Origin of the sequence: Streptomyces sp. NPDC046915 (genome assembly GCF_040644935.1) — a bacterium.
Taxonomy (GTDB): domain Bacteria; phylum Actinomycetota; class Actinomycetes; order Streptomycetales; family Streptomycetaceae; genus Streptomyces.
Genome location: NZ_JBEYXB010000011.1, coordinates 224873 through 280330, shown reverse-complemented (window position 1 = coordinate 280330; position 55458 = coordinate 224873). Strand labels below are relative to the sequence as shown.

The 55458-nt window shown below is 68.5% G+C and carries 60 protein-coding genes and 1 pseudogene (2 of these 61 only partly in view); 53 read left to right on the top strand and 8 right to left on the bottom strand.

Annotation, left to right across the window (positions count from 1 at the left end):
* The 7 genes from rplA to ABZ915_RS28350 all read left to right on the top strand — a co-directional run.
* Nucleotides 1-651 carry the 3' portion of a 50S ribosomal protein L1 gene (gene rplA / locus ABZ915_RS28380; protein WP_361455622.1) on the top strand. 75 nt of this gene lie to the left of the window's left edge, so the window shows 651 of its 726 coding nt (coding positions 76-726); its start codon lies off the left edge, out of view; its stop codon occupies nt 649-651.
* Between the two features lie 166 nt (nt 652-817).
* Nucleotides 818-1732 carry a hypothetical protein gene (locus tag ABZ915_RS28375; protein ID WP_361808972.1) on the top strand — a complete coding sequence of 305 codons (915 nt, stop codon included), beginning with the start codon at nt 818-820 and terminating at the stop codon, nt 1730-1732.
* 10 nt (nt 1733-1742) lie between these two features.
* On the top strand, nt 1743-2534 hold the full coding sequence (locus tag ABZ915_RS28370) for an LppX_LprAFG lipoprotein (RefSeq protein ID WP_361808969.1): 792 nt from the start codon (nt 1743-1745) through the stop codon (nt 2532-2534).
* 316 nt (nt 2535-2850) lie between these two features.
* On the top strand, nt 2851-3381 hold the full coding sequence (gene rplJ, locus ABZ915_RS28365; RefSeq protein WP_361808966.1) for a 50S ribosomal protein L10: 531 nt from the start codon (nt 2851-2853) through the stop codon (nt 3379-3381).
* 123 nt (nt 3382-3504) lie between these two features.
* Complete coding sequence (rplL, locus tag ABZ915_RS28360) at nt 3505-3885, top strand: 50S ribosomal protein L7/L12 (RefSeq protein ID WP_361809115.1); 381 nt, start codon at nt 3505-3507, stop codon at nt 3883-3885.
* Nucleotides 3886-4469: 584 nt separating this feature from the next.
* Nucleotides 4470-7955, top strand: a complete 3486-nt coding sequence (gene rpoB / locus ABZ915_RS28355; protein WP_361808963.1) for a DNA-directed RNA polymerase subunit beta — start codon at nt 4470-4472, stop codon at nt 7953-7955.
* 98 nt (nt 7956-8053) lie between these two features.
* Complete coding sequence (locus ABZ915_RS28350) at nt 8054-11953, top strand: DNA-directed RNA polymerase subunit beta' (protein WP_361808960.1); 3900 nt, start codon at nt 8054-8056, stop codon at nt 11951-11953.
* A gap of 76 nt (nt 11954-12029) precedes the next feature.
* Here the strand turns inward: ABZ915_RS28350 and ABZ915_RS28345 are convergent, their stop codons facing one another.
* The 6 genes from ABZ915_RS28345 to ABZ915_RS28320 all read right to left on the bottom strand — a co-directional run bounded on the left by ABZ915_RS28345 (nt 12030) and on the right by ABZ915_RS28320 (nt 19446).
* Nucleotides 12030-13238 carry a M48 family metalloprotease gene (locus tag ABZ915_RS28345; RefSeq protein WP_361808957.1) on the bottom strand — a complete coding sequence of 403 codons (1209 nt, stop codon included), beginning with the start codon at nt 13236-13238 and terminating at the stop codon, nt 12030-12032.
* Nucleotides 13239-13298: 60 nt separating this feature from the next.
* Nucleotides 13299-13850, bottom strand: coding sequence for a Pycsar system effector family protein (locus tag ABZ915_RS28340; RefSeq protein ID WP_361808954.1), 552 nt, complete (start codon nt 13848-13850; stop codon nt 13299-13301).
* The gene (locus ABZ915_RS28335; protein ID WP_361808951.1) at nt 13847-15409 is read right to left on the bottom strand and encodes a hypothetical protein; all 1563 of its coding nucleotides are present in this window, start codon (nt 15407-15409) and stop codon (nt 13847-13849) included. Before ABZ915_RS28335 ends, ABZ915_RS28340 begins: the two co-directional genes overlap by 4 nt.
* 56 nt (nt 15410-15465) lie before the next feature.
* Nucleotides 15466-17655, bottom strand: coding sequence for a hypothetical protein (locus tag ABZ915_RS28330; protein ID WP_361808948.1), 2190 nt, complete (start codon nt 17653-17655; stop codon nt 15466-15468).
* The gene (locus ABZ915_RS28325; RefSeq protein ID WP_361809112.1) at nt 17652-18527 is read right to left on the bottom strand and encodes a hypothetical protein; all 876 of its coding nucleotides are present in this window, start codon (nt 18525-18527) and stop codon (nt 17652-17654) included. Before ABZ915_RS28325 ends, ABZ915_RS28330 begins: the two co-directional genes overlap by 4 nt.
* A gap of 154 nt (nt 18528-18681) precedes the next feature.
* Nucleotides 18682-19446, bottom strand: a complete 765-nt coding sequence (locus ABZ915_RS28320) for a Crp/Fnr family transcriptional regulator (protein WP_361808945.1) — start codon at nt 19444-19446, stop codon at nt 18682-18684.
* Nucleotides 19447-19854: 408 nt separating this feature from the next.
* Between ABZ915_RS28320 and rpsL the strand changes: the two genes are divergently transcribed.
* The 39 genes and pseudogenes from rpsL (at nt 19855) to ABZ915_RS28125 (ending at nt 46496) form a co-directional block, all read left to right on the top strand.
* Nucleotides 19855-20226 (top strand): 30S ribosomal protein S12, encoded by a 372-nt coding sequence (rpsL, locus tag ABZ915_RS28315; protein WP_003948652.1) that lies wholly within the window; start codon nt 19855-19857, stop codon nt 20224-20226.
* A gap of 2 nt (nt 20227-20228) precedes the next feature.
* Nucleotides 20229-20699: a 30S ribosomal protein S7 gene (rpsG, locus tag ABZ915_RS28310; protein ID WP_005481264.1), complete on the top strand. Its 471-nt coding sequence runs from the start codon at nt 20229-20231 to the stop codon at nt 20697-20699.
* A gap of 39 nt (nt 20700-20738) precedes the next feature.
* Entirely contained in the window at nt 20739-22865 is a 2127-nt protein-coding gene (fusA, locus tag ABZ915_RS28305) for an elongation factor G (protein WP_361808942.1), read from the top strand.
* Between the two features lie 156 nt (nt 22866-23021).
* Nucleotides 23022-24215 carry an elongation factor Tu gene (tuf, locus tag ABZ915_RS28300; protein WP_361455579.1) on the top strand — a complete coding sequence of 398 codons (1194 nt, stop codon included), beginning with the start codon at nt 23022-23024 and terminating at the stop codon, nt 24213-24215.
* A 200-nt stretch (nt 24216-24415) separates the two neighbouring features.
* On the top strand, nt 24416-27457 hold the full coding sequence (locus ABZ915_RS28295) for a glycosyl hydrolase 115 family protein (protein WP_361808939.1): 3042 nt from the start codon (nt 24416-24418) through the stop codon (nt 27455-27457).
* 53 nt (nt 27458-27510) lie between these two features.
* Nucleotides 27511-27675, top strand: coding sequence for a hypothetical protein (locus ABZ915_RS28290; protein WP_361808936.1), 165 nt, complete (start codon nt 27511-27513; stop codon nt 27673-27675).
* A gap of 416 nt (nt 27676-28091) precedes the next feature.
* Nucleotides 28092-28400 carry a 30S ribosomal protein S10 gene (rpsJ, locus tag ABZ915_RS28285; RefSeq protein ID WP_003948644.1) on the top strand — a complete coding sequence of 103 codons (309 nt, stop codon included), beginning with the start codon at nt 28092-28094 and terminating at the stop codon, nt 28398-28400.
* A 17-nt stretch (nt 28401-28417) separates the two neighbouring features.
* Nucleotides 28418-29062, top strand: a complete 645-nt coding sequence (rplC, locus tag ABZ915_RS28280; RefSeq protein ID WP_361808933.1) for a 50S ribosomal protein L3 — start codon at nt 28418-28420, stop codon at nt 29060-29062.
* A gap of 7 nt (nt 29063-29069) precedes the next feature.
* Nucleotides 29070-29726, top strand: a complete 657-nt coding sequence (gene rplD / locus ABZ915_RS28275) for a 50S ribosomal protein L4 (RefSeq protein ID WP_361808930.1) — start codon at nt 29070-29072, stop codon at nt 29724-29726.
* Nucleotides 29726-30145 (top strand): 50S ribosomal protein L23, encoded by a 420-nt coding sequence (gene rplW, locus ABZ915_RS28270; protein ID WP_132857209.1) that lies wholly within the window; start codon nt 29726-29728, stop codon nt 30143-30145. Before rplD ends, rplW begins: the two co-directional genes overlap by 1 nt.
* A gap of 40 nt (nt 30146-30185) precedes the next feature.
* Nucleotides 30186-31022, top strand: a complete 837-nt coding sequence (gene rplB / locus ABZ915_RS28265) for a 50S ribosomal protein L2 (protein WP_018543909.1) — start codon at nt 30186-30188, stop codon at nt 31020-31022.
* Between the two features lie 12 nt (nt 31023-31034).
* Nucleotides 31035-31316, top strand: coding sequence for a 30S ribosomal protein S19 (rpsS, locus tag ABZ915_RS28260; RefSeq protein ID WP_019888752.1), 282 nt, complete (start codon nt 31035-31037; stop codon nt 31314-31316).
* Nucleotides 31317-31358: 42 nt separating this feature from the next.
* Nucleotides 31359-31706, top strand: coding sequence for a 50S ribosomal protein L22 (gene rplV, locus ABZ915_RS28255; RefSeq protein WP_003974262.1), 348 nt, complete (start codon nt 31359-31361; stop codon nt 31704-31706).
* Nucleotides 31706-32542: a 30S ribosomal protein S3 gene (rpsC, locus tag ABZ915_RS28250; protein ID WP_355936094.1), complete on the top strand. Its 837-nt coding sequence runs from the start codon at nt 31706-31708 to the stop codon at nt 32540-32542. The genes rplV and rpsC overlap by 1 nt, the downstream gene beginning before the upstream one ends.
* Before the next feature lie 5 nt (nt 32543-32547).
* On the top strand, nt 32548-32967 hold the full coding sequence (gene rplP, locus ABZ915_RS28245; protein WP_132857211.1) for a 50S ribosomal protein L16: 420 nt from the start codon (nt 32548-32550) through the stop codon (nt 32965-32967).
* Nucleotides 32967-33191 (top strand): 50S ribosomal protein L29, encoded by a 225-nt coding sequence (gene rpmC, locus ABZ915_RS28240; protein WP_030174543.1) that lies wholly within the window; start codon nt 32967-32969, stop codon nt 33189-33191. Before rplP ends, rpmC begins: the two co-directional genes overlap by 1 nt.
* Nucleotides 33191-33478, top strand: a complete 288-nt coding sequence (gene rpsQ, locus ABZ915_RS28235) for a 30S ribosomal protein S17 (protein WP_003992363.1) — start codon at nt 33191-33193, stop codon at nt 33476-33478. Before rpmC ends, rpsQ begins: the two co-directional genes overlap by 1 nt.
* A 101-nt stretch (nt 33479-33579) precedes the next feature.
* Nucleotides 33580-33948, top strand: a complete 369-nt coding sequence (gene rplN, locus ABZ915_RS28230) for a 50S ribosomal protein L14 (protein WP_003992364.1) — start codon at nt 33580-33582, stop codon at nt 33946-33948.
* Between the two features lie 2 nt (nt 33949-33950).
* Complete coding sequence (gene rplX, locus ABZ915_RS28225; RefSeq protein WP_310764877.1) at nt 33951-34274, top strand: 50S ribosomal protein L24; 324 nt, start codon at nt 33951-33953, stop codon at nt 34272-34274.
* Nucleotides 34274-34831, top strand: a complete 558-nt coding sequence (gene rplE / locus ABZ915_RS28220; protein ID WP_361808925.1) for a 50S ribosomal protein L5 — start codon at nt 34274-34276, stop codon at nt 34829-34831. Before rplX ends, rplE begins: the two co-directional genes overlap by 1 nt.
* Nucleotides 34832-34836: 5 nt before the next feature.
* Nucleotides 34837-35022: a type Z 30S ribosomal protein S14 gene (locus tag ABZ915_RS28215; RefSeq protein ID WP_003948630.1), complete on the top strand. Its 186-nt coding sequence runs from the start codon at nt 34837-34839 to the stop codon at nt 35020-35022.
* Between the two features lie 213 nt (nt 35023-35235).
* Entirely contained in the window at nt 35236-35634 is a 399-nt protein-coding gene (gene rpsH / locus ABZ915_RS28210) for a 30S ribosomal protein S8 (protein ID WP_007384075.1), read from the top strand.
* 24 nt (nt 35635-35658) lie between these two features.
* Nucleotides 35659-36198 carry a 50S ribosomal protein L6 gene (rplF, locus tag ABZ915_RS28205; protein ID WP_350745511.1) on the top strand — a complete coding sequence of 180 codons (540 nt, stop codon included), beginning with the start codon at nt 35659-35661 and terminating at the stop codon, nt 36196-36198.
* A 3-nt stretch (nt 36199-36201) separates the two neighbouring features.
* Nucleotides 36202-36585 carry a 50S ribosomal protein L18 gene (gene rplR, locus ABZ915_RS28200; RefSeq protein ID WP_145886665.1) on the top strand — a complete coding sequence of 128 codons (384 nt, stop codon included), beginning with the start codon at nt 36202-36204 and terminating at the stop codon, nt 36583-36585.
* Between the two features lie 39 nt (nt 36586-36624).
* The gene (gene rpsE, locus ABZ915_RS28195; protein WP_285561820.1) at nt 36625-37230 is read left to right on the top strand and encodes a 30S ribosomal protein S5; all 606 of its coding nucleotides are present in this window, start codon (nt 36625-36627) and stop codon (nt 37228-37230) included.
* Complete coding sequence (rpmD, locus tag ABZ915_RS28190) at nt 37230-37412, top strand: 50S ribosomal protein L30 (protein ID WP_006140898.1); 183 nt, start codon at nt 37230-37232, stop codon at nt 37410-37412. Before rpsE ends, rpmD begins: the two co-directional genes overlap by 1 nt.
* A gap of 2 nt (nt 37413-37414) precedes the next feature.
* Entirely contained in the window at nt 37415-37870 is a 456-nt protein-coding gene (rplO, locus tag ABZ915_RS28185) for a 50S ribosomal protein L15 (RefSeq protein ID WP_030745257.1), read from the top strand.
* A 232-nt stretch (nt 37871-38102) separates the two neighbouring features.
* Nucleotides 38103-39416 (top strand): preprotein translocase subunit SecY, encoded by a 1314-nt coding sequence (secY, locus tag ABZ915_RS28180; protein WP_361808920.1) that lies wholly within the window; start codon nt 38103-38105, stop codon nt 39414-39416.
* Nucleotides 39416-40081: an adenylate kinase gene (locus ABZ915_RS28175; protein ID WP_361808917.1), complete on the top strand. Its 666-nt coding sequence runs from the start codon at nt 39416-39418 to the stop codon at nt 40079-40081. The genes secY and ABZ915_RS28175 overlap by 1 nt, the downstream gene beginning before the upstream one ends.
* Before the next feature lie 100 nt (nt 40082-40181).
* Nucleotides 40182-41018, top strand: coding sequence for a type I methionyl aminopeptidase (map, locus tag ABZ915_RS28170; protein WP_361808914.1), 837 nt, complete (start codon nt 40182-40184; stop codon nt 41016-41018).
* Between the two features lie 188 nt (nt 41019-41206).
* Nucleotides 41207-41428, top strand: a complete 222-nt coding sequence (gene infA / locus ABZ915_RS28165; RefSeq protein ID WP_003948620.1) for a translation initiation factor IF-1 — start codon at nt 41207-41209, stop codon at nt 41426-41428.
* A gap of 60 nt (nt 41429-41488) precedes the next feature.
* Entirely contained in the window at nt 41489-41602 is a 114-nt protein-coding gene (rpmJ, locus tag ABZ915_RS28160) for a 50S ribosomal protein L36 (protein ID WP_003998809.1), read from the top strand.
* A gap of 191 nt (nt 41603-41793) precedes the next feature.
* A complete protein-coding gene (gene rpsM, locus ABZ915_RS28155; RefSeq protein ID WP_004927207.1) occupies nt 41794-42174 on the top strand; it encodes a 30S ribosomal protein S13 in 381 nt (126 codons plus the stop codon).
* A 66-nt stretch (nt 42175-42240) separates the two neighbouring features.
* Nucleotides 42241-42645 carry a 30S ribosomal protein S11 gene (rpsK, locus tag ABZ915_RS28150; protein ID WP_003956432.1) on the top strand — a complete coding sequence of 135 codons (405 nt, stop codon included), beginning with the start codon at nt 42241-42243 and terminating at the stop codon, nt 42643-42645.
* Nucleotides 42646-42789: 144 nt separating this feature from the next.
* The gene (locus ABZ915_RS28145) at nt 42790-43812 is read left to right on the top strand and encodes a DNA-directed RNA polymerase subunit alpha (RefSeq protein WP_062640332.1); all 1023 of its coding nucleotides are present in this window, start codon (nt 42790-42792) and stop codon (nt 43810-43812) included.
* Nucleotides 43813-43927: 115 nt separating this feature from the next.
* Nucleotides 43928-44431 carry a 50S ribosomal protein L17 gene (gene rplQ / locus ABZ915_RS28140; RefSeq protein WP_361808911.1) on the top strand — a complete coding sequence of 168 codons (504 nt, stop codon included), beginning with the start codon at nt 43928-43930 and terminating at the stop codon, nt 44429-44431.
* 74 nt (nt 44432-44505) lie between these two features.
* Entirely contained in the window at nt 44506-45369 is an 864-nt protein-coding gene (truA, locus tag ABZ915_RS28135; RefSeq protein ID WP_361808908.1) for a tRNA pseudouridine(38-40) synthase TruA, read from the top strand.
* Nucleotides 45365-45744 (top strand): annotated as a pseudogene (locus ABZ915_RS28130) (UDP binding domain-containing protein); the annotation flags it as partial. The gene truA and the pseudogene ABZ915_RS28130, both read left to right, overlap by 5 nt.
* Nucleotides 45741-46496, top strand: a complete 756-nt coding sequence (locus ABZ915_RS28125) for a polyprenol monophosphomannose synthase (protein ID WP_361808905.1) — start codon at nt 45741-45743, stop codon at nt 46494-46496. The pseudogene ABZ915_RS28130 and the gene ABZ915_RS28125, both read left to right, overlap by 4 nt.
* A gap of 27 nt (nt 46497-46523) precedes the next feature.
* Here the strand turns inward: ABZ915_RS28125 and ABZ915_RS28120 are convergent, their stop codons facing one another.
* Nucleotides 46524-47402: a hypothetical protein gene (locus ABZ915_RS28120; RefSeq protein WP_361808902.1), complete on the bottom strand. Its 879-nt coding sequence runs from the start codon at nt 47400-47402 to the stop codon at nt 46524-46526.
* A 435-nt stretch (nt 47403-47837) separates the two neighbouring features.
* Here ABZ915_RS28120 and rplM point away from each other — a divergent pair, with 435 nt between their 5' ends.
* From rplM to glmM, 3 genes are all read left to right on the top strand, one after another.
* Nucleotides 47838-48281: a 50S ribosomal protein L13 gene (gene rplM, locus ABZ915_RS28115; RefSeq protein WP_361808899.1), complete on the top strand. Its 444-nt coding sequence runs from the start codon at nt 47838-47840 to the stop codon at nt 48279-48281.
* Between the two features lie 42 nt (nt 48282-48323).
* The gene (gene rpsI / locus ABZ915_RS28110; RefSeq protein ID WP_077796742.1) at nt 48324-48836 is read left to right on the top strand and encodes a 30S ribosomal protein S9; all 513 of its coding nucleotides are present in this window, start codon (nt 48324-48326) and stop codon (nt 48834-48836) included.
* 172 nt (nt 48837-49008) lie between these two features.
* Nucleotides 49009-50367 carry a phosphoglucosamine mutase gene (gene glmM, locus ABZ915_RS28105; RefSeq protein WP_361808896.1) on the top strand — a complete coding sequence of 453 codons (1359 nt, stop codon included), beginning with the start codon at nt 49009-49011 and terminating at the stop codon, nt 50365-50367.
* A 30-nt stretch (nt 50368-50397) separates the two neighbouring features.
* Here glmM and coaA read toward each other — a convergent pair whose 3' ends face one another.
* Entirely contained in the window at nt 50398-51387 is a 990-nt protein-coding gene (gene coaA, locus ABZ915_RS28100; RefSeq protein WP_361808893.1) for a type I pantothenate kinase, read from the bottom strand.
* Nucleotides 51388-51566: 179 nt separating this feature from the next.
* On the opposite strand from coaA, the gene glmS reads away from it, so the two are divergent.
* The 4 genes from glmS to ABZ915_RS28080 form a co-directional block, all read left to right on the top strand.
* Nucleotides 51567-53414, top strand: coding sequence for a glutamine--fructose-6-phosphate transaminase (isomerizing) (gene glmS / locus ABZ915_RS28095; protein WP_361808890.1), 1848 nt, complete (start codon nt 51567-51569; stop codon nt 53412-53414).
* Between the two features lie 44 nt (nt 53415-53458).
* A complete protein-coding gene (locus ABZ915_RS28090) occupies nt 53459-53830 on the top strand; it encodes a holo-ACP synthase (protein WP_361808887.1) in 372 nt (123 codons plus the stop codon).
* A 58-nt stretch (nt 53831-53888) separates the two neighbouring features.
* Entirely contained in the window at nt 53889-55322 is a 1434-nt protein-coding gene (locus tag ABZ915_RS28085) for an NAD(P)H-hydrate dehydratase (protein WP_361808884.1), read from the top strand.
* Nucleotides 55323-55421: 99 nt separating this feature from the next.
* Nucleotides 55422-55458 carry the 5' portion of a L,D-transpeptidase family protein gene (locus ABZ915_RS28080; RefSeq protein ID WP_361808881.1) on the top strand. Its footprint extends 884 nt past the window's final position, so 37 of the gene's 921 nt are visible here — the first part of the coding sequence; the start codon lies at nt 55422-55424; the stop codon falls past the right edge of the window.

Below are 55458 nucleotides of genomic sequence, written 5' to 3'. Positions count from 1 at the left end.
GCCGTCCGTCTCGCCAAGGAGACCTCCACGACCAAGTTCGACGGCACCGTCGAGGTCGCCTTCCGTCTGGGTGTCGACCCGCGCAAGGCCGACCAGATGGTCCGTGGCACCGTGAACCTGCCGCACGGCACCGGCAAGACTGCCCGGGTCCTGGTCTTCGCGACCGGTGACCGTGCTGCGGCCGCGGAGGCCGCGGGCGCCGACATCGTCGGCTCCGACGAGCTGATCGACGAGGTCTCGAAGGGCCGTCTGGACTTCGACGCCGTCGTCGCCACCCCGGACCTCATGGGCAAGGTCGGCCGCCTCGGCCGCGTCCTCGGCCCCCGTGGTCTGATGCCGAACCCGAAGACCGGCACCGTCACCCCCGACGTCGCCAAGGCCGTCACCGACATCAAGGGCGGCAAGATCGAGTTCCGCGTCGACAAGCACTCGAACCTGCACTTCATCATCGGCAAGGTGTCCTTCGACGACAGCAAGCTGGTGGAGAACTACGGCGCCGCGCTGGAGGAGATCCTCCGTCTGAAGCCGTCCGCCGCCAAGGGTCGCTACATCAAGAAGGCCGCGATCAGCAGCACGATCGGCCCCGGCATCCCGGTCGACCCGAACCGCACCCGCAACCTCCTCGTCGAGGAGGACCCGGCCGCCGTCTGAGCCTCGCGCTCACCCCGGTAGCCGCGTCAGGGACGTGACAAAAAAGGGGCGGGCCCCGCAACCTTTCGAGGTGCGGGGCCCGTCCTTTCTTTGTGCGGCCTTCCGTACGACTGTCAGTGGCCTGGGTTACGGTGCTGGCACACAACTCGCTTAGGGGTGGGACGAGATGAAGAGCACGACCGTGCGCCGGGTGACCCTTTCCGTCGCGGTGCTGACCGCGCTCACCGGGGTGGCCGCCTGCGGCACCGACAACGGGAGCTCCGGAAAGGGCGACAAGGCGGGCGGCAACGGCGTCACGCACCTCAGCCCCGTCGCCGCCCTGCTCTCCGCCGAGAAGTCCACCGACAAGGCCGAGTCGGCCAAGGTCCGCTCCACCACGTCCATCGGCGGCATGATGTCCATGACGGCCAACGGCGCCCTCTCCTGGGGCGATGGCTTGCGGGGCGACCTCACCATCACGTACACCGGCGGCCAGATGGCCGACGCGATGCGCAAGGCCGGCTCGACGTCGATGGAGGCCCGCTATCTGCCGGACGCCTACTACGCGAAGATGAGCGAGAAGTTCGCCGCGTCGTTCGGTGGCAAGCACTGGATCAAGTACGCGTACGACGACATCGCCAAGCTCGCCGGCGGCTCGGGCGCGTACCTCAAGGACCAGATGCAGAACACCACGCCGAACCAGTCGGTGAAGATGCTGCTGGCCTCCGGCGACGTGAAGAAGGTCGGCCAGGAGAAGATGGCCGGGGTGCAGACCACGCACTACTCGGGCACCGTGAACGTCGCCGACCTCGCCGGCAAGAGCAGCAACCTCAGTGCCTCCCAGCTCGCCGACCTGAAGAAGCAGCTCAAGCAGGCAGGCGTCACCACGGACACCGTCGACATCTGGGTCAACGACCAGAACCTGCTGGTCAAGAAGATCGAGAAGGCTGACATGGCGACCGGCCCGATGACCAGCACGGCGTACTACAGCGACTACGGCGTGAAGGTCACCGCCGAGGAGCCCCCGGCCAGTGACACCAAGGACTTCAAGGACCTCATGAAGTCCGCCGGGACCGTGGCGGGCAGCGGCACCACCTCCTGACCCGCACCCCATGAGACCGTCCGCCGGCGCCGCCGCGCTCGCCGCCGTACTGCTGGCCGGGGGCGCCGCCGGCTGCACCCGGGGGGACGACCCGTCGGCGGCCCCGGCGACGCCCGCCGCGGCCGTCGCCCGGGCCGCCGAGAAGACCGCCGGGCTCACCTCCCTGCGCTACCGGGCGACCGGCCGCATACCGGGGGAGGGCCGCATCCGGGCCGAGGGCTCCTACCGGGCGAACGCCAGCAGCGTGAAGACGCGGGTGACCGGCGGAGAACACCCCGGCACCGGAGAGATGCGGCTCGTGGACGGGATGCTGTACGGCACCGCCAAGCCCCTGCACGGCAAGCACTGGATCTGCTACGGCTCCCTGGAGCGCGGCAAGCTCGACGACTTCCTGGTCCTGAACACCAGGAACGAGCGGGACGAGACCGGCCGGAACCCGGCCAGGGAGGCCGCCTTCCTGACCGCCGCGAAGGACGTGAAGGACGCCGGCGCCGAGACCGTCGACGGCGTGCGCACCACCCACTACACCGGCACGGCCGGCCTCGACGCGATCGACGCCGAGGTGAAGCCCGGCAAGAGCCTCAGGCCGTACCGGACGATGGGCGTAGACGCGCTCACCCTGGATCTGTGGGTCGGCCCCGACGACCGCGCCCGGCAGGTGCGGCTGCGGGGCATGGGACGCCATGGCGAACTCGACCTCACCCTCACCTTCCTCGCCTACGACAAGCGGGTGACGGTCGAGGCCCCGGCCCCCTCCGACACCTCGGACCTCACCAAGCGGCTCAAGCCGGTCAAGGGCTGATCACGCGGGGAAGGCCGGGCCGAACGGACCCGAACGGGCGGATTTGCTTGGCCGCGGTCCGTTCACGTACTCTCCTACAGAAGCCAAAGACCGCTGGTCGTTGCCGTGCACTCGCAGGAGGGCGCGGTGGCCGAAGGATCCGCTGAAATGCGGGCGACCCGCGCAGGTGACCGTGGAAGAACTCCCGGAGCAGGTGCGTCCCCGCTCATGCGCCCGGTTGAGTCCGCCCCGTGCCCCTGCGCCGGGGCGTTTCGTTTTCCCCAGTCCTCCTTCGGGTCCGCGCGGTCAGAATCACCCGGAAGGAGGCCGAGGCTCTATGGCGAGGCCCGACAAGGCTGCCGCAGTGGCCGAGTTGACGGAGCAGTTCCGCAACTCCAGCGCTGCCGTGCTGACCGAGTACCGCGGTCTCACCGTGGCGCAGCTCAAGACGCTGCGCCGGTCGCTCGGTGAGAACGCCCAGTACGCCGTGGTGAAGAACACGCTGACCAAGATTGCGGCCAACGAGGCCGGGATCACCACGCTGGACGACCTGTTCAACGGTCCGACGGCTGTCGCCTTCGTCACCGGTGACCCGGTGACGTCGGCGAAGGGTCTCCGTGACTTCGCCAAGGACAACCCGAATCTCGTCATCAAGGGCGGTGTCCTTGACGGCAAGGCGCTGTCCGCCGACGAGATCAAGAAGCTTGCGGACCTCGAGTCCCGCGAGGTTCTGCTCGCCAAGCTGGCGGGTGCCATGAAGGGCAAGCAGACGCAGGCTGCTCAGCTCTTCCAGGCGCTCCCGTCGAAGCTCGTCCGCACCGTGGACGCGCTTCGCGCCAAGCAGGACGAGCAGGGCGGTGCCGAGTAACTCGGCTCGCGAAATGACCGCCGCCTGAGGCTTCCCGCCTGAGGCAGAGGTCGTAGCGGGCCGAACGTACGCCCGCCAGACATGTACATCCGGCACCAGCCGAGATTTAGTGGAAGGAAAGCCATCGTGGCTCTCACCCAGGACGAACTGCTCGCCGAGTTCGAGGGCATGACCCTCATCCAGCTCTCCGAGTTCGTGAAGGCGTTCGAGGAGAAGTTCGACGTCACCGCCGCCGCCGCGGTCGCCGCCGCCCCCGTCGGCCCGGTCGCCACCGCCGAGGCCCCGGAGGAGAAGGACGAGTTCGACGTCGTCCTCACCGGCGCCGGCGACAAGAAGATCCAGGTCATCAAGGTCGTGCGTGAGCTGACCTCCCTGGGTCTGAAGGAGGCCAAGGACCTCGTGGACGGCGCCCCGAAGCCCGTTCTCGAGAAGGTCGCCAAGGACGCCGCGGAGAAGGCCGCCGAGGCCCTCAAGGGTGCCGGCGCCTCCGTTGAGGTCAAGTAACACCTTCGCGGTCGGCAAGACCGTAGCGAGGGCCGAAACAGTCCCGTAGGGCTGTAACGGTCACGCACCGAGGAGCGATCATCCATCCGGGTGGTCGCTCTTCGGCGTTTCCGGGGTCCGGCCACGGTTACCTTGCACCTGTGATGGCGAGGGGTAAGGTGATCTTCGTCTTGTCCCCGGGTACCCCGGTTCGGGCCAGGGGGCCTTGACGAACCGCACGCAGCGCGCAATTCTCAGGACGCGTCGTCACAAGGATCCGAATCCGAGGCATGGATCGACGGCGAAGAGGGCAGTATCAACGTGCGTTGAGGGCAGGCATGCCGAGGGCGTTGGGAAGAGCGGTGAGCACGGCGAGGGTCTCAAGAAACCCGCACTGGACATCAGTGGGCCAAGTGGCTACACTGACCCTTTGCGCTGCCTGTTAGCTGTCCCCTGCCCGTCACCAGGGGTCTGCCCTCACTCGAGCATCGACGACGAATGTTCCCTGACCTGGCCCTTTGGCCACTTGGGCACAGTCTGTCTCGATGCGTGGGAGAGGGGCCGGTACGCGCGTAGTGAGTCCGAGCCCTCGGAAGGACCCCCTCTTGGCCGCCTCGCGCAACGCCTCGACCGCGAATACGAACAACGGCGCCAGCACCGCCCCGCTGCGCATTTCCTTTGCAAAGATCAAGGAGCCTCTCGAGGTTCCGAACCTGCTCGCGCTGCAGACCGAGAGCTTCGACTGGCTGCTCGGTAACACCGCTTGGCAGAGTCGGGTCGAGGAGGCTCTGGAGAACGGTCAGGACGTCCCCACCAAGTCCGGTCTCGAGGAGATCTTCGAGGAGATCTCCCCGATCGAGGACTTCTCCGGGTCGATGTCGCTGACCTTCCGTGACCACCGCTTCGAGCCGCCGAAGAACTCGATCGACGAGTGCAAGGAGCGCGACTTCACGTACGCCGCGCCCCTGTTCGTGACGGCCGAGTTCACCAACAACGAGACCGGCGAGATCAAGTCCCAGACCGTCTTCATGGGCGACTTCCCGCTCATGACGAACAAGGGCACCTTCGTCATCAACGGCACCGAGCGTGTCGTGGTGTCGCAGCTGGTCCGTTCGCCGGGTGTCTACTTCGACTCCAGCATCGACAAGACGTCCGACAAGGACATCTTCTCGGCCAAGGTCATCCCGTCCCGGGGTGCCTGGCTGGAGCTGGAGATCGACAAGCGCGACATGGTCGGTGTCCGCATCGACCGCAAGCGCAAGCAGTCCGTGACCGTCCTCCTGAAGGCGCTCGGCTGGACCACCGAGCAGATCCTCGAGGAGTTCGGCGAGTACGAGTCCATGCGCGCCACCCTGGAGAAGGACCACACCCAGGGCCAGGACGACGCGCTGCTCGACATCTACCGCAAGCTGCGTCCGGGCGAGCCCCCCACGCGTGAGGCCGCGCAGACGCTGCTCGAGAACCTGTACTTCAACCCGAAGCGCTACGACCTCGCCAAGGTCGGCCGCTACAAGGTCAACAAGAAGCTGGGTGCGGACGCGCCGCTCGACGCGGGCGTCCTGACCGTCGAGGACGTCATCTCGACGATCAAGTACCTGGTGAAGCTGCACGCCGGCGAGACCGAGACGAGCGCCGACAACGGCCAGATGATCGTCGTCGAGACCGACGACATCGACCACTTCGGCAACCGTCGTCTGCGCAGCGTCGGCGAGCTCATCCAGAACCAGGTCCGTACGGGTCTGGCCCGTATGGAGCGCGTCGTGCGTGAGCGCATGACCACGCAGGACGTCGAGGCGATCACGCCGCAGACCCTGATCAACATCCGGCCGGTCGTCGCCTCCATCAAGGAGTTCTTCGGCACCAGCCAGCTGTCCCAGTTCATGGACCAGAACAACCCGCTGTCCGGGCTGACGCACAAGCGTCGTCTGTCCGCGCTCGGCCCGGGTGGTCTCTCCCGTGAGCGGGCCGGCTTCGAGGTCCGTGACGTGCACCCCTCGCACTACGGCCGCATGTGCCCGATCGAGACGCCGGAAGGCCCGAACATCGGTCTGATCGGCTCGCTCGCCTCGTACGGCCGGGTCAACGCGTTCGGTTTCGTCGAGACCCCGTACCGCAAGGTCGTCGACGGCCAGGTCACCGACGAGGTGGACTACCTGACCGCCGACGAGGAGGACCGCTTCGTCATCGCGCAGGCCAACGCCACCCTCAACGACGACCTGCGGTTCACCGAGAACCGCGTCCTGGTCCGCCGTCGTGGTGGCGAGGTCGACTACGTCGCCGGTGACGACGTGGACTACATGGACGTCTCGCCGCGCCAGATGGTGTCGGTCGCGACCGCCATGATCCCGTTCCTCGAGCACGACGACGCCAACCGTGCCCTCATGGGCGCGAACATGATGCGGCAGGCCGTGCCGCTGATCAAGAGCGAGTCCCCGCTCGTCGGCACCGGCATGGAGTACCGCTCCGCCGTCGACGCCGGCGACGTGGTCAAGGCCGAGAAGGACGGTGTGGTCCAGGAGGTCTCCGCGGACTACATCACCACCGCCAACGACGACGGCACGTACATCACGTACCGCCTGGCCAAGTTCTCCCGGTCCAACCAGGGCACCTCGGTCAACCAGAAGGTCATCGTCAACGAGGGCGACCGCATCATCACCGGCCAGGTGCTGGCCGACGGTCCGGCCACCCAGAACGGCGAGATGGCCCTCGGCAAGAACCTGCTCGTGGCGTTCATGCCGTGGGAGGGTCACAACTACGAGGACGCGATCATCCTGTCGCAGCGCCTCGTGCAGGACGACGTCCTCTCCTCGATCCACATCGAGGAGCACGAGGTCGACGCCCGTGACACCAAGCTCGGCCCCGAGGAGATCACCCGGGACATCCCGAACGTCTCCGAGGAGGTCCTCGCCGACCTCGACGAGCGCGGCATCATCCGCATCGGCGCCGAGGTCATCGCCGGCGACATCCTCGTCGGCAAGGTGACCCCGAAGGGCGAGACCGAGCTGACCCCCGAGGAGCGCCTGCTGCGCGCGATCTTCGGTGAGAAGGCCCGTGAGGTCCGTGACACCTCGCTGAAGGTGCCGCACGGCGAGACCGGCAAGGTCATCGGCGTCCGCGTCTTCGACCGCGAGGAGGGCGACGAGCTTCCCCCCGGTGTGAACCAGCTGGTGCGCGTCTACGTCGCGCAGAAGCGCAAGATCACCGACGGTGACAAGCTCGCCGGCCGCCACGGCAACAAGGGTGTCATCTCCAAGATCCTGCCCATCGAGGACATGCCGTTCCTCGAGGACGGGACCCCGGTCGACATCATCCTCAACCCGCTGGGTGTGCCGTCCCGAATGAACCCGGGACAGGTTCTGGAGATCCACCTCGGCTGGCTCGCCAGCCGCGGCTGGGACGTCTCCGGCCTCGGCGAGGAGTGGGCGCAGCGCCTCCAGGCGATCGGCGCCGACCAGGTCGACCCCGGCACGAACGTCGCGACCCCCGTCTTCGACGGTGCGCGCGAGGACGAGCTCGCGGGTCTGCTCCAGCACACCATCCCGAACCGCGACGGCGAGCGCATGGTGCAGCCGACCGGTAAGGCGAGGCTGTTCGACGGCCGCTCCGGCGAGCCGTTCCCGGACCCGATCTCCATCGGGTACATGTACATCCTCAAGCTGCACCACCTGGTCGACGACAAGCTGCACGCCCGCTCGACCGGCCCGTACTCGATGATCACCCAGCAGCCGCTGGGTGGTAAGGCCCAGTTCGGTGGCCAGCGCTTCGGCGAGATGGAGGTGTGGGCCCTCGAGGCCTACGGCGCCGCCTACGCGCTCCAGGAGCTGCTGACCATCAAGTCCGACGACGTCACCGGCCGCGTGAAGGTCTACGAGGCCATCGTCAAGGGCGAGAACATCCCCGAGCCCGGCATCCCCGAGTCCTTCAAGGTGCTCATCAAGGAGATGCAGTCGCTCTGCCTGAACGTGGAGGTGCTGTCCAGCGACGGTATGTCCATCGAAATGCGTGACACCGACGAGGATGTCTTCCGCGCTGCGGAGGAGCTCGGCATCGACCTGTCCCGGCGCGAGCCGAGCAGCGTCGAAGAGGTCTGACGGGAGTCCGGCGGGGCCCTGACCCACAAGGGCCCCGCCGACCCCCAGGCCCCCGTTTCAGACCAAAGACTTACGACCCTGAGAGGGATTGACGCATAGTGCTCGACGTCAACTTCTTCGACGAGCTCCGGATCGGCCTGGCCACCGCTGACGACATTCGTCAGTGGAGCCACGGCGAGGTCAAGAAGCCCGAGACCATCAACTACCGCACCCTCAAGCCGGAAAAGGACGGGCTCTTCTGCGAGAAGATCTTCGGCCCCACCCGGGACTGGGAGTGCTACTGCGGCAAGTACAAGCGCGTCCGCTTCAAGGGCATCATCTGCGAGCGCTGTGGCGTCGAGGTCACGCGCGCCAAGGTGCGCCGTGAGCGGATGGGCCACATCGAGCTCGCCGCGCCCGTCACGCACATCTGGTACTTCAAGGGTGTCCCGAGCCGTCTGGGCTACCTGCTCGACCTGGCTCCCAAGGACCTCGAGAAGGTCATCTACTTCGCCGCGTACATGATCACGTACGTCGACGAGGAGCGCCGTACCCGCGACCTGCCCTCCCTGGAGGCGCACGTCTCCGTGGAGCGCCAGCAGGTCGAGAACCGTCGCGACGCCGACCTGGAGGCCCGCGCCAAGAAGCTCGAGTCCGACCTGGCCGAACTCGAGGCCGAGGGTGCCAAGGCCGATGTGCGCCGCAAGGTGCGCGAGGGTGCCGAGCGCGAGATGAAGCAGCTGCGCGACCGTTCGCAGCGCGAGATCGACCGCCTCGACGAGGTGTGGACCCGGTTCAAGAACCTCAAGGTCCAGGACCTCGAGGGCGACGAGCTGCTCTACCGCGAGCTGCGTGACCGCTTCGGCACGTACTTCGACGGCTCGATGGGTGCCGCGGCGCTTCAGAAGCGCCTGGAGTCCTTCGACCTCGAGGAGGAGGCCGAGAGGCTCCGCGAGATCATCCGTACCGGCAAGGGCCAGAAGAAGACCCGCGCCCTGAAGCGGCTGAAGGTCGTGTCTGCCTTCCTGCAAACCTCCAACAGCCCCAAGGGCATGGTGCTCGACTGCGTGCCGGTCATCCCGCCGGACCTGCGTCCGATGGTGCAGCTGGACGGTGGCCGCTTCGCGACCTCCGACCTGAACGACCTGTACCGCCGTGTGATCAACCGCAACAACCGATTGAAGCGGCTTCTCGACCTCGGCGCGCCCGAGATCATCGTGAACAACGAGAAGCGCATGCTCCAGGAGGCCGTCGACGCGCTGTTCGACAACGGCCGTCGCGGTCGCCCCGTCACGGGCCCCGGCAACCGTCCGCTGAAGTCCCTCAGCGACATGCTCAAGGGCAAGCAGGGTCGATTCCGTCAGAACCTGCTCGGTAAGCGTGTGGACTACTCCGCGCGTTCCGTGATCGTCGTCGGTCCGCAGCTGAAGCTGCACCAGTGCGGTCTGCCCAAGGCGATGGCGCTGGAGCTCTTCAAGCCGTTCGTGATGAAGCGCCTGGTCGACCTGAACCACGCGCAGAACATCAAGAGCGCCAAGCGCATGGTGGAGCGCGGCCGCACCGTCGTGTACGACGTCCTCGAAGAGGTCATCGCCGAGCACCCGGTGCTGCTGAACCGTGCGCCCACCCTGCACCGCCTCGGCATCCAGGCCTTCGAGCCGCAGCTGGTCGAGGGCAAGGCCATCCAGATCCACCCGCTCGTCTGCACCGCGTTCAACGCGGACTTCGACGGTGACCAGATGGCCGTGCACCTGCCGCTGTCCGCGGAGGCGCAGGCCGAGGCCCGCATCCTGATGCTGTCCTCGAACAACATCCTCAAGCCCGCCGACGGCCGTCCGGTGACGATGCCGACCCAGGACATGGTCCTCGGTACGTTCTTCCTCACCACCGACGCCGAGGGGCGCGACGTCAAGGGTGAGGGCCGCTCCTTCGCGGCCGTCGCCGAGGCGATCATGGCCTTCGACGCCGGCGAGCTCTCGCTCCAGGCGCCGGTCGACATCCGCTTCCCGGTGGGCACCATCCCGCCGCGCGGCTGGACCCCGCCGGCCCGCGAGGAGGGCGAGCCCGAGTGGCAGCAGGGTGACAGCTTCCGTCTGAAGACCACGCTCGGCCGTGCGCTCTTCAACGAGCTGCTGCCCGAGGACTACCCGTTCGTCGACTACGAGGTCGGCAAGAAGCAGCTCTCCGAGATCGTCAACGACCTCGCCGAGCGCTACCCGAAGGTCATCGTGGCGGCGACGCTCGACAACCTGAAGGCGGCCGGCTTCTACTGGGCCACCCGTTCCGGCGTCACCGTCGCCATCTCCGACGTCGTCGTTCCCGAGGCGAAGAAGGAGATCGTCAAGGGCTACGAGGCGCAGGACGAGAAGGTCCAGAAGCAGTACGAGCGCGGTCTGATCACCAAGGACGAGCGCACGCAGGAGCTCATCGCGATCTGGACCAAGGCGACCAACGAGGTCGCCGAGGCGATGAACGACAACTTCCCGAAGACCAACCCGATCTTCATGATGGTGAACTCGGGTGCACGAGGCAACATGATGCAGATGCGTCAGATCGCCGGTATGCGTGGTCTGGTGTCGAACGCGAAGAACGAGACGATCCCGCGTCCGATCAAGGCGTCGTTCCGTGAGGGCCTGTCCGTGCTGGAGTACTTCATCTCCACGCACGGTGCCCGTAAGGGTCTGGCGGACACCGCCCTTCGTACCGCCGACTCGGGTTACCTCACCCGTCGTCTGGTCGACGTCTCCCAGGACGTCATCATCCGCGAGGAGGACTGCGGCACCGAGCGCGGTCTGAAGCTGCGGATCGCCAACCGCGACGCCGACGGCGTGCTGCGCAAGGCGGAGGATGTCGAGACCAGCGTCTACGCCCGCATGCTCGCCGAGGAAGTCGTCATCGACGGCAAGGTGATCGCGCCCGCCAACGTGGACCTCGGCGACGTGCTCATCGACCAGCTCGTGCACCACGGTGTCGAGGAGGTCAAGACCCGCTCGATCCTGACCTGCGAGTCCCAGGTCGGCACCTGCGCGATGTGCTACGGCCGTTCGCTGGCCACCGGCAAGCTGGTCGACATCGGTGAGGCGGTCGGCATCATCGCCGCCCAGTCCATCGGTGAGCCCGGCACCCAGCTGACGATGCGTACCTTCCACACCGGTGGTGTGGCCGGTGACGACATCACCCAGGGTCTGCCGCGTGTCGTCGAGCTCTTCGAGGCCCGTACCCCGAAGGGTGTCGCCCCGATCTCCGAGGCCAACGGCCGCGTCCGGATCGAGGAGACCGAGAAGACCAAGAAGATCGTCATCACGCCGGACGACGGCAGCGACGAGACGGCGTTCCCGATCTCGAAGCGCGCCCGACTCCTGGTCAGCGAGGGCGAGCACGTCCAGGTGGGCCAGAAGCTCACCGTGGGTGCCACCAACCCGCACGACGTGCTGCGCATCCTGGGCCAGCGTGCCGTCCAGGTCCACCTGGTCGGCGAGGTCCAGAAGGTCTACAACTCGCAGGGTGTGTCGATCCACGACAAGCACATCGAGATCATCATCCGGCAGATGCTGCGCCGTGTGACGATCATCGAGTCCGGCGACGCCGAGCTGCTGCCCGGCGAGCTGGTCGAGCGCTCGAAGTTCGAGACCGAGAACCGTCGTGTGGTCCAGGAGGGCGGTCACCCGGCCTCCGGTCGTCCGCAGCTCATGGGTATCACCAAGGCCTCGCTGGCGACCGAGTCCTGGCTGTCGGCGGCGTCCTTCCAGGAGACGACCAGGGTCCTGACGGACGCGGCGATCAACGCCAAGTCCGACTCCCTGATCGGCCTCAAGGAGAACGTCATCATCGGTAAGCTCATCCCGGCCGGTACGGGTCTGTCCCGCTACCGCAACATCCGGGTCGAGCCGACCGAGGAGGCCAAGGCCGCGATGTACTCGGCCGTCGGCTACGACGACATCGACTACTCGCCGTTCGGCACCGGCTCCGGCCAGGCCGTTCCGCTGGAGGACTACGACTACGGTCCGTACAACCAGTAAGCGAGCAGCATGAAGGGCGGCCATCCCGTTACGGGGTGGCCGCCCTTCGGCGTGTCTGGGGGCCGTGCGCGGGGTGTCAGCCGTACTGCTGGAGGTACGGCTGGAGATGGTGCAGCCGCGTGTGGTGGTCCGGATGCGAGGACAGCAGCTTGGCCAGGACGCTCTCCTCGACGGGGACGCCGCCGTTGAGCGCGGTGACCGCGGCCTTCTCCTGCTCCTCCTGCTGGTGCAGCTTGTGCAGTACGCCGACCAGCATGGGCGCGAAACCGAGCGCGGCCGCGTGTTCGTCGGCGCGCAGCTCGGAGCGGCGGCCGACGGCGGCGAGTGCGTAGGGCACGCCGAGGATCAGCAGCGGAAGGCCGTACAGCGTGCTGATGGTCGCCACGGCGAGGCCGCCGACGCCCAGTACGACGAAGGCGACGCCGAAGCAGCCGAAGGCCTTGGAGACGTGGAAGGCGACGGAGGAGACGGCCTTCAGGACCCGCCAGGCGATGCGGCCGGGCAGCGCGTACCAGTAGCCGAGCAGCCCGGACCAGGCGTGGCCGCCGACGTGGTGGCCCAGCTCGTGCGCCAGGACGGCGGCGAGTTCGCCGTTGGGGAGGTTGTTCATGGCGAACCGGGTGACGCCGACGATGTGGCCGGCCGCGGCGACCGCGTTCAGGGCGTCGCTGTCCTCGACCCAGAGTTCGTAGTTGCGGCCCTCGACGCCGGCGCGAGCCGTGACTTCCCGCCAGACCGGTTCGAGTTTGGCTCGTTCTTGTGGAGTGGGGTAGCGCAAACGGAGCAGACGGCGCGCGAGGGCGCTTTCCGTGGGGCGGTGGAAGACGAGTGCGCCGCTGGCGAGCCAGAGCAGGATCACGAGGAACGCGAGCTTGCCGAAGAAGACGGAGAACAGGCCGACTACGCAGAGACTGCACAGGAAGTTCGGCAGGTAGAGCAGCAGGGCACCGATCGCTGTGGCGTCCGTGTGGCGCTGCTGGCCGGCGATGTGGACGCGGCGGGCGTCGGTGCTGATGTGGTGCGGGTGGTGCGGATCCTCCGCGGCCGGCGGGGCCGGAGTCGGCGGTGCGGCCGGCGCGGCGGCGGGGGGCGTGAACGGGTACTGCGCGGGCTGCTGGTACTGGGGGGCTTGCGGGTACTGGGGCGGTATGGGGGCGGAGGACGCCGGGTACTGCGGGGCTGCCTGCGGGTACTGGGGCGCGGCCTGGGGGTACTGCGGCGGGTACGGGTGTCCGGGGTACGGCTGTCCCGGGTACTCCGACGGGGAGGGCGGCGGCTGGGTCATGGTCGTTCCTTACGTTCGTGCTTCTCGAGCGGTGTGCTGTGTGCTGTGGGGAGTGGCGGGTCAGCCGATCAGCAGGGAGGCGGGCAGCAGGACCGTGCCGGTGCAGAAGGCGATCAGGCCGGTACGGATCCACTGGTGCTTGCGTGCGGCGATACGGCTCATCTCGGCGAGCGCGGCCGTCAGCCCGGTCGTCGGGTCGCGCCGGGTGTCCGCGAGCGCCTCCTCCAGCCGGCCCATCCGGACGGCCTGCCGGATGTCGCCGAAGTACGACAGGGGGCGGCCCGGTGCCCATGTCCCGGAGCGGAATCGGGGCAGTACGGCGAGCAGCAGGGCGAAGAGCGACAGGCCGAGCGACAGGGTGCCGGCCCACCACAGCGCCGTGGCCGGGCTCGACAGCTCCGAAGGCGTCCAGTTCCGCCCGGCCAGCAGGCCGCTGAACACACCCGCGGTCATGCCCAGCGCCGCGACCAGCACGGACGCCTTGCTGTCGGCCCGCGCGACCTCGTTGCGCAACTCGTTGAGGAGCCGCTCGCACAACGGCACGAGGTCGGCCGGGGAGGGCGGATCCGGCGGCGGCACGGTCGGCGCGGGGCCGGGGGCGGGGGCGGTCATGAGCCATCGCCCTCCGGGTCCTTGCCGGGCTGGGTCGGAGCACTCCCGTATCCGGGCGGCGGCTCCCAGGCGGGCGGTGCGGGCGGTGCGGGCGGGGGAGCGGCTGCGGGGGCGGCGGCGGGCGGTTGCGGGTCCGGTGCCGGGACGGCCGGAGGGACGGCCGAAGGGACGACCGGCGGTGTGGTCGGTGGTGCGGTCGGTGGTGCCGTCGGAGGCGCGGCGTACGGGCCCGGACCGGGCGCTCCGTACCGACCGGGAACGGGCGGCATGGCGGGCGTTCCGTACGGAGCAGGGACGGGTGGCATGGCAGGCGGCATGGCAGGCGTCCCGTAGGGCCCCGGGACCGGCGGCATGCCGGGAGTGCCGTACGGCCCCGGGAAGCCGGCCGGGGCGGGTGCCCCCGGCGCCGTGTGCTGCCGCGCCCCCTCCTCGGGGGTCTGGGGGCAGGCCGGCCCCTCGCCCGGCGCCAGCGGCGGAGGCGTCTGCGGTACGCCCGGCAGGCGCTGGTTGAGGATGTCGCTGACCGTGCGCAGGGCCAGCTGCTTGGGGCCCTCCAGCTCCCAGTTCTCCGCCGCGTCACCGGCCATCAGCTGCTTCACCAGCTCCATCTGTGCCTGGATCATGCGCAGTTGGTCCTCACGCATGCTGTTCATGACGAGCCCGGAGTCCTCGGGGTGCTGGGCCAGGTGCAGCGCCCAGGCGTGCACACCGCCCTGCTGGAGGTGGTACTGGTAGAAGTTGATCTTCTCGGCCTCCAGCCGCTGCAACTCCATCTGCTGTTGCCCCGCCAGCAGCGCCTGCTGGTGCTGCCACTGCTGCTGCTGGAGGAGATAGACCTGCTGCTGCTGGCCGTACGCCATGGCCCGTTCGATCTGGAGCGCGTCCTGCTGCCGGCCCCGCTGGTCGACCGCCACGTCGATGTCCATGCCCCGCTGCGCCGCGAGGACCTGCTCGTCGGCGGAGTGCCCGATGGCCTGCTTGCGCAGCTCGTGTTCGATGTTGGCCTGGTCCCGGCGCACCCGCAGCGTCCAGGTGACCTGAAGACCGGCGGTGGCGCCGAGCGGACCGAGCAGCCGCATCCGCTCCAGCAGCTCCGCCTCCGCCGCCGCGCTGTCGGCCACGGCGAACCGGCGGGTCACCGGCCGCGCCGCCTGCTGGAGTTCGCCCAGCAGCAGCGCGGGCACGTCCCGGTGCCCGGTGGCCACGAACCGGGCCGGGTCCAGCACCTGCCAGTCCAGGTCGACCTCGGCCGTGAACTCGAGCGCGTCGTTGTCGCTGGGCAGCAGCAGGTCGGAGGTGTGCCGGTGCACACCCATGTCGACCTCGTACACGGCCGTGTAGTGGTTCGCCACGATCTCGGGCCGCGTCGGCCGCAGCGGAGGCAGGTACGCCCTGTACTCGCCCTGGGAGGTGGAGAAGACCAGGGCGTTGTCGATACGGACGTACGACTTGAGGTTGAACTCGAAGCGGGTGAGCTGGCGCACGGTCAGGACCGGGTCGACCAGTTGCGAGTGCCGGTCGGCCTGCTGCTGCCACTCGGGCTGGCGGAAGGTGGGCATGGGCGGATCTCCTGGGGCGGTCCCGCGGCCGGGCGCGGGCGTGGTGGTGACGTGGGTCAGCGGTGCGGAAGCGTGGTCAGCAGGCGGGCCGCCACCGAGGGCGGGGGCTTGCCGTCCTCGCCGGGCATGGTGCGCAGCAGATGGCTCAGCCGCTGGTGCTCGGCGGCCGTGGTGACGAGCGTGGGCAGCAGGGCGGCCAGCGCCCACTCGGTGGCGGAGGCGCGGTCGGCGATCAGCACCCACTCACGCAGCACGTCGAGCGCGGTCCGGGTGGAGCCCGGGTCGGCCAGCGCGGCCCGCCACAGGTACGGGATGTCCCGCACCGGGGCGTCCCCGGCGGTCGCCGCGCGGGCGTACCAGGCGAGGACCAGCGGGGTGCCGTAGCGCTCGTCGCCCTCCTTGCGGCGGCAGGCGCCCACGAAGCCGGCGAGGGTGAGGTCGCGGACCGCACGGTCGTCGTCGAGGTGGTCGCGCAGTTCGGCGAGGACCCGCTCGCTGGCCGGGGACAGCAGCAACAGCTCCACGGCCTCGGCGAGTTCGCGGGCCATCGACTCGTCGAGGTCACCGGGACCGTCCTCGTACAGTCGCCGTACCGCCCCGCGCAGCGCGGCCGTCGCCTGTTCCGGGCGCTCCGGGCCGATGAGTCCGTACGACCGCACGGCCACCCAGCGCAGCCGCGCGTCGTCGCCCTCGCACCAGGCGTCGAGGATGCGCGGGATGTTGGGTGTGTCGATGAGGTGGGCGAGGGTGAGCGCGTTGACCGCGACGAGCCGCTGCCGGAACCGCTTGGAGGTCGCCCAGGGCTCGATGACGAGGGCCATCGCCGAGGGCAGGTCGGTGCGGGCGAGGACGGCGACGGTGGAGGCGGCGCGGGTGCGCACCAGTGGACGTCCGTCGTCGGCGAGCCGGCGCAGCCAGTGGATGAGGGCGGGCCGGGCGGAGGGGTGGCCGGTCCACACCTCGCGCAGCAGGACGAGGGAGGACCGCTCGTCGCGAAACCTCGCCTTCTGCTGGGTCACCGGGCCCCACTCGGTGTGCTCGTCGTCCTCGAACCGCTCGGCGCGGGCGAGTTGGAGCCGCTTGCCGACGTGCGTGCCGAAGACCGGGACCTCGGGGACGTGGGAGGGGTTCTCGGTCTCCTGGAGGAAGCGGTAGAGCAGGTCGCTCAGTTCGGCGGTGAGCGCGTAGGGACCGCCGTCGAAGGCGGCCAGGGCGACGAGGAACGCCTTGTCACGCAGGTGGATCGCGCTCTCGTCCTCCTCGAACCACTCCTGGACCTGGTTCTCCAGCGAGAGCAACGAGAAGTCGGCGACGGCCCGTTCGGACGCCTCCCCGGCCGCGTACCGGCCGAGCAGCCGGGCGAAGGCGGTGACCTCGCGCAACTGGTGTCCGCGCGCCAGGAATTCGGTCACGGCCGTGAGCCCGAGCAGCTTCTCGGCGGTCACCTCGTCGGTACAGGCGCGCAGCTGCGAGGCGAGGACCTCGGCGGCGGCGGGCGGCCGCCACTCGACGGCCGCCACGTCCTCCAGTACGGCACTCGGGCCGAGGGTGACGACCAGGTAGGCGTCCCGCTCGGCGAGGCGGTCCCGGGCGGCGAGCAGGTGCGGCTCGCGCAAGGGGCGGTCGCGGCGGGTGGCGAGGTCGCACAGGACGTGGCCGCGGGCCTGGTCGTCGGCGGTGAACCGCTCGGCGAGCGCGCTCGGGTCGGTGTCGCGGAGCAGGGTGCGCACCGGGGCGGCGCCCAGGCGGTGCAGCAGCATCAGGGCGGCGGTGCGCCGGCCGGTGAAGCGGGCGCCGGACAGGACGAGCACGCGGTCGCGGCGCAGCCGTTCGAGCAGGCCGGTCATGACCTCCTCGTCGGCGACGAAGGTCCGCGCCAGGCGTTCCAGGGTGACCTGCGGCACCTCGCCGGACGCGGCGGCGGGCGCGGAGAGGCCGGGTATCGCGAAGTGGTACTCGGTCTTGCTGCCCATGATGACGTCGCCGGTGACCCGGCCGCCGCTCACGGCGTGCTGGTCACCGCCCGCCAGGCCGCCGCCGAAGCGGGACCGGTCGCCGACGTTCATGGTGCGCGGGCTGTGGTCGATCAGGTCGCGCCGGGCGGCCCAGGCGTCCTGCGGCTGGTCGCGCTCCTCGTCGGTCTCGGCGGGGCGCGGCCGCTCCTCCTCGGGGGCGGGTGAGTCACCTGCCTCCGGAGCGGTTCCGGGGGCAGGTCTGCCGCTCTCCGGCTGCTCCGGGGTGCTCAAGCGCGCTCACCCCGTTCGTTGCCGCCCAGGCTGACGTCGCCGGTGACGGTGCCGCCGCTGACGCCGTGCTGGTCGCCCGCGACCAGGCTGCCGCCGAAGGACGGCGTGCCGCCGTTGAAGTTGAAGACCGCACCCGGCGCCGGGGCTCCCCGATGTCCGTCCGGCGCCGGGCGGTCCTCGGGGGGCCCACCCTGCATGGGCACCCGTGGCGCCGGGCGGTCCCCCGATCCGCCCGGCGCCCCCCCTTCCCCCCTACCACGGTGGTCCGTCACGTTTTTCGCGTCCGCGGTCCCGGCGGCGGACGGCACCGGGCCGTGCAACCACGCCGTCAGCGGGCCGTTCTTGCTGTCCACGGTCACGCTGCGGAAGTCGGTGGCCGGGATGCCGGGGTGGTCGTGGCGTACGACGCCCTCGTACAGCGCGCTCGAGACGCACAGGGCGAAGTCGCCGGTGCGCTCGCGCAGGGCGGCCCGCAGCACGTTCGCGTCCAGCAGGCGGCAGGCGTGGTTGAGGTCGGTACCGACCCAGCCGTCGTGTTCGTCGACGGCCACCCAGCCGGTGGCCAGTACGCCGCGCAGCCGGATCTGCGCGGAGCGGGACGCCATCCGGTTGACCGTCCGCAGCTGGGCCGGCACCTCGGTGAGCAGGGCTCGCAGCAGTGCGGTCACCGGGGCGCCCGCGTCGATCAGCTCCATCACCGAGTCCCCGCGGTCGGCCCGCAGCCGGCGCGTCTCGTCGATGCCCGCGCTCTCCAGCGTGCGGTCGGTGATGTCGTAGAGCATCCGCCGCAGATAGGCCTGCTCCACATCGTCCCGGTCACTGAACCTCTCGATGTCCAGCAGCAGGATCGTCCGGATCACGGGGTCGGTCATCGTCGCCTCTCGAGGGTCGGCCGGGCAGACCAGAAGCCTGCTGGCCACAGGGGCGTCCCTGTGAGGGCGGATGACCCACTCGGAGTGTGACGGGATACACAGAAGGCGTAGTGGGGCGCGCGTGACGGGGGTGGAACGAGGGGTCTGTGCCCGTTCAGTGTTCTCTCGGTTCTCTCGGACCCGGTGGGGAAGGGATGCCCGCCGCCGGGTCCGTCGCCGCGATCCGGCGGAGGATGTCCGGGCGCATGATCAGCATGGTGCGGCGGCCGGTGGCGACGGCTTCCTTGTCGCGCAGCTCCTTCAGCAGGCGCTGCACCATCTCGCGGGAGGCGCCCACCGAACCGGCGAGTTCCTGTTTGCTCAGCGGTACGGCCAGCTCGATGCCCGACGGCGTCCGGCGGCCGTGGGTGCGGGCGAGGTCGAGGAGCAGGATCGCGAAGCGCTCCCGCACGCTCAGCGACGCGAACTCAAGCCGGCGCCGGTCGGCCGCGCGGGTGCGGTCCGCGGTGAGGCCGAGCAGCGCGAAGGAGACGGCGGGGGAGTGGCCCAGGAAGTCCCGGAAGCGCTCGCGGTCCACCGCCACCGCCCGCACCCGCTCCAGCGCGGTGACCGTCGCCGACCGGGAGCGCCCGGTCAGCGCCGCCGACTCGCCGACGACGTCACCGGGGCCGCGCAGCGCCAGCAGGGCCTCGTAGCCGTTGGCCGCCGACGCGGTCACCTTCGTCCAGCCGGTGACCAGGAACAGTACGTGCGCCGACGGCTCGTGCTGCCGGATCAGCACCGTGCGGGGGGTGAAGTCCAGGGTGCGGCCGAGGGCCAGCAGCCCCGAGCGGTCCTCGCTCTCCAGCCGGGCCAGGAACGGCACGCGGTCGTCCAGACCACCGTCGTCCGGTGAGTACGCCGGTGTCCACGTCGTCATGTTCGGCCCCCGAGAACCCGCTACGCGCAACGGACGGATCAACGTACAGAAAGCGCGCGGACGCGGAGCGTGGAAGAGCGCGAACCGGCCATTGGCGGAAGATCATTCCGGCGCCCGGGACAACTGGGGTGAATCAGATCAGGGTGGGCGGGGAACCCGGCGTGTCGAGGTGCACTCCATTTGTTTTGACCGAAGTCCTTGAGGTAGGTACGCTCAGACCTTGTGCCTGGGGTGTGCCCTGGCTCTCGTGCGTGCCTTCAAACCGCATAGCGAGCCGTCACCGGCCACCGTAATCTGCGCCCTTTTCGCCTTGCGGCGAGAGTCTGCCGGATTCGACACACCCGACCGCGTGGGTCGGCGACGTTCCAGGTTAGCTTCACCATTCGGCACACAGAAACCGGAGAAGTAGTGCCTACGATCCAGCAGCTGGTCCGTAAGGGCCGGCAGGACAAGGTCGAGAAGAACAAGACGCCCGCACTCGAGGGTTCCCCTCAGCGTCGTGGCGTCTGCACGCGTGTGTTCACGACCACCCCGAAGAAGCCGAACTCGGCCCTGCGTAAGGTCGCGCGTGTGCGTCTGACCAGCGGGATCGAGGTCACCGCTTACATTCCGGGTGAGGGACACAACCTGCAGGAGCACTCCATCGTGCTCGTGCGCGGCGGCCGTGTGAAGGACCTGCCCGGTGTTCGCTACAAGATCATCCGCGGCTCCCTTGACACCCAGGGTGTCAAGAACCGCAAGCAGGCCCGCAGCCGCTACGGCGCCAAGAAGGAGAAGTAAGAATGCCTCGTAAGGGCCCCGCCCCGAAGCGCCCGGTCATCATCGACCCGGTCTACGGTTCTCCTCTGGTGACCTCCCTCATCAACAAGGTGCTGCTGAACGGCAAGCGCTCCACCGCCGAGCGCATCGTGTACGGCGCCATGGAGGGCCTGCGCGAGAAGACCAGCAACGACCCGGTCATCACGCTGAAGCGCGCACTGGAGAACATCAAGCCGACCCTCGAGGTCAAGTCCCGCCGTGTCGGTGGTGCGACGTACCAGGTTCCGATCGAGGTCAAGCCCGGTCGCGCCAACACGCTCGCGCTGCGCTGGCTGGTCGGTTACTCCCGCGCCCGTCGCGAGAAGACCATGACCGAGCGTCTGCTCAACGAGCTTCTCGACGCCTCCAACGGCCTGGGTGCCGCTGTGAAGAAGCGCGAGGACACGCACAAGATGGCCGAGTCCAACAAGGCCTTCGCGCACTACCGCTGGTAGTCGCTACCCACATCGAGACCGAGAGAAGACTGAAGCCTTATGGCTACCACTTCACTTGACCTGGCCAAGGTCCGCAACATCGGGATCATGGCCCACATCGACGCGGGCAAGACGACCACCACCGAGCGGATCCTGTTCTACACCGGTGTGTCGTACAAGATCGGTGAGGTCCACGACGGCGCTGCCACCATGGACTGGATGGAGCAGGAGCAGGAGCGTGGCATCACGATCACCTCTGCTGCCACCACCTGCCACTGGCCGCTGGAAGACGTCGACCACACCATCAACATCATCGACACCCCGGGGCACGTCGACTTCACCGTCGAGGTGGAGCGTTCCCTGCGTGTGCTCGACGGTGCCGTGACGGTGTTCGACGGCGTCGCCGGCGTTGAGCCGCAGTCCGAGACCGTGTGGCGTCAGGCGGACCGCTACGGCGTTCCGCGTATCTGCTTCGTCAACAAGCTCGACCGCACCGGTGCCGAGTTCCACCGCTGCGTCGACATGATCAGCGACCGCCTGGGCGCGCAGCCGATCGTCATGCAGCTGCCGATCGGTGCCGAGGCCGACTTCAAGGGCGTCGTCGACCTCGTGACGATGAAGGCCCTGGTCTGGTCCGCCGAGGCCACCAAGGGTGAGATGTACGACGTCGTCGACATCCCGGACACGCACGCCGAGGCTGCCGAGGAGTACCGCGGCAAGCTGCTCGAGTCCGTGGCCGAGAACGACGAAGAGATCATGGAGCTGTACCTGGAGGGCACCGAGCCCACCGTGGAGCAGCTGTACGCCGCGATCCGTCGTATCACCATCGTGTCCGGCAAGTCCCAGGACATCACGGTCACCCCGGTGTTCTGCGGCACCGCGTTCAAGAACAAGGGCGTCCAGCCCCTGCTCGACGCGGTCGTGCGCTACCTTCCCTCTCCCCTGGACGTCGAGGCCATCGAGGGCCACGACGTCAAGGACCCGGAGACGGTCGTCAAGCGCAAGCCGTCCGAGGACGAGCCCCTCTCCGCGCTGGCGTTCAAGATCATGAGCGACCCGCACCTCGGCAAGCTCACCTTCGTCCGGGTCTACTCGGGCCGCCTGGAGTCCGGCACCTCGGTGCTGAACTCCGTCAAGGGCAAGAAGGAGCGCATCGGCAAGATCTACCGCATGCACGCGAACAAGCGTGAGGAGATCGACTCGGTGGGCGCCGGCGACATCATCGCCGTCATGGGTCTGAAGCAGACCACGACCGGTGAGACGCTGTGCGACGACAAGCAGCCGGTGATCCTGGAGTCCATGGACTTCCCGGCGCCGGTCATCCAGGTCGCCATCGAGCCCAAGTCGAAGGGCGACCAGGAGAAGCTGGGCGTCGCGATCCAGCGTCTGGCCGAGGAGGACCCCTCCTTCCAGGTGCACACCAACGAGGAGACCGGCCAGACCATCATCGGTGGTATGGGCGAGCTGCACCTCGAGGTGCTGGTCGACCGTATGCGCCGTGAGTTCAAGGTCGAGGCCAACGTCGGCAAGCCGCAGGTCGCCTACCGCGAGACGATCCGCAAGGCCGTCGAGCGCGTGGACTACACCCACAAGAAGCAGACCGGTGGTACCGGTCAGTTCGCCAAGGTGCAGATCGCGATCGAGCCCATCGAGGGCGGCGACGCCTCGTACGAGTTCGTGAACAAGGTGACCGGTGGCCGTATCCCGAAGGAGTACATCCCTTCGGTCGACGCCGGTGCGCAGGAGGCCATGCAGTTCGGCATCCTCGCCGGCTACGAGATGACGGGCGTCCGCGTCACGCTCATCGACGGTGGCTACCACGAGGTCGACTCCTCCGAGCTCGCCTTCAAGATCGCCGGTTCGCAGGCCTTCAAGGAGGCCGCGCGCAAGGCCAGCCCCGTGCTGCTCGAGCCGATGATGGCCGTCGAGGTCACCACGCCCGAGGACTACATGGGTGAGGTCATCGGCGACATCAACTCCCGCCGTGGCCAGATCCAGGCCATGGAGGAGCGGGCCGGTGCCCGCGTCGTCAAGGGCCTCGTGCCCCTGTCGGAGATGTTCGGCTACGTCGGCGACCTCCGCAGCAAGACGTCGGGTCGCGCAAGCTACTCGATGCAGTTCGACTCCTACGCCGAGGTTCCGCGGAACGTCGCCGAGGAGATCATCGCGAAGGCCAAGGGCGAGTAACGTTCAGCGTTCTCACGCTTTAGGCTTGACTCCGGAGCCTCAAGGGGCATTCAGCCGTATTCCAGGATGAATGCCCCGGGTTCCGGGACTTAACAGCAAAGATCACCTGGCGCCGATGAAGTAAGGCGTACAGAACCACTCCACAGGAGGACCCCAGTGGCGAAGGCGAAGTTCGAGCGGACTAAGCCGCACGTCAACATCGGCACCATCGGTCACATCGACCACGGTAAGACGACCCTCACGGCCGCCATTACCAAGGTGCTGCACGACGCGTACCCGGACCTGAACGAGGCCACCGCTTTCGACAACATCGACAAGGCGCCCGAGGAGCGCCAGCGCGGTATCACCATCTCCATCGCGCACGTCGAGTACCAGACCGAGGCGCGTCACTACGCCCACGTCGACTGCCCGGGTCACGCGGACTACATCAAGAACATGATCACCGGTGCCGCCCAGATGGACGGCGCGATCCTGGTGGTCGCCGCGACCGACGGCCCGATGCCGCAGACCAAGGAGCACGTGCTCCTGGCCCGCCAGGTCGGCGTTCCGTACATCGTCGTCGCCCTGAACAAGGCCGACATGGTGGACGACGAGGAGATCTTGGAGCTCGTCGAGCTCGAGGTCCGTGAGCTCCTCTCCGAGTACGAGTTCCCGGGCGACGACCTGCCGGTCGTCAAGGTCTCCGCTCTGAAGGCGCTCGAGGGCGACAAGGAGTGGACGCAGTCCGTCCTGGAGCTCATGAACGCCGTCGACACCGCGATCCCGGAGCCGGAGCGCGACGTCGACAAGCCGTTCCTGATGCCGATCGAGGACGTCTTCACGATCACCGGTCGCGGTACGGTCGTCACCGGCCGTATCGAGCGTGGTGTCCTCAAGGTCAACGAGACCGTCGACATCATCGGCATCAAGACCGAGAAGACCACCACCACGGTCACCGGCATCGAGATGTTCCGCAAGCTGCTCGACGAGGGCCAGGCCGGTGAGAACGTCGGTCTGCTGCTCCGCGGCATCAAGCGCGAGGACGTCGAGCGCGGCCAGGTCATCATCAAGCCGGGCTCGGTCACCCCGCACACCGAGTTCGAGGCGCAGGCCTACATCCTCTCCAAGGACGAGGGTGGCCGCCACACGCCGTTCTTCAACAACTACCGTCCGCAGTTCTACTTCCGTACGACGGACGTGACCGGCGTCGTGACCCTCCCCGAGGGCACCGAGATGGTCATGCCGGGTGACAACACCGAGATGAAGGTGGAGCTCATCCAGCCCGTCGCCATGGAAGAGGGCCTGAAGTTCGCCATCCGTGAGGGTGGCCGGACCGTGGGCGCCGGCCAGGTCATCAAGATCAACAAGTGATCTTGAACTGACCCGGCAGGACTCTGCCTGGTAGCTCCGAGAGGCCCGTACGACTTCGGTCGCACGGGCCTCTTGGCCTTTCCGGGGTCTGGGGTTCCGGGGCTCGAAACTATTCGGCGCGTACGACCCGTTGTCCCCTCGTGCCACTCCGGCTCAGCATTTGTCATGCCGCTGACCAAATTCGGGTGGAGGGGTGAGGCATGTCTGTCAGGCGCAGGACTGTGCTGGGGGCGGGGCTCGCTGCGATGCCGGTGCTGTCCTCGGGGGTCGCACGGGCCGGGGGCGACGACGGCCTCCGGGTGACGGATCCGGGGGCGTACATCTCCTTCACCGGCGGGGTCTTCTCCCTGGTGGGCGCCCCGGTGGTGGTCAGCGCGGAGGACCATCCCGGAGTCGTACGGGTCGCGGGCGACCTCCGCGACGACATCGAGCGGGTGACCGGCGTACGGCCGGGCTCCACCATCGGGCGGCATCCGGTGCTCCTGGGCACGATCGGCCGCAGCCCGCTGATCGACGGCTTGATCGCGGCCGGGAAGCTGGACGTCACCGGCGTGCGCGGCAAGTGGGAGACCTCGCTCCAGACGGTCGTGGACCACCCGATGCCCGGGGTGGAGCGTGCGCTTGTCATCGCGGGCAGCGACCAGCGCGGCACGGTCTTCGGCGCGTACGACGTCTCGTACGGCATCGGCGTCTCCCCCTGGCACTGGTGGGACGACGTGCCCCCGACGCCCAGGAGCGGCGTCTGGGTGCTGCCGGGCCGGTACACGCAGGGCACCCCCGCGGTGAAGTACCGCGGCTTCTTCATCAACGACGAGAACCCGGCCCTGGGCACCTGGGCGCCGGTGTACTTCGGGCCGGGCAGGGCGCCGGGCTACCCGGGCGGCTTCAACGCGGACTTCTACGCGAAGGTGTTCGAGGTCCTGCTGCGCCTGAAGGGCAACTACCTCTGGCCGGCGGTCTGGGGCAGGGCCTTCGCGGAGGACGACCCGGACAACCACCGGCGGGCCGCGGAGTTTGGCGTTGTCATGGGCACGTCTCACGAGGCGCCGATGATGCGCGGCATCGAGGAGTGGAACCGCCACGCGAGCGGCGGCAAGGACCCTTACGGCGGCACGGGGGAGTGGTCGTACCGCCGCAACGCCGAGGCGATCCAGAAGTACTGGCGCGCCGGCATCCAGCGCATGGTGGACGAGGGCTTCGAGGGCGTCGTGACCCTGGGAATGCGCGGCAACGGCGACACCAGCCTCCCCGACGGCGACGGCATCGAACTCATGCAGGAGATCATCGCGACGCAGCGCCGGATCATCGAGGAGGTGACGGGCCGGCCCGCGGCGCGGACCCCGCAGGTGTGGACGCTGTACAAGGAGGTGCAGCGGTACTGGGACCGGGGCCTGCGGGCACCGGACGACGTCACGGTCGTCCTGACCGACGACAACTGGGGCAACATCCGCAAGCACCCGGACCCGGCGGAGGCGGCGCGGACCGGCGGCTACGGCCTGTACTACCACTTCGACTACGTGGGCGCGGGCCGGAACTACAAGTGGGTCGACACGGCGAACCTGCGCAACACCTGGGACCAGCTCCACCAGGCGCACGCCTACGGCAACCACGGCCTGTGGGTGGCGAACGTAGGCGACCTGAAGGGCAACGAACTGCCGACCGAGTTCTTCCTCACCTACGCCTGGAATCCGGACCGCTGGGACCTGGACCGGCTGGGCGAGTGGGAGCGGAGGTACGCCCGCCAGAACTTCGGCGGCGCGCAGGCGGAGGCGATCGCGTCCGTACTGGCGGAGTACGGCCGGCTACAGGCCCGCCGCAAGCCGGAACTGCTCAACCGCCGGATCACGCTGGACGGCGCCGGCCAGGTGGTGAACGACGACCAGCAGACCCCGTACCACTTCGGTCACCGGGAGCTGGAACGGGTGACGCTGGAGTGGAAGGGCCTGGCGCACAAGGCGGGCCGCATAGCGCGGAGGCTGCCTGCTGGGACGCAGGACGCGTGGTTCGAGCTGGTGGGCTACGAGGTGGCGGCGACCGCGAACCTCTACGCACTGCGGCAGGCGGAGTTCCAGAACCTCCTCTACGCCAAGCAGGGCAGAGCGGCGACGAACGACCGCGCGGCGGAGGCGGAAGCGGGACTGGAGAAGGACTTCGAGCTCGCCGACCGCTTCAACTCCGAGGTGGCCGGAGGCAAATGGAGGGGCTTCCAGACCCAGCCGCACATCGACTACGGGGACGTGGACCGGTACGGCCCGAACGCGCCGTGGCAGCAGCCGGAGAAGGACAACGTGGCGCTGCCCGACGTCCTCTTCCCGGCGGTGAAACGGCTGGAGGTACCGGCCGACGCGGTCCTGGGCGTGTCGGTGGACGGCGCGGAGGACTCGGGGGAGTGGTGGCCGGGGGGTGCGTCGGGTCGGCGGGCGGTGCTGCCGGTGTTCAGCCCGTACCAGACGCGGCCACAGCAGTACGTGGAGCTCTTCAACCGGGGCCGCACCCCCTTCGACTACCGGGTGGAGACTTCGGCGCCGTGGCTGGTGGTGGACGGCCCGCGAGGGCGGGTTGCGCAGCAGGTGCGGCTGGAGGTCCGCGTGGACTGGTCGAAGGCTCCACGCGGCCGATCGGAGGCATCGCTGACGGTGACCGGCGCGGGCAGCTCGGTGACGGTCGCGTGCGTGACGGACAGCCCTTCCCGCCGACCCCTGCGCGGCTTCGTCGAGGCGGGCGGCTACGTGGCCATAGACGCGGAGCACTACGACCGCGCGCTGGGCACCTGGCGACGGCTGGAGGGGATCGGCCGCACGGGGGCGGGGATGACGCCGTGGCCGGTGACGGGGGCGAGGAGGGTGCCGGGGGGAACTTCGCCGCGGCTGGAGTACGAGGTGAGCCTGCTGTCGGGATCAGGCTCGGGTTCGGGGGAGGTGACGGTGTGGGCGTACGTGTCCCCACGGAACCCGGCATTGCCGACCGGGGGACTGCAATACGGCGTGTCCTTCGACGACGCGGACATCCAGACGGTCGACATCAACACCGGCGCCGACGACGGCCTGCTCAACGCGGTCTGGGCCCGCAACACCTCCGACAACATCAACCGCACGGCGACGAGGCACACGGTCTCCCGGCCGGGGGTCCACAGGCTCAAGTTCTGGATGGTGGACCCGACGGTGGTACTCCAGAGGCTGCTGATCGACACGGGCGGCCTGGAGCCGACGTATCTGGGCCCCCTGGAAAGCAGGCGGATCTGAGGGGGGCGCGGCCCGACCAGCCCGCCTTCTTGGCGAGGTCGTCGTCCAGCTTCTTGAACTCGCGGACCTCCAACGACCCCGCCACCATCAGCTCCCAACTCGCCGTGAAGAAGGCGAAGGGAGACGCCTGGCGCAAGGTGACGACCGTCGAGACTCCCGGGGTCGGGCCGGCTTCCCGGCCGCACGGTGAGCCGCCCCTGGCGGCGTCCCCGGTTTGACCTACATCACCTTCGGGGTAATCTCTTCGGCCCGATTGGCGGAGGACCCGCCCCATATGGCAGACTGTCGGAGTTGCTCGGTCGAGCGTTGATGCTGCGCGCCTCCCGCCGGGAGGACCGGAAGCGAGTCCCACAGTACTCGTCGCCCTAACTGCCACCACGGCAGCACTGGGGCGGACGTACGGGAATCTTCCGGGAAGTGTGAGCGCAACACCGGCCAGGCGCCCGGTGGGCCCGAGGTCCCCGGTCCGCGGTTCCGGAAGGGCCGTGTGCATTCCCGCAGGGATGTTCGAACAAGGGACATCTGTGTCGGCGGGAGCGCGACACGCCCGACCGCGTGGGTCGGAGAAACGAAGGCAGCAGAAGGAATCCACCGGGTTCCGGAGCGTAAGAAGAGACAGGACTACTGAGTAGCCATGGCGGGACAGAAGATCCGCATCCGGCTCAAGGCCTACGACCACGAGGTCATCGACTCCTCGGCGAAGAAGATCGTCGAGACGGTGACCCGCACTGGTGCGTCGGTCGCGGGCCCGGTGCCGCTGCCCACTGAGAAGAACGTGTACTGCGTCATCAAGTCGCCGCACAAGTACAAGGACTCGCGCGAGCACTTCGAGATGCGCACGCACAAGCGCCTGATCGACATTCTCGACCCCACCCCCAAGACCGTTGACTCTCTGATGCGACTCGACCTCCCGGCCGGTGTCGACATCGAGATCAAGCTCTGAGGGTCGGTGAGCTGAGAATGGCTAAGCAGATCAAGGGCATCCTGGGCGAGAAGCTCGGCATGACGCAGGTGTGGGACGAGAACAACCGCGTTGTTCCGGTCACCGTCGTCAAGGCCGGACCGAATGTCGTGACCCAGGTCCGCACGAACGACGTCGACGGCTACGAGTCCGTCCAGATCGCGTTCGGCGAGATCGACCCGCGCAAGGTGAACAAGCCCCTCAAGGGCCACTTCTCCAAGGCCGACGTCACCCCCCGTCGTCACCTCGTCGAGATCCGCACTGCGGACGCCTCCGAGTACACGCTGGGCCAGGAGATCTCCGCTGAGGTCTTCGAGGCCGGTGTGAAGGTCGACGTGACCGGCAAGAGCAAGGGCAAGGGCTTCGCCGGTGTCATGAAGCGTCACAACTTCAAGGGCCTCGGCGCCGGACACGGCACCCAGCGCAAGCACCGCTCCCCCGGTTCCATCGGTGGCTGCGCCACCCCGGGCCGTGTGTTCAAGGGCCTCCGCATGGCGGGTCGCATGGGCAACGAGCGGGTCACCACCCAGAACCTGACCGTCCACGCCGTTGACGCGGAGAAGGGTCTGCTGCTCATCAAGGGCGCGGTTCCCGGTCCGAACGGCGGCCTCGTCCTGGTCCGCACCGCGGCCAAGGGGGCCTGAGGTACCGATGAGCACTGTTGACATCCTTTCGCCTGCAGGCGAGAAGACCGGTAGCGTCGAGCTCCCCGCGGAGATCTTCGGCGTGGAGAAGATCAGCATCCCGCTGATCCACCAGGTCGTCGTCGCGCAGAACGCCGCTGCCCGCCAGGGCACGCACAAGACCAAGCGTCGCGGTGAAGTCCGTGGTGGCGGCAAGAAGCCGTACCGCCAGAAGGGCACCGGCCGCGCCCGTCAGGGTTCGACCCGCGCCCCGCAGTTCGCCGGCGGTGGCGTCGTCCACGGCCCGCAGCCGCGTGACTACTCGCAGCGGACCCCGAAGAAGATGAAGGCCGCGGCCCTGCGCCACGCCCTCACCGACCGGGCCCGCCACAACCGCATCCACGTCGTCACTGGCGTGATCGAGGGCGAGACCCCCTCCACGAAGGCCGCCAAGTCGCTGTTCGGCAAGATCTCGGAGCGCAAGAACCTGCTCCTGGTCGTCGACCGCGCCGACGAGGCCGCGTGGCTGTCCGCCCGCAACCTGCCCCAGGTCCACATCCTGGAGCCGGGCCAGCTGAACACGTACGACGTTCTCGTCTCGGACGACGTGGTCTTCACCCAGGCCGCTTTCGAGTCCTTCGTGTCTGGCCCCAAGGCCGCTGACACCGAAGGGAGCGAGGCCTGATGGCTACGCGTCACCCGAGCATTGCCTCGAAGGCCGCCAAGGCCGCCAAGGCCGCGCGTCTCGCCAAGGCGAAGCGCCACGCCACCGAGGGCAAGAACACCGTCGAGACCCCGCTGAGCAAGTCGTACACGGACCCCCGTGACGTCCTGCTCAAGCCGGTCGTCTCCGAGAAGAGCTACGCGCTCCTCGACGAGAACAAGTACACGTTCATCGTCGACCCGAACGCCAACAAGACCCAGATCAAGCAGGCCGTCCAGGCGGTCTTCTCGGTCAAGGTCACCGGGGTCAACACGATCAACCGCCAGGGCAAGCGCAAGCGCACGAAGACCGGCTTCGGTCAGCGTGCGGGCAGTAAGCGCGCGATCGTGACCCTCGCCGAGGGCGACCGTATCGACATCTTCGGCGGTCCGACCGCCTAAGGGCGGTCCGGATCGTCCGATATCGGACGAGGACTGAGAAATGGGAATCCGCAAGTACAAGCCGACTACGCCGGGCCGTCGTGGCGCCAGCGTCGCCGACTTCGTCGAGGTCACGCGGTCCACGCCGGAGAAGTCGCTGGTCCGCCCGCTGCACAGCAAGGGCGGCCGTAACAACGCCGGTCGTGTGACCGTTCGCCACCAGGGTGGCGGACACAAGCGCGCCTACCGAGTGATCGACTTCCGTCGTCACGACAAGGACGGCGTGCCGGCGAAGGTCGCGCACATCGAGTACGACCCCAACCGCACCGCGCGCATCGCGCTGCTGCACTACGCCGACGGCGAGAAGCGCTACATCCTCGCCCCGCGCAACCTCCAGCAGGGTGACCGCGTCGAGAACGGTCCCGGGGCCGACATCAAGCCGGGCAACAACCTGGCCCTCCGCAACATCCCGGTCGGTACCACGATCCACGCGATCGAGCTCCGTCCCGGTGGCGGTGCCAAGTTCGCCCGCTCCGCGGGTGCCTCCGTGCAGCTGCTCGCGAAGGAGGGCGCCTACGCCCACCTCCGTATGCCGTCCGGTGAGATCCGCCTGGTCGACGTGCGCTGCCGCGCCACCGTCGGCGAGGTCGGCAACGCCGAGCAGAGCAACATCAACTGGGGTAAGGCCGGCCGTAAGCGGTGGCTGGGCGTTCGCCCGACCGTCCGTGGTGTCGTGATGAACCCGGTTGACCACCCGCACGGTGGTGGTGAGGGCCGGACCTCCGGTGGTCGCCACCCTGTGTCCCCGTGGGGCAAGAAGGAAGGCCGTACTCGTTCGCCCAAGAAGGCGTCGAACAAGTACATCGTCCGCCGCCGCAAGACGAACAAGAAGCGCTAAGGACGGGTTGAGATGCCTCGTAGCTTGAAGAAGGGACCCTTCGTCGACGACCACCTGGTGAAGAAGGTGGACGCTCAGAACGAAGCCGGTACCAAGAACGTCATCAAGACCTGGTCCCGCCGCTCCATGATCATCCCGGCGATGCTCGGCCACACGATCGCGGTGCACAACGGCAAGACCCACATCCCGGTGTTTGTCACCGAGTCGATGGTCGGCCACAAGCTCGGCGAGTTCTCGCCGACGCGCACCTTCCGGGGTCACGTCAAGGACGACCGGAAGTCGAAGCGCCGCTAGTAGCGGGGTGGAATGACCATGACAGACACTGGAAGGACAACCATGGAAGCCAGGGCCCAGGCGCGGTACATCCGCGTCACGCCCATGAAGGCCCGCCGCGTGGTGGACCTTATCCGTGGCATGGACGCCACGGAGGCTCAGGCGGTCCTGCGTTTCGCCCCGCAGGCCGCGAGCGTGCCGGTCGGCAAGGTGCTGGACAGCGCCATCGCCAACGCCGCGCACAACTACGACCACACCGACGCCGACAGCCTCTTCATCTCCGAGGCGTACGTCGACGAGGGCCCGACCCTGAAGCGGTTCCGTCCGCGCGCCCAGGGCCGTGCCTACCGGATCCGCAAGCGGACCAGCCACATCACCGTGGTCGTCAGCAGCAAGGAAGGAACCCGGTAATGGGCCAGAAGGTAAACCCGCACGGGTTCCGGCTCGGTGTCACGACCGACTTCAAGTCGCGTTGGTACGCCGACAAGCTGTACAAGGACTACGTCAAGGAAGACGTCGCCATCCGTCGGATGATGACGTCCGGCATGGAGCGCGCCGGCATCTCCAAGGTCGAGATCGAGCGCACCCGTGACCGCGTGCGTGTGGACATCCACACCGCTCGTCCGGGCATCGTCATCGGCCGCCGTGGCGCCGAGGCCGACCGCATCCGCGGTGACCTCGAGAAGCTCACGGGCAAGCAGGTCCAGCTGAACATCCTCGAGGTCAAGAACCCCGAGACCGACGCTCAGCTGGTTGCTCAGGCCGTTGCCGAGCAGCTCTCCTCCCGCGTCTCCTTCCGTCGGGCCATGCGTAAGAGCATGCAGTCCGCCATGAAGGCCGGCGCCAAGGGCATCAAGATCCAGTGCGGTGGCCGCCTCGGTGGCGCCGAGATGTCCCGCTCGGAGTTCTACCGCGAGGGCCGTGTGCCCCTGCACACGCTCCGTGCGAACGTGGACTACGGCTTCTTCGAGGCCAAGACGACCTTCGGCCGCATCGGTGTGAAGGTCTGGATCTACAAGGGCGACGTCAAGAACATCGCCGAGGTCCGCGCCGAGAACGCTGCGGCCCGTGCGGGTAACCGCCCGGCCCGTGGTGGTGCCGACCGCCCGGCCCGTGGTGGCCGCGGTGGCGAGCGGCGCGGTCGCAAGCCGCAGCAGGCTGCCGGCGCCGAGGCCCCCAAGGCCGAGGCTCCCGCGTCCGCTCCGGCTGAGGCGCCGTCCTCTTCTACTGGCGGAACGGAGGCCTGACCGAAATGCTGATCCCCCGTAGGGTCAAGCACCGCAAGCAGCACCACCCGAAGCGCCGTGGTCAGGCCAAGGGCGGTACGACGGTTGCGTTCGGCGAGTACGGCATTCAGGCCCTCACGCCGGCGTACGTGACCAACCGCCAGATCGAGGCGGCTCGTATCGCGATGACCCGCCACATCAAGCGTGGCGGCAAGGTCTGGATCAACATCTACCCGGACCGTCCGCTGACCAAGAAGCCTGCCGAGACCCGCATGGGTTCCGGTAAGGGTTCGCCGGAGTGGTGGATCGCGAACGTTCACCCGGGTCGGGTGATGTTCGAGCTGTCCTACCCGAACGAGAAGATCGCCCGTGAGGCGCTCCTTCGTGCGGCCCACAAGCTGCCGATGAAGTGCCGGATCGTCAAGCGCGAGGCAGGTGAAGCGTGATGTCGGCCGGTACCAAGGCGTCCGAGCTGCGCGAGCTGGGCAACGAGGAGCTTCTGGGTAAGCTCCGCGAGGCCAAGGAAGAGCTGTTCAACCTCCGCTTCCAGGCGGCGACCGGTCAGCTCGAGAACCACGGTCGGCTGAAGGCCGTCCGTAAGGACATCGCGCGGATCTACACCCTGATGCGTGAGCGCGAGCTGGGCATCGAGACGGTGGAGAGCGCCTGATGAGTGAGAGCAACGTGACTGAGCAGACTGCAGAGGCCCGCGGCTTCCGCAAGACCCGTGAGGGTCTCGTCGTCAGCGACAAGATGGACAAGACCGTCGTCGTCGCCGTCGAGGACCGCGTCAAGCACGCGCTGTACGGCAAGGTCATCCGCCGTACCAACAAGCTCAAGGCGCACGACGAGCAGAACGCCGCGGGTGTCGGCGACCGCGTCCTCCTCATGGAGACCCGGCCGCTGTCCGCGACGAAGCGCTGGCGCGTCGTCGAGATCCTCGAGAAGGCCAAGTAATTTCCTGCGGGGCCAATCCCGCAGGTCAGTTCCGCCAGGCTCGGCAGGGGTCCTCGTACTGAGGCCCCTGCCGGGAACCGGCAGACGATCAGGAGATAGACGTGATCCAGCAGGAGTCGCGACTGCGCGTCGCCGACAACACTGGTGCGAAGGAGATCCTTTGCATCCGTGTGCTCGGTGGCTCCGGTCGCCGCTACGCGGGCATCGGTGACGTCATCGTCGCCACCGTCAAGGACGCGATCCCCGGCGGCAACGTGAAGAAGGGTGACGTCATCAAGGCGGTCATCGTTCGCACCGTCAAGGAGCGCCGCCGTCCGGACGGCTCGTACATCCGCTTCGACGAGAACGCCGCTGTCATTCTGAAGAACGACGGCGACCCTCGCGGCACCCGCATCTTCGGCCCGGTCGGGCGTGAGCTGCGCGAGAAGAAGTTCATGAAGATCATCTCGCTCGCGCCGGAGGTGCTGTAAGCATGAAGATCAAGAAGGGCGACCTGGTCCAGGTCATCACCGGTAAGGACAAGGGCAAGCAGGGCAAGGTCATCGCGGCCTACCCCCGCGAGGACCGTGTCCTGGTCGAGGGTGTCAACCGGGTCAAGAAGCACACCAAGGCCGGTCCGACCGCCAGCGGTTCGCAGGCCGGCGGCATCGTCACGACCGAAGCCCCGATCCACGTGAGCAACGTTCAGCTCGTCGTGGAGAAGGACGGCAACAAGGTCGTCACGCGTGTCGGCTACCGCTTCGACGACGAAGGCAACAAGATCCGCGTTGCCAAGCGGACGGGTGAGGACATCTGATGACGACCACCACCAGCCCGCGTCTGAAGCAGAAGTACCGCGAGGAGATCGCGGGCAAGCTGCGTGACGAGTTCAAGTACGAGAACGTCATGCAGATCCCCGGTCTCGTCAAGATCGTGGTCAACATGGGTGTCGGCGACGCCGCCCGTGACTCGAAGCTGATCGAGGGCGCCATCCGCGACCTCACCACGATCACCGGCCAGAAGCCGCAGGTCACCAAGGCCCGCAAGTCCATCGCGCAGTTCAAGCTGCGTGAGGGCCAGCCGATCGGTGCCCACGTCACGCTCCGTGGCGACCGCATGTGGGAGTTCCTGGACCGCACCCTGTCGCTCGCGCTGCCGCGCATCCGCGACTTCCGTGGTCTGTCCCCCAAGCAGTTCGACGGCCGTGGCAACTACACCTTCGGTCTCACGGAGCAGGTCATGTTCCACGAGATCGACCAGGACAAGATCGACCGTACCCGGGGCATGGACATCACCGTGGTCACCACGGCGACCAACGACGCTGAGGGCCGCGCGCTCCTTCGTCACCTCGGCTTCCCGTTCAAGGAGGCGTGAGCGAGATGGCGAAGAAGGCTCTGATTGCCAAGGCTGCTCGCAAGCCCAAGTTCGGTGTGCGTGGCTACACCCGCTGCCAGCGCTGCGGCCGTCCGCACTCCGTGTACCGCAAGTTCGGCCTGTGCCGCGTGTGCCTTCGTGAGATGGCTCACCGTGGCGAGCTGCCGGGCGTGACCAAGAGCTCCTGGTAGTCCCGCTAATTCGGGATTCCCAAGGCTCTCGGTAAGCAGATAGGGCGGTAGGACGCCCACCTCGCATGCCTTAGGCTTGCGGGGTTGGGCGTCTGTCGCCGCCCATACGACTTACTACGCCGTAGGTCCACCGCGCCGCACCCGTCCCGTCTCGGATCGGGGAGAGGGATGGCGCACCAGGAAACCCCGGCGAGAGAGGCCGAAGGCCAATTCATGACCATGACTGATCCGATCGCAGACATGCTTACGCGTCTGCGGAACGCGAACTCGGCATACCACGACTCCGTGACAATGCCGGCGTCCAAGATCAAGTCGCACATCGCGGAGATCCTCCAGCAGGAGGGCTTCATCACGGGCTGGAAGGTCGAGGACGCCGAGGTCGGCAAGAACCTCGTCCTCGAGCTGAAGTTCGGCCCGAACCGTGAGCGCTCCATCGCGGGCATCAAGCGGATCTCCAAGCCCGGTCTCCGGGTGTACGCGAAGTCCACCAACCTGCCGAAGGTGCTCGGCGGCCTCGGCGTGGCGATCATCTCCACGTCGCACGGGCTCCTCACCGACAAGCAGGCCGGCAAGAAGGGCGTGGGTGGGGAAGTCCTCGCCTACGTCTGGTAGCGGAAGGGAACGGAGGAAACAGCTATGTCGCGTATTGGCAAGCTCCCCATCACGGTTCCCGCCGGCGTGGACGTCACCATCGACGGCCGTACGGTCTCGGTCAAGGGCCCCAAGGGCACGCTGACCCACACCGTCGTCGCGCCGATCGACATCGCCAAGGGTGAGGACGGCGTTCTCAACGTCACCCGCCCCAACGACGAGCGTCAGAACAAGGCCCTGCACGGCCTGTCCCGCACGCTGGTGGCGAACATGATCACCGGCGTGACCCAGGGTTACGTGAAGAAGCTCGAGATCAGCGGTGTCGGTTACCGCGTCGCGGCCAAGGGTTCGAACCTCGAGTTCGCGCTCGGCTACAGCCACCCGATCACCGTCGAGGCGCCCGAGGGCATCACCTTCAAGGTGGAGACCCCGACCCGCTTCCAGGTCGAGGGCATCGACAAGCAGAAGGTCGGCGAGGTTGCGGCCAACATCCGCAAGCTGCGCAAGCCTGACCCGTACAAGGCCAAGGGCGTCAAGTACGAGGGCGAAGTCATCCGCCGCAAGGTCGGAAAGGCGGGTAAGTAAGCCATGGCATACGGGCAGAAGATCCTCAAGGGCGACGCCTACAAGCGCGCCGCGATCAAGCGCCGTCACATCCGGATCCGCAAGCGGATCTCGGGTACGGCGGAGCGTCCCCGTCTGGTCGTGACCCGCTCCAACCGCCACATCGTGGCGCAGGTGATCGACGACCTCAAGGGCCACACCCTGGCGTCCGCGTCCACGCTGGACGCGTCCGTCCGCGGTGGCGAGGGCGACAAGTCCTCGCAGGCCAAGCAGGTCGGCGCCCTGGTCGCCGAGCGTGCCAAGGCCGCCGGTGTCGAGGCTGTCGTGTTCGACCGTGGTGGCAACCAGTACGCCGGGCGCATCGCCGCCCTGGCGGACGCCGCCCGCGAAGCCGGGCTCAAGTTCTGAGCCTGCCGTAGCTAGCGGAAACAGAGAGAGGTAATTCCAATGGCTGGACCCCAGCGCCGCGGTGGCGGTGCCGGTGGCGGCGAGCGGCGGGACCGGAAGGGCCGTGACGGCGGCGCTGCTGCCGCCGAGAAGACCGCGTACGTTGAGCGCGTCGTCGCGATCAACCGCGTCGCCAAGGTTGTGAAGGGTGGTCGTCGCTTCAGCTTCACCGCGCTGGTCGTGGTGGGCGACGGTGACGGCACCGTGGGTGTCGGTTACGGCAAGGCCAAGGAGGTGCCGGCCGCCATCGCCAAGGGTGTGGAGGAGGCCAAGAAGCACTTCTTCAAGGTCCCCCGGATCCAGGGCACCATCCCCCACCCCATCCAGGGTGAGAAGGCTGCCGGCGTCGTGCTGCTCAAGCCCGCGTCCCCCGGTACCGGCGTTATCGCCGGTGGTCCGGTGCGTGCCGTGCTCGAGTGCGCCGGTATCCACGACATCCTGTCGAAGTCGCTCGGCTCCGACAACGCGATCAACATCGTGCACGCGACCGTGGCGGCCCTGAAGGGTCTCCAGCGTCCCGAGGAGGTCGCGGCCCGCCGTGGCCTGCCGCTCGAGGACGTCGCGCCCGCGGCTCTGCTGCGTGCCCGCGCCGGAGTGGGTGCGTGATGGCTCAGCTGAAGATCACGCAGGTCAAGTCCTACATCGGCAGCAAGCAGAACCACCGTGACACCCTGCGTTCCCTTGGTCTCAAGGGCATCAACACGCAGGTCGTCAAGGAGGACCGCCCCGAGTTCCGCGGCATGGTGCACACCGTCCGCCACCTCGTGTCGGTCGAGGAGGTCGACTGATCATGGCGGAGCAGAACCCGCTCAAGATCCACAACCTCCGTCCCGCCCCCGGCGCCAAGACCGCCAAGACCCGTGTGGGTCGTGGTGAGGCGTCGAAGGGTAAGACGGCTGGTCGTGGTACCAAGGGCACGAAGGCCCGTTACCAGGTTCCGGAGCGCTTCGAGGGTGGCCAGATGCCCCTCCACATGCGCCTCCCGAAGCTGAAGGGCTTCAAGAACCCGTTCAAGACCGAGTACCAGGTCGTGAACCTCGACAAGCTGGCCGCGCTCTACCCCGAGGGTGGCGAGGTCACCGTCGAGGGTCTGGTGGCCAAGGGTGCCGTTCGCAAGAACAGCCTCGTCAAGGTCCTCGGCCAGGGCGAGGTCTCCGTGGCGCTCCAGGTGACGGTCGACGCCGTCTCCGGCTCCGCCAAGGAGAAGATCACCGCCGCCGGCGGTACGGTCACCGAGCTCGTCTGAACCCCTCAGGCGTATCGATGACGTGAGCGATCCCGACCGGGGATACCCCACATTTTGGGGTATCCCCGGTTGGTCGTTCCAGAGGGGGCGGTCTCGCCGGTAAGGTGGCCTGCACTGCCCACTTTCACTGGGTGCTCACATCGGGCACTCTGAGCGGCAGTTGACCGTTCCGTATTTGTCGAAACCTCAGACTCACCCTTGACGCAGTTGCGCGGGGGTCGCAGGAGGCACCGTGCTCACCGCGTTCGCCCGGGCGTTCAGGACGCCCGACCTGCGCAAGAAGCTGCTCTTCACGCTGGGCATCATCGTGGTGTACCGGGTCGGTACCCACGTCCCGATCCCCGGCGTCAACTACCAGGCCGTCCAGCAGTGCGTCAAAGAGGCGTCCGGCAACCAGGGCCTGTTCGGTCTGGTCAATATGTTCAGCGGCGGCGCGCTGCTCCAGATCACGATCTTCGCACTGGGGATCATGCCGTACATCACGGCGAGCATCATCCTTCAGCTGCTGACCGTGGTGATCCCCCGACTGGAGGCCCTGAAGAAGGAGGGCCAGGCGGGTACCACGAAGATCACGCAGTACACCCGCTACCTGACCGTGGCGCTCGCCATCCTCCAGGGCACCGGCCTGGTGGCCACCGCCCGCAGCGGCGCCCTGTTCAACGGCTGCTCCGTCGCCACCGGCATCGTCCCGGACCGGGCGATCTTCAGCACCATCACCATGGTCGTCTGCATGACCGCCGGTACGGCCGTCGTCATGTGGCTCGGTGAGCTGATCACCGACCGCGGCATCGGCAACGGCATGTCGATCCTGATGTTCATCTCGATCGCCGCGACCTTCCCGTCCGCGCTGTGGGCCATCAAGAAGCAGGGCACCCTGGCCGGCGGCTGGATCGAGTTCGGCACCGTGATCGTGGTGGGCCTGGTCATGGTCGGCCTGGTGGTCTTCGTGGAGCAGGCCCAGCGCCGTATCCCCGTGCAGTACGCGAAGCGCATGATCGGCCGCCGCTCGTACGGTGGTACGTCCACCTACATCCCTTTGAAGGTGAACCAGGCGGGTGTGATTCCCGTCATCTTCGCCTCGTCGCTGCTCTACATCCCGGCGCTGGTGGCGCAGTTCTCCGGAGGTAACTCGGGCTGGAAGAGTTGGGTTCAGCAGAACCTGACCAAGGGTGATCACCCGATTTACATCACTCTGTACTTCTTCCTCATCGTTTTCTTCGCGTTCTTCTACGTGGCGATCTCCTTCAACCCCGAAGAAGTCGCCGACAACATGAAGAAGTATGGTGGCTTCATCCCGGGCATCCGGGCTGGCCGACCGACCGCTGAGTACCTGAGCTACGTGCTCAACCGGATCACCTGGCCGGGTTCGCTGTATCTGGGTCTGATCGCTCTCGTACCGACAATGGCGTTGGTCGGCTTCAACGCAAGCCAGAACTTCCCGTTCGGCGGGACCAGCATCCTGATCATCGTGGGTGTGGGTCTCGAGACGGTGAAGCAGATCGAGAGCCAGCTCCAGCAGCGCAATTACGAAGGGTTCCTCCGCTGATGCGAATCGTCCTCGTCGGGCCGCCGGGTGCCGGTAAGGGAACGCAGGCAGTGCGCCTTGCCGAAAAGCTGCGCATCCCGCACATCTCCACGGGTGACCTGTTCCGCGCCAACATCAGCCAGCAGACGGAGCTCGGGAAACTCGCGAAGTCCTACATGGACGCCGGCAACCTCGTCCCGGACGAGGTCACCATCGCCATGGCCAAGGACCGCATGGAGCAGCCGGACGCCGAGGGCGGCTTCCTGCTGGACGGCTTCCCGCGGAACGTCTCCCAGGCCCAGGCGCTGGACGAGCTGCTCGAGAACGAGGGCATCAAGCTCGATGCGGTACTCGACCTCGAGGTACCCGAGGAAGAGGTCGTGAAGCGGATCGCCGGCCGGCGGATCTGCCGCAAGGACTCCTCCCACGTCTTCCACGTGACGTACAGCGCGCCGAAGCAGGAGGGCGTCTGCGACGTCTGCGGCGGTGAGCTCTACCAGCGCGACGACGACTCCGAGGAGACGGTCCGCAAGCGGCTGGAGGTCTACCACACGCAGACCGAGCCGATCATCGACTACTACAAGGCTCAGGGGCTGGTCCGTACGATCTCCGCGCTGGGCCCGGTGGACGAGGTCACCGAGCGGGCGCTGGACGCCCTCAAGCGTGAGAAGGCCGAGAAGAAGTAGCTCGCGGTCCTTCAGGCCGCGGCGCCCCCCCCGGGTGCCGCGGCCGTACTGTTGTGTAGGTAACCGAGTCGACTTGAGTGACGGAGAGCGCAGGCCCCCCATGGTGCAGATCAAGACCCCGGAGCAGATCGCGAAGATGCGTGCGGCGGGGCTGGTCGTCGCCGCGATCCACGCGGCCACCCGGGAGGCAGCGGTGCCCGGGGCGACCACCAAGGACCTGGACGAGGTCGCGCGGAAGGTGCTGGCCGAGCACAACGCCAAGCCGAACTTCCTCGGCTACGGCGGCTTCCCCGCGACGATCTGCACCTCGGTGAACGAGGTCGTCGTCCACGGCATCCCCTCCGACGACGTCGTCCTCAAGGACGGCGACGTCATCTCCATCGACTGCGGCGCGATCGTCGAGGGCTGGCACGGTGACGCGGCCTACACCGCCTTCGTCGGCTCCGGTCACGCCCCGGAGCTGGTCGAGCTCTCCCGGGTCACGGAAGAGTCCATGTGGGCCGGCATCGCGGCGATGAAGCAGGGCAACCGCCTGGTCGACGTCTCCCGGGCGATCGAGACGTACATCCGCCGCCAGCCGAAGCCCGGCGGCGGCCGTTACGGCATCATCGAGGACTACGGCGGCCACGGCATCGGCACCGAGATGCACATGGACCCGCACCTGCTGAACTACGTCGACCGCCGCCGCGGCAAGGGCCCCAAGCTGGTCTCCGGTTTCTGCCTGGCCATCGAGCCCATGGTCTCCCTGGGCACCCCGAAGACCGAGGTCCTCTCCGACGACTGGACGGTCATCACCACCGACGGCACCTGGTCCTCCCACTGGGAGCACTCCGTCGCCCTCCTGGAGGAGGGCCCCCTGGTCCTCACGGCTCCCGACGGCGGCAAGGCCAAGCTGGCGGAGCTCGGCATCACGACGGCCCCGGACCCGCTGGCCTGACCACGGCTCCCGATCGGCCGGGTGTCTCGTGCATACCGATCTTGAGCGCCGGGCAGGCTTCCTCGATTCGTGTTTCCGGGTGCGCTGACGTAGACTGACTCGTCGGCTCTCGTGCACCCGCATGTCCGCATGCGCCCGCAAGGGAAAGCTTGAGAGTCGATCAAGGTAGTCGATTCGAAGGGCGAAGCGTGGCCAAGAAGCAAGGTGCCATCGAGATCGAGGGCACTGTCGTCGAGTCTCTGCCGAACGCCATGTTCAAGGTCGAGCTCCAGAACGGCCACCAGGTCCTGGCACACATCAGCGGCAAGATGCGTATGCACTACATCCGCATCCTCCCTGACGACCGGGTCGTGGTGGAGCTGTCTCCGTACGACCTGACGCGTGGCCGGATCGTCTACCGATACAAGTAGATCTTGCCCGAGCCCCGGGCCCGCCCGGAGCGCTGGCACTGACCCGGAGAACCTCACCCAATGAAGGTCAAGCCGAGCGTCAAGAAGATCTGCGACAAGTGCAGGGTGATCCGCCGTCACGGTCGGGTCATGGTCATCTGCGAGAACCCGCGCCACAAGCAGCGCCAGGGCTGACGCACGACCGATCCCTCTGCACCCTAAGCAGAGATTCGCGCGACGCAAGCTGAATATGTTCATACGCAGGGCCCGAGTCGATCAAGGCTCGACACCCCCGGTTCGGAGGCCGGGGACCCAGTTCGTACCTAGTACGGCGGCTGGGAGCCGGTCCTGTGGAAGACCTCCGAAGATCAAACTGGAGCCATTGAATGGCACGCGTTTCCGGTGTTGATATCCCGCGCGAAAAGCGTGTGGAGATCGCCCTCACCTACGTGTTCGGCATCGGCCGGACCCTTTCGCAGCAGACGCTGGCTGCCACCGGCATCGACCCGAACACCCGCGTTCGCGACCTCTCCGAGGAGCAGCTCGTCGCGATCCGCGAGTTCGTCGACAACAACATCAAGACCGAGGGTGACCTCCGTCGCGAGATCCAGGCCGACATCCGCCGCAAGGTCGAGATCGGCACGTACCAGGGTCTGCGTCACCGCCGCGGTCTGCCCGTCCGCGGTCAGCGCACCAGCACCAACGCCCGTACCCGCAAGGGCCCGCGTCGCGCCATCGCCGGCAAGAAGAAGCCGGGCAAGAAGTAGTCCGCAGCGGACCGCCTGTCCACGGTCTTCGCTGTAGGACCGACCACCTCCCGTAGGAGTTAAGAGATGCCCCCCAAGGGACGTCAGGGCGCTGCCAAGAAGGTGCGCCGCAAGGAAAAGAAGAACGTCGCTCACGGCCACGCGCACATCAAGAGCACGTTCAACAACACGATCGTCTCGATCACGGACCCGTCCGGCAACGTGATCTCCTGGGCCTCCGCCGGCCACGTCGGCTTCAAGGGTTCCCGGAAGTCCACGCCGTTCGCCGCGCAGATGGCCGCCGAGTCGGCTGCCCGCCGCGCCCAGGAGCACGGCATGCGCAAGGTCGACGTGTTCGTCAAGGGTCCGGGCTCCGGTCGTGAGACCGCGATCCGCTCCCTTCAGGCCACGGGCCTCGAGGTCGGCTCCATCCAGGACGTCACCCCGACCCCGCACAACGGCTGCCGTCCGCCGAAGCGCCGTCGCGTCTGACGTTCGCTTCACCGGGCCTTTCGGGCGGTACGGCTCCTTTGGGTCGTGCCGCCCGTACCCTTGCAGTACCCGCGCTTTTCACGGGCGCGGTTTCCGTCGGACGTCAAATAGCGGGCGTCCACGAAAGAAGGATCTGATCCACACATGCTGATCGCTCAGCGTCCCTCGTTGACCGAAGAGGTCGTCGACGAGTTCCGCTCCCGGTTCGTGATCGAGCCGCTGGAGCCGGGCTTCGGCTACACCCTCGGCAACTCGCTCCGCCGCACCCTCCTGTCGTCGATTCCCGGTGCCGCTGTCACCAGCATCCGCATCGACGGCGTCCTGCACGAGTTCACCACCGTGCCGGGCGTCAAGGAGGACGTCACCGACCTGATCCTCAACATCAAGCAGCTGGTCGTCTCCTCGGAGCACGACGAGCCGGTCGTGATGTACCTGCGCAAGCAGGGTCCGGGTCTGGTCACCGCCGCCGACATCGCGCCCCCGGCCGGTGTCGAGGTGCACAACCCCGACCTCGTCCTCGCCACGCTCAACGGCAAGGGCAAGCTGGAGATGGAGCTGACGGTCGAGCGCGGCCGCGGCTACGTCTCCGCCGTGCAGAACAAGCAGGTGGGCCAGGAGATCGGCCGTGTCCCGGTCGACTCGATCTACTCGCCGGTTCTGAAGGTCACGTACAAGGTCGAGGCCACGCGTGTCGAGCAGCGCACCGACTTCGACAAGCTGATCGTCGACGTCGAGACCAAGCAGGCGATGCGTCCCCGTGACGCCATGGCCTCCGCCGGTAAGACGCTGGTCGAGCTGTTCGGTCTCGCCCGCGAGCTGAACATCGACGCCGAGGGCATCGACATGGGCCCGTCCCCCACGGACGCCGCCCTTGCCGCCGACCTGGCGCTGCCGATCGAGGAGCTGGAGCTCACCGTTCGGTCGTACAACTGCCTCAAGCGCGAGGGCATCCACTCCGTGGGTGAGCTCGTCGCCCGCTCCGAGGCCGACCTGCTGGACATCCGCAACTTCGGTGCGAAGTCCATCGACGAGGTCAAGGCGAAGCTGGCCGGCATGGGCCTGGCCCTCAAGGACAGCCCGCCCGGATTCGACCCCACGGCCGCCGCCGACGCCTTCGGCGCCGACGACGACGCGGACGCCGGGTTCGTCGAGACCGAGCAGTACTGACCGGTTCCACCTCCGGGGGTCTCGCAGAGGCCCCGGATCTCCGACAGGCGACCGCCTGCTCGGATACTGACCCCGGTACCTGATACGGCCGGGGCAGACACACAGGAGAAGAACAATGCCGAAGCCCACCAAGGGTGCCCGTCTGGGCGGCAGCGCCGCGCACGAGAAGCTCCTCCTCGCGAACCTCGCGAAGGCGCTCTTCGAGCACGGCCGTATCACCACCACCGAGGCGAAGGCCCGCCGCCTGCGCCCGTACGCCGAGCGTCTGGTCACCAAGGCGAAGAAGGGCGACCTTCACAACCGCCGTCAGGTGCTCCAGGTCATCACGGACAAGAGCGTCGTCCACACGCTCTTCACCGAGATCGGCCCGCGCTACGAGAACCGTCCGGGTGGCTACACCCGTATCACCAAGATCGGTAACCGCCGTGGCGACAACGCGCCCATGGCCGTCATCGAGCTGGTCGAGGCGCTGACCGTGGCGCAGCAGGCGACCGGCGAGGCCGAGGCCGCCACCAAGCGTGCGGTCAAGGAAGCCGACGAGGCCAAGGTCGAGGAGACCAAGGTCGAGGACGCTGCTCCGGCCGACGAGGCTCCGGCTGAGGAGTCCAAGGACGCCTGAGGCTCTGCCTCGCACTGAACGGGCCCACCCCCCAGGGGGCGGGCCCGTTCCGCGTTTCCTGAGAGGATCCAGGAGTGAGTGACGAAGTACAGCCCGGTTGTGTCCGTGTCCGCCTCGACCTGTCCTACGACGGCTCGGAGTTCCACGGCTGGGCCAAGCAGGCCGGGGGCCGGCGGACCGTGCAGGGGGAGATCGAGGACGCCCTGCGTACGGTCACGCGGTCCAGGGAGACGTACGAGCTGACCGTGGCCGGCCGGACGGACGCCGGGGTGCACGCGCGCGGGCAGGTCGCCCATGTCGATCTGCCGAGGGAGGTGTGGGTCGAGCACCACGCCAAGCTGCTCAAGCGGCTCGCCGGGCGGCTGCCGAGGGACGTGCGGGTCTGGGCCCTCAGGGAGGCGCCCAGCGGATTCAACGCGCGCTTCTCCGCGGTCTGGCGGCGCTACGCCTACCGCGTCACCGACAACCCGGGCGGGGTCGACCCGCTGCTGCGGGGGCACGTGCTCTGGCACGACTGGCCGCTGGACGTCGACGCCATGAACGAGGCGGCCCGGCAACTCCTCGGCGAGCACGACTTCGCCGCGTACTGCAAGAAGCGCGAGGGCGCGACCACGATCCGTACGCTCCAGGAGCTGTGGCTGGAAAAGGGCGCCGACGGGATCATCACCGCGACCGTCCGCGCGGACGCCTTCTGCCACAACATGGTGCGCTCGCTCATCGGGGCGCTGCTGTTCGTGGGTGACGGGCACCGCCCGCCGGACTGGCCGGGGAAGGTGCTCGCGGCCGGGGTGCGTGACTCGGCGGTGCATGTCGTGCGGCCGCACGGGCTGACCTTGGAGGAGGTCGGCTATCCCGCGGACGAGCTGCTGGCCGCGCGGAGCAAGGAGGCGCGGAACAAGCGGTCGTTGCCCGGCGCGACAGGCTGTGCAACCTGTTAGTGCCCTCGGCGCCGCCTTCGAGCCGGACTCCGCCGGCATTCGCGACTCATCCGCGCCGAATGTGGCCGCACGGCTACGCCTGGACGGCGCCGACGTGAACGTTACGACCCCGCGGCCATGGACAACGCCCGCAATGCGTTCCCGCTGCTCGGCTACGCCGTGTCGGCGTCGGACGCGTTGCGCGGGGCCGATATCGTCCTGCATCTGACCGAATGGCCGCAGTTCCGCGCGATCGACCCCGAGAAGGCCGTCGCGCTGGTGAACCGGCCGAACATCGTGGACGGCCGAGGGGTACTCGACGCGGACCGCTGGACCGCGGCGGGCTGGCTGTTCCGGGCGCCGGGCAGACCGGCGCCGCGAGGGGAGAAGGCATGACGGGGCAGGGCAACGGCACACCGATCACCGTGGTGATGCCGACGTACAACGAGGCGGCGAACGTGCCGCGGATGGCCGAGGCGGTGCTCGGGCTGCCGCTGGACGGGCTGCACCTGAAGATCGTCGACGACTCCAGCCCGGACGGCACCGGGCGGATCGCCGAGGAGCTGGCGGAGAAGTACAACGCGGACGGGACCGGCCGGCCCCGGATGAGCGTGCTGCACCGCACCGAGAAGGACGGGCTCGGCCGGGCCTACACCGCGGGCATGACCGCCGCGCTGGAGGAGGGCGCCGAGTACGTCGTCCAGATGGACGCCGACGGCAGCCACCCGGTGGAGGCCGTGCCGCGCATGCTGGAGGCGGCCGTGACCTCCGGCGCGGGCCTGGTCGTCGGCAGCCGGTACGTCGAGGGCGGCTCGCTGGACGAGGACTGGGGCGCGCACCGCGTCCTGCTTTCCCGCTTCGCCAACCGCTACGCGCGCACCATCCTCGGCAGCCCGATCCACGACATCACCGCCGGCTTCAACCTGTGGTCGGCCGGCACCCTGCGTGACGTGGATCTGGCCTCGCTGGACAGCGCGGGCTACAGCTTCCAGGTGGAGCTGAAGTACAAGGCCGTGCGGGCGGGGCACCGCGCCGTCGAGGTCCCCATCCGCTTCGAGGAGCGCACGGAGGGCGTCTCGAAGATGACCCTGCGTACGCAGCTGGAGTCGGCGGTGGTGCCGATCAGGCTGCGCCTGAAGCGACGCTAGGGCAGGCCGGCCCTGGTCGCTGATCGGCTACTGGTTCGCCGCCGCGGAGGCCTGTGCCTCACCCCGGCGGCGGATCTGCCGGAAGGTGAACTCGGCCAGGTCGTCACCGGTGCGGAAGACCTTGGTGTCCTTCGTGGTCACGTTCTTGCCGTCGGTGAAACCGGCGATCGTGAAGTAGGCGTAGCGGCCCAGGGTATTGGTCGTCGAGCGGCAGACCGCGGCGTCGCAGAACGCCTTGACGCCCTTGCCCGTCAGCGACTTCACGATGCTCTTCTTGTCGGCCTCGCCCTTGGCCTTGAGGGCCTTGGCCTCGGTGTCGAAGACGGCGACACCGACGGTCACGGCGACGTTGTCCTTGGTGTAGCTCACCCGCAGCAGGCGGGTGCAGCCGTTGGCGGTGAGCACCTTGGGGAGGGTGTTGCCGGCGGCCGAGGCGCAGTTCGTGGTGTCGGCCGTGGGGCCCTTCTTGTACACGTTCTCGCCCATGGTCAGCTGGGTGCCCGGGAAGAGCGTCTCCGCGCTGAGCGGGGCCGTGTCCTTCTTCGCGCTGGCTATGAAGTCCTTCGGGTCCAGCGGCGGCGGCGCGCTGGTGGGCTCGAAGGACGGCGCCGGTGCGGAGTCGCTGGGCAGTGAGGCGCTCGCGGGCAGGTTGGAGGGCTGGCCCGAGGCGTTGTTGTCCTTGTTCGCCGATACGACGCTCATCGCGACGGCAGCGCCGATCGCCACCGTGGCGACGGCGCCGCCGATGATGAACAGCACCTTGCGCCGCTTGTGCCGCGCTTCCGAGGCATCGGCGAGCGCGGCCCAGTCCGGCGACTGGCCGTCCCCGTCGCTGGTCCAAGGCTGCTGCGAGTTCGGTTTCCAGGGATCCCACTGGGACTGGGGTCCCCCCTGCCCATAGCTCATGGGGCGCATCTTAGACGGGGGCCGGGGGATGCTGGTGCGCCGCTACTAGGAGCGATAGGGGACCTTTCACCGCAACCCCACCCACGCCCACCCTGCCCGTGGCCGGTTTGTTTCCCATCCGCCCGGCCCGCGTCGTCCGGCCCGTCCGGCGTTCGAGGACGAGGTGGTGGGGCGGCCTACACTGGAGGGGCGAGACAGGGCGGAGCCCAGTGGCAGCGAGCCCGTTTTGACCGGGGCGCGGCGCCACGGGTATCCTGCCTCTTCGTTGTGTATTGGCTTGCTCATTCTCACGGGACGGGCCCTTACACCGGTCCACCGGGCCGATGACCAGCGACCCCACGTACGCGGTATGCGTCGCCGCCGTGCGGTACAGGCTGTCGTGATCGTTTCGGTGACCTGTTCAGGACCATTCACTCGAAGCGAAGGCTACGAACCGTGCGTACGTACAGCCCCAAGCCCGGCGATGTGACGCGCCAGTGGCACGTCATCGACGCTCAGGACGTTGTCCTGGGTCGTCTCGCCACCACCGCCGCGTCCCTTCTGCGGGGCAAGCACAAGCCGATCTACGCGCCCCACGTCGACACCGGTGACTTCGTCATCATCGTCAACGCCGACAAGGTGCACCTGTCCGGCAACAAGCGGACCCAGAAGATGGCGTACCGCCACTCCGGCTACCCGGGTGGTCTGCGCTCCGTCCGTTACGACGAGCTGCTGGACAAGAACCCCGAGAAGGCCATCGAGAAGGCCGTCAAGGGCATGCTCCCCAAGAACTCCCTGGGCCGTCAGATGCTCTCGAAGCTGAAGGTCTACAAGGGTGACCAGCACCCGCACGCTGCCCAGCAGCCGGTGCCGTTCGAGATCACCCAGGTCGCGCAGTAAGTCCGGCCACCCCCTAAGACCGAAGAGAATCTGAGGAGAATCGTGGCCGAGACCACTGCCGAGCAGCCGCTCGAAGAGATCGACATCGACAGCTACACCACCGAGTCCGAGGTGCCCGTCGAGGGCGAGTACACCTCGGAGTCCATGGCCTCCCGCTTCGGCGAGCCCCAGCCGGCCGCCGGCCTGGGCCGCCGCAAGAACGCCATCGCCCGCGTCCGGATCGTCCCGGGCACCGGCAAGTGGAAGATCAACGGTCGCACCCTCGAGGACTACTTCCCGAACAAGGTGCACCAGCAGGAAGTCAACGAGCCCTTCAAGGTGCTCGAGCTCGAGGGCCGCTACGACGTCATCGCCCGCATCGCCGGTGGCGGTGTCTCCGGTCAGGCCGGTGCGCTCCGTCTCGGTGTCGCCCGCGCGCTGAACGAGGCCGACGTCGACAACAACCGCGGCCCGCTGAAGAAGGCCGGCTTCCTCAAGCGCGACGACCGTGCGGTCGAGCGCAAGAAGGCCGGTCTGAAGAAGGCCCGCAAGGCCCCGCAGTACAGCAAGCGCTAATCTCAGCTGCCTGCTCGTACTCCGAACGCCCCGGCGGCACGCCACTGTGCCGTCGGGGCGTTCGTTTATCGCAGCGCAAGGGCGTATAACGACACAAGCCGCTCAATGGCTAGTGTGATGGGATGTTCAGGCGGCGACCGCCATCGCAACTGACGCTTCCTCAGGAGGACAAGTGGGACGACTCTTCGGTACGGACGGCGTGCGCGGTGTCGCCAACGCGGATCTGACGGCCGAGATGGCGCTCGGCCTCTCCGTCGCCGCGGCGCACGTGCTGGCCGAGGCGGGCACCTTCGAGGGCCACAGGCCGAGGGCAGTGGTCGGACGGGACCCGCGCGCGTCCGGGGAGTTCCTGGAGGCCGCCGTGGTCGCGGGCCTCGCGAGCGCGGGCGTGGACGTCCTGCGCGTCGGCGTGCTGCCGACGCCCGCCGTGGCGTACCTCACCGGCGAGCTCGGCGCCGACCTCGGCGTCATGCTCTCCGCCAGCCACAACGCCATGCCCGACAACGGCGTCAAGTTCTTCGCCCGCGGCGGCCACAAGCTCGCCGACGAGCTGGAGGACCGGATCGAGGCCGTGTACGAGTCGCACCGCCACGGCGAGCCCTGGGAGCGGCCGACGGGCGCGGGCGTCGGGCGCGTACGGTCCTACGACGAGGGCTTCGAGCAGTACGTGAGCCATCTGCTCGGCGTGCTCCCGAACCGCCTCGACGGACTGAAGATCGTCCTCGACGAGGCGCACGGCGCGGCCGCCGGTGTCTCGCCCGAGGCCTTCTCGCGGGCCGGTGCCGAGGTCGTCACGATCGGCGCCGAGCCGGACGGCCTCAACATCAACGACGGCTGCGGCTCCACCCACCTCGACAAGCTCAAGGCCGCCGTCGCCGAGCACGGCGCCGACCTCGGCATCGCCCACGACGGCGACGCCGACCGCTGCCTCGCCGTGGACCACACCGGCGACGAGGTCGACGGCGACCAGATCCTGGCCGTGCTCGCGCTGGCGATGCGGGAGCGTTCCGCGCTGCGCTCCGACACCGTCGTCGCGACCGTGATGTCGAATCTGGGCTTCAAGCTGGCCATGGAGCGCGAGGGCATCCACCTCGTGCAGACCGCCGTCGGCGACCGGTACGTCCTGGAGGAGATGAAGCAGCACGACTTCGCCCTCGGCGGCGAGCAGTCCGGCCACGTCATCATCCTCGACCACGCCACCACCGGCGACGGCACGCTGACCGGCCTGCTGCTCGCCGCCCGCGTCGCCCAGACCGGCCGTACCCTCCGGGACCTCGCCTCGGTCATGGAGCGGCTGCCGCAGGTGCTGATCAACGTCCGCGACGTCGACAAGTCCCGGGTGCAGACCTCCGCGGACCTCGCCGCCGCGGTGACCGAGGCCGAGCGTGAGCTGGGCTCGACCGGCCGGGTGCTGCTGCGGCCGTCCGGCACCGAGCCGCTGGTGCGCGTGATGGTGGAGGCCGCCGACCTCGACCAGGCCCGCTCGGTCGCCGGCCGGCTGGCCGACGCGGTCAAGTCGGCGCTGGGCTGATCCACTTTCGGGGCACGCCGAGGCCGGCGGTCAGAGTTTCCGCAGCCTCAGGCGTTGCACCTTGTGGTCCGGGCCCTTGCGGAGGATGAGGGTGGCGCGGCCCCGGGTGGGGGCGATGTTCTCCTCCAGGTTGGGCTTGTTGATCGTCCGCCACTGCGTCCGCGCGTAGTCGAGGGCCTCCTCCTCGGACACCTGGGTGTACTTGCGGAAGTAGGAGGAGGGGTTCTGGAAGGCGGTCTGGCGCAGCTTCTTGAACCGGTTGAGGTACCAGCGCTCGATGTCCTCGCCGCCCGCGTCGACGTACACGCTGAAGTCGAAGTAGTCGGCCAGACCGACCCGGGTGCGGCCGTCCTTGCCGGGCAGCGCGGGCTGGAGGACGTTGAGCCCCTCGACGATCAGGATGTCGGGCCGGCGGACGGTGAGCCGCTGGTCGGGCACGATGTCGTAGATCAGGTGGGAGTAGACGGGCGCCGTCACCTCGTCCTTGCCCGCCTTGATGCCGGCGACGAAGCGGGTGAGCGCCCGGCGGTCGTACGACTCCGGGAAGCCCTTGCGTGACATCAGGCCACGGGCCTGAAGCTCCCTGGTGGGCAGCAGGAACCCGTCCGTCGTGACCAGTTCGACGCGCGGATGCTCGGGCCAGCGGGACAGCAGCGCCTGGAGCAGGCGGGCGACGGTCGACTTCCCGACGGCGACCGAACCCGCCACACCTATGACGAAGGGCGTGCCCGACTGGGAGCCCTGTTCGCCGAGGAACGTGTTCAGCGCCCCCCGCAGTCCGTCCGTGGCGCCGACGTAGAGGTTGAGCAGCCGGGACAGCGGCAGGTAGATGTCGCGCACTTCGTCGAGGTCGATGACGTCGCCGAGACCGCGCAGCTTCTCGACCTCTTCCGCGGTGAGCGGCAGCGGCGTCTTGTCGCGCAGGGCGCTCCACTCGGCGCGGGTGAGGTCGACATAGGGAGTCGCCTCCGGCCTGTGCCGGTGGGCGCTCCGGGGCATCGAGGAGACCGGAGAGATCACATTCCATTGTTAACGGAGTTTGAACGGCGTGGCGGGTGGGGTCGGTCACGCCCAGCCGCGGCTCTAGTGCGGCACATGGCTGTGATCGATCCTGCGAGGGTGGGAAGTGCCCTGAGAATTTCCGAATCCGGGCACGCGGAGACAGTTTTGGACCGGTCTCGGGTCGTAGGCTGCGGCGCATGTGCGGAATCGTGGGATACGTGGGGTCGCAGGCGGCGCTCGAGGTCGTGATGGCCGGGCTGAAGCGGCTGGAGTACCGGGGTTACGACTCGGCGGGCGTCGCCGTGCTGGCGGACGGGGGTCTGGCCGCCGCGAAGAAGGCCGGGAAACTGGTCAACCTGGAGAAGGAACTCGTCGACCGGCCGCTCCCGACGGGGTCGACGGGTATCGGGCACACCCGCTGGGCCACGCACGGCGGCCCGACGGACGACAACGCGCACCCGCACCTGGACAACGCGGGCCGGGTCGCCGTCGTCCACAACGGGATCATCGAGAACTTCGCCGCGCTGCGCGCCGAACTGGCGGAGCGGGGCCACGACCTCTCCTCGGAGACGGACACGGAGGTCGTCGCCCACCTGCTCGCCGAGGAGTTCTCCTCCAGCGCCGACCTCGCCGAGGCCATGCGGCTGGTGTGCCGCCGCCTGGAGGGGGCGTTCACGCTGGTCGCGGTGCACGCGGACGAACCGGACGTGGTGGTGGGCGCGCGGCGGAACTCCCCGCTGGTGGTGGGCGTTGGAGAGGGTGAGGCCTTTCTCGCCTCGGACGTCGCCGCGTTCATCGCCCACACGCGGTCGGCGATCGAGCTGGGTCAGGACCAGGTGGTGGAGCTGCGCCGCGACGGCGTGACGGTGACCGGTTTCGACGGCCGTCCCGCGGAGGTCCGCTCGTACCACATCGACTGGGACGCCTCGGCCGCGGAAAAGGGGGGTTATGACTACTTCATGCTCAAGGAGATCGCCGAGCAGCCCAAGGCGGTCGCCGATACGCTCCTGGGCCGCATCGACGCGGCCGGCTCACTGACCCTGGACGAGGTCCGGATCAGCGCCTCCGAGCTGCGCGAGGTGGACAAGGTCGTCATCGTCGCCTGCGGTACGGCCTTCCACGCCGGCCTGATCGCCAAGTACGCCATCGAGCACTGGACGCGCATCCCGTGCGAGGTGGAGCTGGCCAGCGAGTTCCGCTACCGGGACCCGATCCTGGACGCGCGGAGCCTGGTGATCGCCATCTCGCAGTCCGGCGAGACCATGGACACCCTGATGGCCCTTCGCCACGCCCGCGAGCAGGGTTCCAAGGTGCTGGCCATCTGCAACACCAACGGCTCGACGATTCCCCGGGAGTCGGACGCGGTGCTGTACACGCACGCCGGCCCGGAGGTCGCGGTGGCGTCGACGAAGGCGTTCCTCACCCAGCTGGTGGCGTGCTACCTGGTCGCGCTGTACCTGGGCCAGGTCCGGGGCACCAAGTGGGGCGATGAGATCGGGGCCATCATCCGCGACCTGTCGCGGATCTCCGCCGAGGTCGAGCGGGTGCTGGAGACCATGGAGCCGGTACGGTCGCTCGCGCGCTCCCTGGCCGCCAAGAACACGGTGCTGTTCCTCGGGCGGCACGTGGGCTATCCCGTCGCCCTCGAAGGCGCCCTGAAGCTCAAGGAGCTCGCCTACATGCACGCCGAGGGCTTCGCGGCGGGCGAGCTCAAGCACGGCCCGATCGCGCTCATCGAGGACGATCTGCCGGTGGTCGTGGTGGTGCCCTCCCCGCGCGGCCGTTCCGTCCTCCACGACAAGATCGTCTCCAACATCCAGGAGATCCGGGCCAGGGGCGCGCGCACGATCGTGATCGCGGAGGAGGGCGACGAGGCGGTGGTCCCCTACGCCGACCACCTGATCCGCATCCCGGCGACCCCCACACTGCTCCAGCCACTGGTGGCGACGGTCCCGCTCCAGGTCTTCGCGTGCGAGCTCGCCACCGCGCGGGGGAACGAGGTGGACCAGCCCCGCAACCTCGCGAAGTCGGTGACGGTGGAGTAGGTACCGAGCCGCGAGGACCTGCCCGTCGCCATAGGCTGCCCGGCATGACCATCATCGGCGTCGGTATCGACGTGGCCGAGATCGACCGGTTCCGGGTGTCGTTGGACCGTACGCCCGGGCTGGCCGACCGGCTGTTCGTCGGGAGCGAGTTGTTGTTGCCCAGCGGGGAGCGGCGGGGCATCGCCTCCCTTGCCGCGCGTTTCGCGGCGAAGGAGGCGTTGGCCAAGGCCCTGGGCGCTCCGCCCGGACTGCACTGGACGGATGCGGAGGTGTACGTCGAGGACAGTGGTCAGCCGCGGCTGAGGGTGAAGGGCACGGTGGCGGCCAGGGCGGCCGAACTCGGGGTGCGGTCCTGGCATGTGTCGCTCAGTCACGATGCGGGAATCGCGTCGGCCGTGGTGGTCGCGGAGGGGTGACCCGACACGGCCGGGCCCGGGGTGCGGGCGTGCCCGGATCCGGGGCAGACTCGTTCGCATGCGTACCGCGTACAGCGTAGAGACGGTAAGGACAGCCGAGCGTGAGCTCATGGCACGGCTCCCCGACGGTGCCCTCATGCAGCGGGCCGCCGCCGGACTGGCCGCCGCCTGTGCGGACTTGCTGGGGCGGGTGTACGGGCGCCGGGTCGTGCTCCTCGTCGGCAGCGGGGACAACGGCGGGGACGCCCTGTACGCCGGCGCCCGGCTCGCCCGGCGCGGCGCCGGGGTCGCGGCCGTGCTGCTCAGCCCCGACCGCACCCACCCGGGCGGCCTCGCGGCCCTGCGCCGCGCGGGCGGCACCGTGGCCGGCCCCGGCGGTGCCGCCGAGGACCTCGTGGGCCGGGCCGACCTCGTCGTCGACGGCATCGTCGGGATCGGCGGCAAGGGCGGCCTGCGCCCCGACGCCGCGGCGCTCGCGGAGGCCGTCCGCGGTTCCCGCGCCGCCGTCGTCGCCGTGGACCTGCCGAGCGGGGTCGAGGCGGACACCGGCGAGGTGCGCGGGGCCGCGGTCCGCGCCGACCTGACGGTGACCTTCGGGACGCACAAGCCGGGCCTGCTGATCGACCCGGCCCGTGAGTACGCCGGGACCGTCCGCCTCGTCGACATCGGGCTGGAGTTGCCCCCCGAGGCCGAACTGGAGGCCCTCCAGCACGCCGACGTGGCCCGGCTGCTGCCCCGGCCCGCCGCCGAGAGCGACAAGTACCGGCGGGGCGTCGTCGGCATCGCGGCCGGCTCGGCGCGGTATCCGGGCGCGGCCGTCCTCGCGGTGTCGGGCGCCCTGCGCGGCGGTGCGGGCGCGGTGCGGTACGTCGGGCCCGCCGGGGACACCGTGATCGCCCGCTTCCCCGAGACCCTCGTCTCCGACCAGGGGCCGCGCAAGGCGGGGCGGGTGCAGGCGTGGGTGGTCGGGCCCGGCGCCGGGGACGACGCCGCCACCGTCGCCGAGGTGGTGGAGACGGACGTGCCGGTGCTCATCGACGCGGACGGGCTGCGCCTCGCGGACCGGGACGCCGTACGGGCCCGTACCGCGCCGACCCTGATGACCCCGCACGCCGGTGAGGCCGCCGCGCTGCTCGGTGTGGCCCGCGAGGAGGTCGAAGGGGCACGGCTGGAGTCCGTACGGAAGCTGGCGCTGCTGTACGGGGCGACCGTGCTGCTGAAGGGGTCGACCACGCTGGTCGCGGACGCCGGGGGCGGGGCCGTACGGGTGAACGCGACGGGCACGCCCTGGCTGGCCACGGCCGGGAGCGGGGACGTCCTGTCGGGGCTGGCCGGGTCGCTGCTGGCGTCGGGGCTCCCGGCGCTGGACGCGGGGAGCGCGGCGGCGTATCTGCACGGTCTCGCCGGGCGGTACGCGGCGGACGGGGCGCCGGCCGGGGCGCACGACGTGGCGGCGGCCATTCCGGAGGCCTGGCGGGACGTACGCGACTGACGTACGCGCCGGTGTCTCCCGGCGGGCGGCGTCCACCCCTCGGGTGACCTGCCCGCGCGGCTGCCGGGATTCGGGAGTGCGGGCCGCTTGGCTGATCATGTGAAATATGGACATATTGCTTACCAGGTCACCGCCT

Excerpts from the sequence above, each read along its gene's own strand:
- ABZ915_RS28375 (WP_361808972.1), top strand. The coding sequence starts at position 818 with ATGAAGAGCACGACCGTGCGCCGGGTGACCCTTTCCGTCGCGGTGCTG.
- ABZ915_RS28370 (WP_361808969.1), top strand. The coding sequence starts at position 1,743 with ATGAGACCGTCCGCCGGCGCCGCCGCGCTCGCCGCCGTACTGCTGGCC.
- rplJ (WP_361808966.1), top strand. The coding sequence starts at position 2,851 with ATGGCGAGGCCCGACAAGGCTGCCGCAGTGGCCGAGTTGACGGAGCAG.
- ABZ915_RS28345 (WP_361808957.1), bottom strand. The coding sequence starts at position 13,238 with ATGACCCAGCCGCCGCCCTCCCCGTCGGAGTACCCGGGACAGCCGTAC.
- ABZ915_RS28340 (WP_361808954.1), bottom strand. The coding sequence starts at position 13,850 with ATGACCGCCCCCGCCCCCGGCCCCGCGCCGACCGTGCCGCCGCCGGAT.
- ABZ915_RS28335 (WP_361808951.1), bottom strand. The coding sequence starts at position 15,409 with ATGCCCACCTTCCGCCAGCCCGAGTGGCAGCAGCAGGCCGACCGGCAC.
- ABZ915_RS28325 (WP_361809112.1), bottom strand. The coding sequence starts at position 18,527 with ATGACCGACCCCGTGATCCGGACGATCCTGCTGCTGGACATCGAGAGG.
- ABZ915_RS28320 (WP_361808945.1), bottom strand. The coding sequence starts at position 19,446 with ATGACGACGTGGACACCGGCGTACTCACCGGACGACGGTGGTCTGGAC.
- rpsG (WP_005481264.1), top strand. The coding sequence starts at position 20,229 with ATGCCTCGTAAGGGCCCCGCCCCGAAGCGCCCGGTCATCATCGACCCG.
- fusA (WP_361808942.1), top strand. The coding sequence starts at position 20,739 with ATGGCTACCACTTCACTTGACCTGGCCAAGGTCCGCAACATCGGGATC.
- ABZ915_RS28295 (WP_361808939.1), top strand. The coding sequence starts at position 24,416 with ATGTCTGTCAGGCGCAGGACTGTGCTGGGGGCGGGGCTCGCTGCGATG.
- rpsJ (WP_003948644.1), top strand. The coding sequence starts at position 28,092 with ATGGCGGGACAGAAGATCCGCATCCGGCTCAAGGCCTACGACCACGAG.
- rplC (WP_361808933.1), top strand. The coding sequence starts at position 28,418 with ATGGCTAAGCAGATCAAGGGCATCCTGGGCGAGAAGCTCGGCATGACG.
- rplD (WP_361808930.1), top strand. The coding sequence starts at position 29,070 with ATGAGCACTGTTGACATCCTTTCGCCTGCAGGCGAGAAGACCGGTAGC.
- rplW (WP_132857209.1), top strand. The coding sequence starts at position 29,726 with ATGGCTACGCGTCACCCGAGCATTGCCTCGAAGGCCGCCAAGGCCGCC.
- rplB (WP_018543909.1), top strand. The coding sequence starts at position 30,186 with ATGGGAATCCGCAAGTACAAGCCGACTACGCCGGGCCGTCGTGGCGCC.
- rpsS (WP_019888752.1), top strand. The coding sequence starts at position 31,035 with ATGCCTCGTAGCTTGAAGAAGGGACCCTTCGTCGACGACCACCTGGTG.
- rplV (WP_003974262.1), top strand. The coding sequence starts at position 31,359 with ATGGAAGCCAGGGCCCAGGCGCGGTACATCCGCGTCACGCCCATGAAG.
- rpsC (WP_355936094.1), top strand. The coding sequence starts at position 31,706 with ATGGGCCAGAAGGTAAACCCGCACGGGTTCCGGCTCGGTGTCACGACC.
- rplP (WP_132857211.1), top strand. The coding sequence starts at position 32,548 with ATGCTGATCCCCCGTAGGGTCAAGCACCGCAAGCAGCACCACCCGAAG.
- rpmC (WP_030174543.1), top strand. The coding sequence starts at position 32,967 with ATGTCGGCCGGTACCAAGGCGTCCGAGCTGCGCGAGCTGGGCAACGAG.
- rpsQ (WP_003992363.1), top strand. The coding sequence starts at position 33,191 with ATGAGTGAGAGCAACGTGACTGAGCAGACTGCAGAGGCCCGCGGCTTC.
- rplX (WP_310764877.1), top strand. The coding sequence starts at position 33,951 with ATGAAGATCAAGAAGGGCGACCTGGTCCAGGTCATCACCGGTAAGGAC.
- rplE (WP_361808925.1), top strand. The coding sequence starts at position 34,274 with ATGACGACCACCACCAGCCCGCGTCTGAAGCAGAAGTACCGCGAGGAG.
- ABZ915_RS28215 (WP_003948630.1), top strand. The coding sequence starts at position 34,837 with ATGGCGAAGAAGGCTCTGATTGCCAAGGCTGCTCGCAAGCCCAAGTTC.
- rpsH (WP_007384075.1), top strand. The coding sequence starts at position 35,236 with ATGACCATGACTGATCCGATCGCAGACATGCTTACGCGTCTGCGGAAC.
- rplF (WP_350745511.1), top strand. The coding sequence starts at position 35,659 with ATGTCGCGTATTGGCAAGCTCCCCATCACGGTTCCCGCCGGCGTGGAC.
- rplR (WP_145886665.1), top strand. The coding sequence starts at position 36,202 with ATGGCATACGGGCAGAAGATCCTCAAGGGCGACGCCTACAAGCGCGCC.
- rpsE (WP_285561820.1), top strand. The coding sequence starts at position 36,625 with ATGGCTGGACCCCAGCGCCGCGGTGGCGGTGCCGGTGGCGGCGAGCGG.
- rpmD (WP_006140898.1), top strand. The coding sequence starts at position 37,230 with ATGGCTCAGCTGAAGATCACGCAGGTCAAGTCCTACATCGGCAGCAAG.
- rplO (WP_030745257.1), top strand. The coding sequence starts at position 37,415 with ATGGCGGAGCAGAACCCGCTCAAGATCCACAACCTCCGTCCCGCCCCC.
- ABZ915_RS28175 (WP_361808917.1), top strand. The coding sequence starts at position 39,416 with ATGCGAATCGTCCTCGTCGGGCCGCCGGGTGCCGGTAAGGGAACGCAG.
- map (WP_361808914.1), top strand. The coding sequence starts at position 40,182 with ATGGTGCAGATCAAGACCCCGGAGCAGATCGCGAAGATGCGTGCGGCG.
- rpmJ (WP_003998809.1), top strand. The coding sequence starts at position 41,489 with ATGAAGGTCAAGCCGAGCGTCAAGAAGATCTGCGACAAGTGCAGGGTG.
- rpsM (WP_004927207.1), top strand. The coding sequence starts at position 41,794 with ATGGCACGCGTTTCCGGTGTTGATATCCCGCGCGAAAAGCGTGTGGAG.
- rpsK (WP_003956432.1), top strand. The coding sequence starts at position 42,241 with ATGCCCCCCAAGGGACGTCAGGGCGCTGCCAAGAAGGTGCGCCGCAAG.
- ABZ915_RS28145 (WP_062640332.1), top strand. The coding sequence starts at position 42,790 with ATGCTGATCGCTCAGCGTCCCTCGTTGACCGAAGAGGTCGTCGACGAG.
- rplQ (WP_361808911.1), top strand. The coding sequence starts at position 43,928 with ATGCCGAAGCCCACCAAGGGTGCCCGTCTGGGCGGCAGCGCCGCGCAC.
- ABZ915_RS28125 (WP_361808905.1), top strand. The coding sequence starts at position 45,741 with ATGACGGGGCAGGGCAACGGCACACCGATCACCGTGGTGATGCCGACG.
- ABZ915_RS28120 (WP_361808902.1), bottom strand. The coding sequence starts at position 47,402 with ATGAGCTATGGGCAGGGGGGACCCCAGTCCCAGTGGGATCCCTGGAAA.
- glmS (WP_361808890.1), top strand. The coding sequence starts at position 51,567 with ATGTGCGGAATCGTGGGATACGTGGGGTCGCAGGCGGCGCTCGAGGTC.
- ABZ915_RS28090 (WP_361808887.1), top strand. The coding sequence starts at position 53,459 with ATGACCATCATCGGCGTCGGTATCGACGTGGCCGAGATCGACCGGTTC.
- ABZ915_RS28085 (WP_361808884.1), top strand. The coding sequence starts at position 53,889 with ATGCGTACCGCGTACAGCGTAGAGACGGTAAGGACAGCCGAGCGTGAG.